We start from the raw sequence: 49,256 nt of genomic DNA on the forward strand, positions 1-49,256 counted from the left end.
CACGCCCTGGCGGCGGGCGACGCTAAAATGCTGCGCGATATTCTGCTCAATCACGCATGGGGCATGTTTAACCATAGCGAGCTGAGCTTGCTGGAACAGTCTCTCGCCGCGCTACCGTGGTCAAACCTGCTGGAAAATCCGCGGTTAATTCTCCTGCAGGCCTGGCTGATGCAGAGCCAGCACCGCTATAGCGAAGTGAATACCCTGCTGGCCCGCGCCGAGCAGGAGATGGATACGGAAATGGACACCGCCATGCACGGCGATTTCAACGCCCTGCGTGCCCAGGTGGCGATCAACGCCGGCGATCAGGACGAAGCCGAGCGCCTGGCGATGGTGGCACTTGATGAGCTGCCGCTGGCCAGCTACTACAGCCGAATCGTAGCGACCTCGGTACACGGCGAAGTGCTGCACTGCAAAGGCCAGCTGAGTAAATCGCTGGCGGTCATGCAGCAGACGGAACAGATGGCCCGCCGCCATGACGTCTGGCACTACGCGCTATGGAGCATGATTCAGCAAAGCGAAATCCTGTTTGCGCAAGGTTTCCTGCAGGCCGCCTGGGAAATTCAGGAAAAAGCGTTCCAGCTCATTCGCGAACAGCATCTGGAGCAGTTGCCGATGCATGAGTTTTTGCTGCGTATTCGCTCCCAGCTGCTGTGGGCATGGGCGCGGCTGGATGAAGCGGAAACCTCCGCGCGCAACGGCATGAACGTGCTTTCGTCCTACCAACCGCAGCAACAGCTGCAGTGCCTGACGCTGATGGTGCAGTGCTCGCTGGCGCGCGGCGATCTGGATAACGCCCGCAGCCATCTGAATCGCCTGGAGAATCTGCTTGGCAACGGTCATTACCATAGCGACTGGGTATCCAATGCCGATAAAGTCCGGGTGATCTACTGGCAGATGGTCGGCGATAAAGCCGCCGCGGCAAACTGGCTGCGTCAGACGCCCAAACCGGAATTCGCTAACAACCACTTCCTGCAGAGCCAGTGGCGCAATATCGCCCGCGCGCAGATCCTGCTCGGTGATTTTGATTCCGCTGAAATGGTGCTGGAAGAGCTAAACGATAACGCCCGCTCGCTGCGTCTGATGAGCGATCTCAACCGCAACCTGCTGCTGCTCAACCAGCTCTACTGGCAGGCCGGGCGTAAAAGCGAAGCGCAGAAAGCGCTACTGGAAGCGCTCACCCTCGCCAACCGCACCGGGTTTATCAATCATTTTGTGATTGAAGGAGAAGCGATGGCGCAGCAGTTGCGCCAGCTGATTCAGCTCAATACCCTGCCGGAGCTCGAGCAGCACCGCGCCCAGCGTATTCTGCGCGATATCAACCAGCATCATCGCCACAAATTCGCCCACTTTGACGAGAGCTTCGTCGAGCGGCTGCTGAACCACCCGGAAGTGCCGGAGCTCATCCGCACCAGCCCGCTAACCCAGCGCGAATGGCAGGTACTGGGACTTATCTATTCCGGCTACAGCAATGAGCAGATTGCCGGCGAGCTGGACGTTGCCGCCACTACGATTAAAACGCATATTCGCAATTTGTATCAAAAGCTGGGCGTCGCGCACCGCCAGGATGCCGTTCAGCATGCCCAGCAGTTGCTTAAAATGATGGGATATGGAGTCTAATTCCTGCGCGATCTGTGGAAAACTATTCTGTTTTACCTAAAACGCTAACGCATTGTTATGTCATTAAAAAAGGCCAGCGAAACGATCCCCTCGCCCCTTCGGGGAGAGGGTCAGGGGAAGAACATGCGCAAAACAGCCCTCATTCCGGCCTTTTCCCGAGACAGAAGAGAATCACCACTTTACGTTTACGGCGATACCGCAAAGTTTAATCGCGAACCTGAATAAGATAGCCAATATCACTCGGTTCACAGGTAAATCGGATCGGCAGAAAACGCTCAACCACCGCGATATTGGTCAGCAAATGCGCCGATACTTCCGCGACGGTAAATGCACCTTCGCCCGCCAGCGCCAGCGGTAATATCAGCTGGTCGGCCAGATATTCCCCCACAGCCGCTTTGCTTGCCAGATAGCGTTTGGCCTGCGAAGCAAGCTGGTGCGCAACCTTTTCAGCACTCACGCCTTTGGAGCCAAAAGCCATAAACAGCTCCGTAAGATGTTCGCACTCCACGGTCAGCGACAGCGTATTTCCCGGCCCGGCGCCGCCCTCCAGCACGCGAATTTTTTTATCTGCCAGCGGCAGCCAGGCTTCCAGCGCTATCACTTCGCGCTCGCCAACGTGGTAAGGAACCGCCGCCAGCAGCGCTTCTGCGGTGAGGCAATTCGTTTCACCCCGCGAAAGCAGCTCTAGCCCGCTGAGTGACGCACTCGGCGCCACTTCCGTTAGCGCGGCGCCGCCCCCGGCCGGATAGAAGCCATGCTTGATCAAAGCCGTACGCTGGTTTATACCCATTTTCGCCAGCAGCGGCTCCCAGACGCGGCAAATGAAATCCGCGCTCGGGGCCGCCTGATTATGCGTGCCGCCGCTGACTTCGACGCGGGCCGGGCTATCGGCAAACCAGAGCGCCGGTAACACCGTTTGCAGCACCAGCATGCAGCTGCCCGCGCTGCCGATGGCAAATTTATACGCTCCGCCGCGAATCGGCCCTGGGACAAAACGCAGCCGCTGCGAGCCCAGCTCATCGCCGCTCAGCTGAGCGCTACAGATCTCGGCCGCCGCCCGTACCGCCGTGAGATGCTGGCGCAGCAGGCCCGGTTTAGCGCGACCGGCGCGGATGCCGATAATCTCAAACGGCTGGCCGGTTATCATCGACAGGCTCAGCGCCGAGCGCAAAATCTGCCCGCCGCCTTCTCCCTGCGCGCCGTCCAGCGTAATCATCCTTTTCATTACATTATCCTTTCACGCATACCACCTGACGCAGGGTATGCACAATTTCCACCAGATCGGACTGCGCGGCCATCACCGCGTCAATGTCCTTATAGGCCATCGGGATCTCGTCGATGACGTTTGCATCTTTACGGCATTCTACATGCGCGGTGGCGCGAATCTGATCCTCTACGCTAAACAGTTTTTTCGCTTTGGTACGGCTCATCACGCGTCCGGCGCCGTGGCTGCATGAACAGAACGACTCCGGGTTACCGAGTCCGCGAACAATAAAGCTTTTCGCGCCCATCGATCCCGGAATAATCCCGTACTGACCGCGCCGGGCGGATACCGCCCCCTTACGGGTAACGTAAATCTCCTTCCCAAAATGCTGCTCTTTTTGCACATAGTTATGGTGGCAGTTAATCGCCTCGCTCACCAGCGTAAAGGGTTTGTCGATGGTTTTACGCAGCGCCAGCAGCACGTTTTCCAGCATCGCTTCACGGTTGGCGCGCGCATAATCCTGGGCCCAGCTCACCGCCCGAACGTAATCCACGAAATGCTCGCTGCCTTCAGAGAAATAAGCCAGATCGCGCGAGGGCAAGTTCGCAATATGCTGCTCCATATCTTTTTGCGCCATTTCAATAAAATAGGTGCCTATGGCGTTACCAATTCCGCGTGAACCGGAGTGCAACATCACCCAAACCTGCTGCGCCTCATCGAGGCAAATTTCAATAAAGTGGTTACCGGTTCCCAGCGTTCCCAGGTGCTTGTAGTTATTGGTGTTAAGGAAGCGCGGATATTTACTGGTTAGCCATTGAAACTCCGCATGCAGCGTTGACCAGTGCGCGTCAACGTTAGCCGGTGGATTTTCCCATGCCCCCGCGTCACGACGGCCCCGCCCGGTCGTCCGTCCGTGCGGCACGGCGGCTTCAATCGCACTACGCAATTCAGCAAGGTTATCCGGAAGATCCGCCGCCGTTAAGCTGGTGCGCAGCGCATTCATTCCGCAGCCGATATCCACGCCAACCGCAGCCGGAATAATCGCACCGAGAGTGGGGATCACGCTTCCGATTGTCGATCCTTTACCAAGGTGCACATCGGGCATAACGGCAACATGGTTGAAAATAAACGGCATCTTTGCCGTGTTAATCAACTGCTGGCGCGCTTCGTCTTCCACGGGTACGCCCTTGGTCCACATTTTCACCGGGGCGTTCTGGGTGGCCATCAATTCATAATTCATTGTCTTTTCTCATTTTATTAATAGGGCGGCGACAAGTTGTGAAGCATCTTAACGCCGGCTTAACCGGAGCCGCATCATGAGAACTTGCCGGCGCGTCATAACGGCGGAACGGAACTGAAGTAGATTAGCCATCTGATTTCCTGGTTCCGTTATTCTCCATGACAGTGTATTTGCAACCTGCGTGCCAGATTATAAAAATAAAATTATTTGTTTGATTTTTATGATTTATTTATTTTTTCCCGCGCTTCATTCAAAAAGACACTGCGTGCGGGAAGCGAAAATACGATAATTAAATATCGTCTTTTATAAGGAAATCTAAGATGCGCAAAACGGTAGCCTTTGGTTTTGTCGGTACGGTACTGGATTATGTTGGCCGCGGCAGCCAGCGCTGGGAGAAATGGCGGCCAACCTTATGCCTGTGTCAGCAGGAAACACTGGTTGTTCATCGCCTTGAGCTGCTTTACGACGCCCGTTCGCGCGGCTTGTTTGAGACCTTAAAGCAGGATATCGCCAGCGTATCGCCGGAAACGGAGGTCGTCGGCGTTGAGATGGCCATCCGCAATCCATGGGATTTCGAGGAGGTTTACGCCTGCCTGCACGATTTTGCCCGCAGCCACCGGTTCCATCCTGAAGATGAAGACTATCTGATACACATCACCACCGGCACTCACGTGGCGCAGATCTGCTGGTTCCTGCTGGCCGAAGCGCGCTATCTCCCGGCGCGACTGGCGCAAACCTCCCCGCCGCGGAAAAAAGACAAGCCCCATACCCCGGGCGGCGTGACGATCATTGACCTCGACCTCAGCCGCTATAACGCTATCGCCAGCCGCTTCGCCCAGGAACGGGAAGAGACGCTTAACTTTTTGAAATCCGGTATCGCGACCCGTAACCCGCGCTTCAACCGCACGATCGAGAATATTGAGCGCGTCGCTATCCGCTCCCGTTCGCCGATTCTGCTGAACGGCCCCACCGGCGCAGGTAAATCATTTCTTGCCCGCCGCATTTATGAGTTAAAGCTGGCGCGCCATCAGTTTAACGGTCCGCTCGTCGAGGTGAACTGCGCCACCCTGCGCGGTGATACCGCAATGTCGACGCTGTTTGGCCATGTCAAAGGCGCTTTTACCGGCGCAAGGGAAGAACGGGCTGGCCTGCTGCGCAGCGCTAACGGCGGGATGCTTTTCCTGGATGAGATTGGCGAACTGGGCGCAGATGAACAAGCGATGCTGTTGAAGGCCATTGAGGAAAAACGCTTCTATCCCTTCGGCAGCGACCAGCAGGTCAGCAGCGATTTTCAGCTCATCGCCGGCACCGTGCGCGATTTGCGCCAGCGGGTTGCCCAGGGCCAGTTCCGCGAAGATCTCTACGCACGTATTAATTTGTGGACCTTTGAACTGCCCGGTCTGCCTCAGCGCCATCAAGATATCGAACCCAATCTCGAGTATGAAATAGAGCGTCACGCCGCGCTAACCGGCGACAGCGTGCGCTTTAATACCGAAGCGCGCCGCGCGTGGCTGACGTTCGCCACCTCGCCCCAGGCGGCGTGGAGCGGCAACTTCCGCGAACTGTCCGCCAGCGTGACCCGCATGGCGACCCTGGCGGAAAACGGTCGCATCACGGTAATCACGGTGGAGGATGAGATTGAACGGCTGCGCTACAGCTGGAACGATCGCCGCCCCTCAGCGCTCGACGCGCTACTGGGGGCGGAGGTGGAAAATCTTGACCTCTTTGATCGCCTGCATCTACAAAACGTCATTGCCGTATGCCAGCAGGCAACAACGATTTCCGATGCCGGACGCCAGCTCTTTAACGTTTCACGCCTCGGCAAAGCAACGGTCAACGACGCGGATCGGCTGCGCAAGTATCTGGCGCGCTTTGGCCTGAGCTGGGAAATGCTAAAGGATCAGCACAGCTCCAGCTGAAGGTTGTTATCGGTAATCACCTTCAGTACTCCTGCGGGCGGCATCACATCGGTATAGACCGCATCAACCATGCTGATGCTGCCCATATTCACCATCGCATTGCGGCCAAATTTGGAATGATCAACCACCAGCATTACGTGGCGGGAGTTTTCAATAATCGCCCGTTTGGTGCGCACTTCGTGGTAGTCAAACTCCAGCAGCGAGCCATCGCTGTCGATGCCGCTGATGCCAAGAATGCCAAAATCGAGTCGGAACTGAGAGATAAAGTCGAGCGTGGCCTCACCGATAATACCGCCATCCCGGCTGCGCAGCTCGCCGCCGGCCAGAATGATGCGGAAATCCTCTTTCACCATAAGCGTATTGGCGACGTTGAGATTATTGGTGACGATGCGCAAATCGTTATGGTTAAGCAGCGCATGAGCCACCGCTTCCGGCGTGGTGCCAATATCGATAAACAGCGTCGCGCCATCGGGAATTTCACTCGCGACCTTACGGGCGATGCGCTCTTTTTCCTGGGTCTGGGTCGACTTCCTGTCGTGCCAGGAAGTATTCACCGAACTGGAAGGTAGCGCAGCGCCGCCGTGGTGGCGCAGAATCATTTTCTGATCGGCTAAATCATTCAGGTCGCGGCGAATGGTCTGCGGGCTGACGGCAAACTGTTCGACCAGTTCTTCGGTACTGACGTATCCCTGTTTTTTTACCAGCTCGATAATCGCGTCATGACGTTGTGTTTGTTTCATGAAATATCCCTGGGAATCTCTACGTTCGTTTTCGCACATTCTGCGTATCAACAAACGCCATCGCCAGCCCGGTCACCAGACCAGCCACGTGCGCACCGTTCGCAATCGACATGCCGAAAACATCAAACCATCCAGCAACTAACCATACTAAGGAGAAGAGTATCAAGCCGCGCTGTAAATAAACGCCGCTCTGCGGATCGCGCTCGCCCCGTAGCCAGACATAGCCCATTAGCGCATAGACTACGCCGGAGAGTCCGCCAAACCACGGGCCGCTAAACTGATGCTGTACAAAGCCGCTCAGTAAGGCGCCGATCGCGGTAATCACCACCAGCTTGCCGCTGCCGATTCGCTTTTCTACCGCCCCGCCGAGGTACCACCACCATAGCAGGTTGAACAGAATATGCATCAGCGAGAAGTGCATAAGGGCATGGCTAAAGTAGCGCCAGACTTCAAATTTCAGCGAAGGATCGTAGGGCCAGGCCAGCAGCATCATGACCGGTTGATCGCCAATGACCGATTGCAGGACAAAGACGGTGATGCAGGCGAAGAGAACGCTCCAGGTAACCGGCCCGGCGTTGTGGCGAAGCGTCGCTAAAAAAGGGAATCGCTGGTAGTGCAGCCCGCTATTGGTGTGCCCCGACTGCCAGCTGGCGGCCAGATAGCGCGGATCGGCTGGATTTTCAAGAAATCGGGCCAGTTCGGCCTGCACGCGCGCGGCCTGGCTCTCGTCAGCCAGCCAGATATCGCTCTGCGTATGCTGCTGAATAGTCAAAATAATTCCCTGCGTCGCCATATAGTCGACAAACGCCTGGGCCACGCGCGGGTTGGCAAAAGAGGTAATCATTAACATGCAGCGGTTCGCTTATTCCACACAAAGGGGGATATTATAGCCACAACCTGCGCTAACGCCTAAACTGCGCCATGCGCGACTTCCGCCGGAAAATGCCGGTGCCAGGCATCAAACCCGCCGTCTACGCTGTACACCTTGTCATAACCCTGCTGCAGCAGATACTGCGCAGCGCCCTTGCTGCTATTGCCGTGATAGCACATCACCATGACCGCCGTATCAAAGTCGTTGTCGCGCATGAACGCGCCCAGCGTATCGTTGGTCAGATGAAACGCGCCCGGCGTATGGCCCATCACGAAGCTTTGCGGGTCGCGGATATCCACCAGCACCGCCGTCTGCTGATGCATTTTCTGGTGGGCTTCTTCTACGTTAATACATTCAAAGTGATCCATAAGCTCTCTTTTTTTCTACAGGCAGGCGACGAAACGCCCCGAATTTTAGCGCCTAGTGTACAGCCTGGCGCGAAATAAACGCCAATATGTTACACGCATCACTCTGAAATGTTTTTTTGATGTTACCAATGGCGCGATTGTTTGCTATATTGAGCGATATCGAACATTTGTGAGCTTAAACGAAAGTGTAAGAGGTAGCAGCGTGGAAACCAAAGATCTGATTGTGATAGGGGGAGGCATCAACGGTGCCGGTATCGCGGCAGACGCCGCAGGGCGTGGTTTATCCGTGCTGATGCTGGAGGCGCGCGATCTGGCCTGCGCGACATCCAGCGCCAGCTCAAAGCTGATTCACGGCGGGCTGCGCTACCTCGAACACTATGAATTCCGCCTGGTGAGCGAAGCGCTGGCCGAGCGTGAAGTGTTATTAAAAATGGCCCCGCATATCGCCTTCCCGATGCGTTTTCGCTTACCGCATCGCCCGCACCTGCGTCCGGCGTGGATGATCCACATTGGCCTGTTTATGTACGACCATCTCGGTAAGCGCACCAGCCTGCCTGGATCAACCGGTTTGCGTTTTGGTACAGAATCAGTACTTAAACCTGAAATCGTGCGCGGTTTCGAATATTCCGACTGCTGGGTCGACGATGCGCGCATGGTGCTGGCCAATGCCCAGATGGTTGTGCGTAAAGGTGGAGAAGTACGCACGCGCACCCGCGCCATTTCAGCAAAACGTGAAAACGGTTTGTGGATTGTCGAAGCGGAAGATATTGATAGCGGTGAAAAGTTCACCTGGCAGGCGCGCGGTCTGGTTAACGCGACCGGCCCGTGGGTCAAACAGTTCTTCGACGAGGGGATGCACCTGCGTTCTCCGTACGGTATCCGCTTGATTAAAGGCAGTCATATCGTCGTACCGCGCGTACATACGCAGAAGCAGGCCTATATCCTGCAAAATGAAGATAAACGCATTGTCTTTGTGATCCCGTGGATGGACGAGTTCTCCATCATCGGCACCACCGACGTCGAATATAAAGGCGATCCAAAAGCGGTGGCGATCGATGACAAAGAGGTTAACTATCTGCTGAACGTCTATAACGCTCACTTTAAAAAACAACTCACCCGGGACGATATTGTCTGGACCTACTCGGGCGTGCGCCCGCTGTGCGATGATGAATCTGATTCACCGCAGGCGATCACCCGCGACTACACCCTCGATATTCATGATGAGAACGGCCAGGCGCCGCTGCTATCGGTCTTCGGCGGTAAGCTCACCACCTACCGTAAGCTGGCCGAACACGCGCTGGAGAAACTGACGCCTTACTACAAAGGCATTGGCCCGGCATGGACCAAAACCGCGGTGCTGCCCGGCGGCGATATCGGCGGCGACCGTGATGACTATGCGGCTAAGCTGCGCCGCCGCTTCCCGTTTATCAGTGAATCGATGGCCCGCCATTACGCCCGCACCTACGGCAGCAACAGCGAGTTGATCCTTGATAAGGCGACCTCGCTGGACGATCTGGGCGAACATTTCGGTCATGAGTTTTTTGAAGCCGAACTGCGCTATCTGGTTGAGCACGAATGGGTTCGTTCACTGGATGACGCTATCTGGCGGCGGACCAAGCAGGGCATGTGGCTCACGGAGGAACAGCAGGCGCGCATTAGCGAATGGCTGGCGCAGCACGCGGGAAAGTCTGAGCTGTCGCTGGCGTCGTAATGAAATCAGAGGGCGCTTTAGCCCTCTCTGATTGCTCATAAGGTGCACAGGCTTGCCCGGCGGCGGCGCCTGCGACCAGAATGCAACAACCCGCGTTTGTGGTTTCTACAGGCCGGATTCAGCGTTCGCTGGCGTCCGGCAAAGTGCGCGCTTCCTGTTCAATACCTTCCAGAACAGGCAGATTTAATAGCCGATTTTGGTACATGCGGGCATGTCGTTAGTTATGCGATAGCGCTCCACGCTTAATTTCTGAATAAAAAACGACTTTGCCTGCGCTTCGCTATTCCAGAGGGTTTTTCCCGTCTTACACCAACTTTTATGTGCAGAATCCAGGGATTGAACCACGCTCCCCAGGCCTAACGCTGCTTCAAAATGAGCGCGCTCATCGTGTTCCGCCAGCGCAAAATCAGCATAAAAAAGATCGAGGTCGAGATTAGTGGCTATTTTGATTTCGCGTGCGGAAATGGGGAAGAAGACCGGCAGCCAGCTCCAGATGCCGGATTGCTCTGGTATGGCGGCGTAGTCAGAGAAATGGCTTACGACACGATCGTCGCAGGCGGTTAGCGCGGCGACGAAGATTAACGCGATGGCCCCTCTTTTCACACCGACAACCGACGTCTTTCAAACGGACAATACTGAAAGCGCGCGTTGGCGGCGCTGAGGCGGATAAAAACGTCTCGTGGCAAATGAAAGCCGGGCCTGGTACAGCCCTCCTCGCAGTTCGTACAGCTTTTGTCGTCGCAGCGTTTAGCCTGATAATAGCGAGCATATAGCATCAGCTCCGCCTGCTTTTTTCTGAACAGCCGCAGACTATTGTCATTGTGATATTTCAACGCATCTTTAAAAACCTGCAGAATGAAAACATCCGCCACGCTGGCGTACTCTCTGAGCCCCCGCTTTGCGATAACGCTCCGCTGGTGATGAAAACCCAGCGCGGAGAACGCCACCGTGAAATCATCGTGAGTATCGATGTCGCAGGCGTAAATCGGGACTCTGTCGATATAAGGATCGAAATCCAGCTCCGCGCCGCAGACGCTCATACGGCCAATCGTCCCTGGGTCCAGAGAAAAACCCGGCCAGATGCCGCTGGATGTTAAACCAATCCCTACCATGACATCGTATGCCCGCAGCTCTTCCATACCCGGTGCGCCCACGAATTTTTCGGCCTGATCCAAAGCCTGATTAATCAGCTCCGCCACGATGCCTCTATGCCAGGCAGTGGATTCACGCCGCGCGATACAAATATCAGCGCCGCTGGCAGGATCGACGCCCGTCAGCTGCACGTACAATTTAATGTCTTCCATGGCGTTCATTTATTCCGTTACCGGATAGAGCGGTAGATAGCCCAGACTCTGCGCCAGAGTCTGGCCCTGCGGGCTGATAAACCACTCCACCAGGGTTTGCGTTTGCACCACGGGGGTTATCATTAACTGCACTTCTTTCTCCTGCGCCAGGGCTTTTGGCTTGAACGGATCGCCAGGCCAATTATCGTCGCCACAATCAGCAACGGATAAGAAAAACCTAAATAAGGGATTGCTGATGTAAGAATAAAGACAACAAAACTCACCGCCAGCGGCAGGAAAAAAAAGCCATCAACAAAATGGCAAGAATGTACTTTAAATTCCCTTTCATATTTACTTATTCCTGCGTTTTATACATCGGCACGTAGCCGACATCCTGCACCAGGTGCTGTCCCTGCGGGCTTAAAAACCACGCCACCAGTTGCTGCGTTTCTGCTGAGGTATGTTCCCGGGTGACCATATAGACATCAACCGTGTACGGGTAGCTGCCGTTACGTATATTCTCAACCGTCGGCGCAATGCCATTGATGGACAGCAGCTTGATATGTTTATTGCTGTTCATCTGCGTCGCGTAGTAGCGGAAGGTGTAACCAATCGCCCCGCGCGTATTCTGATATTCGGCCACTTCGCGGATGACGCCCTCCATTACTGTGGAAAACTCACTTTTCTTTGGCGGCAGCATCGGGACGCCCTTCATGACTTTTGCCAGCATCACCGTCTGGCTGCCAGAGTCCTCCGGGCGCTGCCAGGGCTGAATAGCTTTACTGGCGCCGCCGACATCGCTCCAGCGGGTAATTTTGCCGCTAAAAATCGCGCGGATTTGCTCCTCGCTAAGCGACTGGACCGAATTACTTTGATTGGCTATAAACACAAACGCTTCGCGGGCAAAAGGGGTATAGACCAGCTTAACGCCCGCATCCTGCGCGCGCTGTTTTTGCCCGGCTGAAGGTTGGACGACAAAAATGATATCGGTTTCGCCAGTAATTATGCTGCGCCAGGCATCCGGCGTGCGGGACTCGTGTAAATAGTCTCTGGTGGAAAACGTAGCAGGTAGGGTATTCAGGGCATAAAACGCTGACGCATAGAGCGGATATGCCGCCGTGGCCCCGGCCATCCGCGGCCAGTTTTGCGTAAAACGTAATTGCGGCGGTCCCTGTAATGGGGTGAGTTTACTGCAGCTTCCCGGCGCGAAATTGCCGGTATTAATCGACTCGAGAACGCTATTGTTTCTGCTGACAGAAGGATATTTTTCCTCATGTAGCCACGCCTGATAGAGCGCATACGCGCCCAGCAGCGCCAGTACCGCAAGTAGAATACAGCGGCAGAGCGATGCATTCCTGGCGATGGGTACATGCCTGTACGGCCAGTAATATCCCAGCGTAAAGCACAGCTGTGAGCCAACGGGTATCACCACGATCCCCCAATACCAGCCGCTCAGAGCCGATAGCACGCTAATACCAAACCATGGAAGCAGGAACGTAGACAGCCAAAAAAAGTTGAGCTGCTTAAAGCTGAGCTCCGCCCGCTGCAGCATGATAATCCAGGTCAGAAGCGCCATCAGCGCAGGCAGTAATAAGAGGCTCTGCCGCCGACCATCGCCAGCACCAGAGCCGCGACGTGCGTTAATATCGGCACGCCAAAAAAGGCCAATATCACTGACAGCAACAACCATTTCGTGTTTTTCATTTGTTATTCGCTCATCCCTGCGATGACGGAAGTATAAGCTGCTTAGTTCCTTGCGCCTCCCGGGCACTTTTCTGAAATTCCGGCATAAAAAAACGGGGCCATTTGGCCCCGTTCCCACAGGTTACATGACTACAGTCGAACCGGATCGATATGCCAGATATGGTCGGCATACTCTTTAATCGTGCGATCGGACGAGAAGTAACCCATATTAGCGATATTCAGCATCGCTTTATTGGCCCACTCCTCCGGATGACGGTACAGCTCATCCACCTTATCCTGACAATCCACGTAGCTACGGTAATCCGCCAGAACCTGATAGTGGTCGCCGAAGTTAATCAGCGAATCCAGCAGGTCGCGGTAACGTCCCGGTTCAGACGGACTAAACAGGCCGGTGCCAATCTGCGTCAGCGCCTGGTGCAGCTCTTCATCCTGCTCGTAGTAATCACGCGGTTTATAGCCATTGGCCCGCAGGGCTTCAACTTGTTCCGCCGTATTACCGAAGATAAAGAAATTATCCGCCCCAACGTGCTCCTGCATCTCAACGTTAGCGCCATCCAGAGTACCAATGGTTAACGCGCCGTTAAGCGCGAACTTCATGTTGCTGGTACCGGACGCCTCCGTCCCTGCCAGAGAGATCTGCTCGGAGAGATCCGCCGCCGGAATGATCAGCTGCGCGAGGCTAACGCTGTAGTTAGGAATAAACACCACTTTCAGCTTATCGCCAACTTCCGGATCGTTATTCACTACCGCCGCGACATCATTAATTAAATGAATAATATGCTTCGCCATATAGTAAGCCGAAGCCGCCTTTCCGGCGAAAATATTCACTCGCGGTACCCACTCAGCGTCAGGATCGGCTTTGATGCGATTGTAGCGAGTGATCACATGCAGCACGTTCATCAACTGACGTTTGTACTCGTGAATACGCTTGATCTGCACATCAAACAGAGCCTTCGGGTTGACGACCACGTTAAGCTGCTGGCCGATGTAGTTCGCCAGCCGCTGCTTGTTTTCCAGCTTGGCCTGGCGTACCGCCTGATTGACCTTCGGATAGTCGATATGCTGCTCCAGCTCCTTCAGCTGACTTAAATCCGTGCGCCAGGTATGACCGATATTTTCATCCAGCACTTTTGACAACGGCGGATTCGCCAGCGCCAGCCAGCGGCGCGGAGTCACGCCATTCGTGACGTTGGTGAAGCGCATCGGAAAAATTTTGGCAAATTCGGCAAACAGCGACTCAACCATCAGCCGGGAGTGCAGCTCCGACACGCCGTTGACCTTGTGGCTTACCACCACCGCCAGCCACGCCATACGGACGCGACGCCCGTTAGACTCGTCGATAATCGACGTACGACCCAGCATCGCCGTATCGTTGGGATACTGCTCCTGCAGGGTCTTCAGGAAGTAGTCATTAATCTCGAAAATAATCTGCAAGTGACGCGGCAGAATTTTACCCAGCATGTCGACGGGCCAGGTCTCCAGCGCTTCGCTCATCAGGGTATGGTTGGTATAAGAGAAGACCTGGCAGGTTACCTCGAACGCCTCATCCCAGCTGAACTTATGCTCGTCAATCAGCAGGCGCATCAGCTCCGGAATCGACAGCACCGGGTGCGTGTCATTGAGATGAATCGCGATTTTATCCGCCAGATTGGCGTAGGTTTTATGCAGCTGGTAGTGGCGGCTGAGGATATCTTGTACCGTCGCCGACACGAGGAAATACTCCTGGCGCAGGCGCAGTTCGCGCCCGGAATAGGTGGAGTCATCCGGATAAAGTACCCGCGACACGTTCTCGGAGTGGTTTTTATCTTCCACCGCCGCGAAGTAGTCGCCCTGATTAAATTTACCGAGGTTAATCTCGCTGCTGGCCTGCGCGCTCCACAGACGCAGCGTATTGGTGGCGTCGGTATCAAAACCCGGGATAATCTGATCGTAGGCTTCAGCAATAATCTCTTCGGTTTCCACCCAGCGTGAATGTTTACCTTCCTGCTGAATGCGGCCGCCGAAACGCACTTTATAGCGCGTATTGTGGCGCTCAAATTCCCACGGGTTACCATACTCCAGCCAGTAATCCGGGGACTCTTTCTGCCGCCCATCGACGATGTTTTGCTTAAACATGCCGTAGTCGTAGCGAATACCGTAGCCACGGCCCGGTAAACCCAGCGCCGCCAGCGAGTCAAGGAAGCAGGCGGCCAGACGCCCCAGGCCGCCGTTGCCCAGGCCCGGGTCATTCTCTTCATCAATCAGCTCTTCAAGATTCAGCCCCATTTCTTCCAGCGCGCTATTCACATCTTCATAAATACCGAGCGATAACAGCGCGTTGGATAAAGTACGGCCAATCAAAAATTCCATCGACAGATAGTATACCTGGCGCACCTCCTGAGAGAGCTGCGCCCGGTTTGAACGTAGCCAGCGCTCAACCATGCGATCGCGAACGGCGAACAGCGTAGCATTAAGCCATTCATGCTTGTTCGCGATAGCCGGATCTTTACCGATAATAAACATCAGTTTATAAGCAATAGAGTGCTTTAACGCCTCAACGCTCAGGGTGGGTGATGAGTAGCTAAAAGGTACATTCATAGCTTTGCTCCTGGTTACAGCAAGCGTTGATAAAGTTCGCGGTAAGAGTTTGCGGCAACCTGCCAGCTAAAATCCATATTCATCGCCTGGCGCTGGACGTAACGCCAGAGCGATGGGCGCGACCACAGGACGAACGTGCGTCGAATGGCCCGCAGCAGCGACACAGCGTTGCTATCTTCAAAAACAAAGCCGGTAGCCAGACCGTCGGCGAGATTCTCCAGCGAGCAGTCGGAAACGGTGTCTGCCAGACCGCCGGTGCGCCGCACCAGCGGTAGCGTGCCGTACTTCAGGCCGTACAGCTGGGTCAAGCCGCACGGTTCAAAACGGCTGGGCACCAGAATCACGTCGGCGCCGCCCATAATGCGGTGAGAGAATGCCTCATGGTAGCCAATCTGAACGCCGACTTTGCCCGGATGCTCGGCCGCAGCGGCCAGGAAGCCCTCCTGCAGTACCGGATCGCCAGCCCCCAGCAGCGCCAGCTGACCGCCCTGCTCCAGCAGGCCCGGCAGCGCCTCCAGCACCAGGTCCAACCCTTTCTGGCTGGTCAAACGGCTAACCACGGCAAACAGCGGCGCTTTATCATCCACCTTCAGCCCCATGGCGATTTGCAGCTGACGTTTGTTCTCAGCCTTCTCTTCCAGCCGATCTCGGTCATAGCGCGCGGCCAGCAGCAGGTCGCTTTCCGGATTCCAGATATGATCATCCACTCCGTTGAGGATCCCCGAAAGGCGGCCCTCATGCTGTCGCTGGCGCAGCAGCCCTTCCATCCCGTAAGCGAACTGCGGCTCGGTGATTTCGCGGGCATAGGTTGGACTAACCGCCGTAATATGGTCGGCGTAGTAAAGACCCGCCTTCAGGAAGGAGATCTGACCGTTAAATTCGAGGCCATGAACGTTATAGAACGACCAGGGCAGCTCAATGTCGTTCATATGCCACGAGTAGAACATCCCCTGATAGGCCAGGTTATGCACCGTAAAGACTGACTTCGCCGGGTGGCCGCGCGCCGCCAGATAGGCAGGGGTCAGCCCCGCATGCCAGTCGTGGGCGTGAACAACATCGGGACGCCAGAAAGGATCCAGGCCGCAGGCCATCTCGCTGCCTACCCAGCCCAGCAGCGCGAAGCGCAGCACGTTGTCGGTATAGGCATGCTGATTGGTATCGTGGTAAGGGCTCCCCGGACGATCGTAGAGATGCGGAGCATCAATCAGATAGATGCCCACGCCGTTAAAGTGGCCGAACAGTAAAGTGATACGCCCGGCAAACGTCTCCCGGCGCGTTACCACCTGCGCATCCGTCACGCCGCGGCGGATATCAGGAAACGCGGGCAGCAGTACGCGCGTATCAACGCCCCCGGCAATTTGCGCTGCAGGCAGCGCGCCGATCACATCCGCCAGTCCACCGGTTTTTAACAGCGGGAACATCTCTGAACATACATGTAATACCTGCATTAGCGCTCCTGTGGGTACCCCAATTTCCGCAGCATGTCGCGGGTGACCAGCACGATACCTTCCTCCGAGCGGTAGAAACGGCGTGCATCCTCTTCCGCGTTCTCACCAACAACCATACCTTCCGGTATCACGCAGGCACGGTCAATAATGCAGCGACGCAGGCGGCATGAACGGCCAACCCAAACCTCTGGCAGCAAGACTGCCGAATCAATATTACAGAATGAATTCACCCGCACGCGCGGGAACAGCACCGACTGCACAACCACCGAACCGGAGATGATACAGCCGCCGGAGACCAGCGAGTTGAGGGTCATCCCGTGGCTACCCGAGCGGTCCTGAACGAATTTCGCCGGAGGCAGAGGCTCCATATGGGTGCGAATCGGCCAGTTCTGATCGTACATATCCAGTTCCGGGGTCACCGAAGCCAGATCGAGGTTGGCTTTCCAGTACGCTTCCAGGGTCCCGACATCCCGCCAATAGGGCTCAGACTGCGGATCGGACTGCACGCAGGAAAGCGGGAAAGGATGTGCATAAGCCATGCCAGCTTTGGTGATTTTCGGAATGATGTCTTTACCAAAATCGTGGCTGGAGCTTTCATCGCTGTCGTCTTCTTCCAGAAGCTCATAAAGGTAATCCGCGTCAAAGACATAGATACCCATACTCGCCAGCGATTTGCTCGCATCGCCCGGCATCGCCGGAGGGTTAGCCGGTTTTTCGACGAAATCGATAATCTTATCGCTCTCGTCCACCGCCATTACGCCGAACGCCCGTGCTTCTTCAATAGGCACCGGCATACAGGCAACGGTGCAACGCGCGCCTTTTTCGACATGGTCGATAAGCATCCGCGAGTAGTCTTGTTTGTAGATATGGTCGCCGGCGAGGATGACGACATACTCCGCCTTGTAGCGACGAATGATGTCGAGGTTCTGCGTCACCGCGTCCGCGGTGCCGCGATACCAGTTTTCTCCCTGCATCCTTTGCTGGGCGGGCAGCAGGTCAACAAATTCGTTCATCTCTTCATTGAAAAAAGACCAGCCGCGCTGAATATGCTGCACCAGAGTATGCGATTGATACTGGGTGATGACGCCGATACGACGAATACCTGAGTTAATACAGTTAGATAACGCAAAATCGATAATACGGAACTTGCCGCCGAAATGGACAGCAGGTTTCGCGCGTTTATTGGTCAGATCCTTCAGACGGGTACCACGTCCCCCGGCAAGGATCAGCGCAACGGATTTGATCGGCAACTGACGCGCCAGCATCAATGGATCGTTCTTTTCTACCCCAACCATAATTAACTCCTTTTTTACTCCCCAGCTTGCCTGCCCTTCTCGTCGCGCCGCCGCTTCGAGACCAACCGGAAGCCCCGAGGTTACGACCTTTGAAATACGCACACTCCGTGCGCGGGCCCATGCCAGACAGCCATAGTGACCGGATTATCCTCTCCGGCGAAAGGTGGAATGGCGCGCCATTCCCCCGCGGGTAAAACCATCTCTGCCACCTCGGCGGTGGCGTTCAGCGCCATCAGCCAGCGATCGGACAATATGATCTGCATGCGCGGCGCACCGTGCTGCCATTCATCAGCGGACAACGGCTGAGCATGTTGGTTTAACCAGCGAACGCTGCCGTCTCCCTCCTGCCACCAGCGATTATCGGTTAAAGCCGAAATACGCTGGCGCAGATGAATCAACGCGGCGGTGAACGCGGTCAGCCCGCGGTTAGTATGGTTCCAGTCCAGCCAGGTCAACGCATTGTCCTGACAGTAAGAATTGTTGTTGCCATGCTGGCTGTGACCGTGTTCGTCACCCGCCAGCAGCATCGGCGTTCCCTGCGCCAGCAGTAGCGTCGCCAGAAGAGCGTGAACGCTGGCACGGCGCCGCTCAATGACGGCAAGACTCCCTTCTAATCCTTCTATACCATGATTGTTGCTGTAGTTATTGTTAGTCCCATCGCGATTCTCCTCCCCGTTTGCCTCATTGTGTTTCTGATTGAAACAAACGCAGTCGCGCAGGGTGAAACCATCGTGCGCGGTGACCAGATTAATCGCCGCCGACGGCGCTCTGCCGTTACGCTGGAAAACGTCGCTCGATGCGGCAAAACGCAGCGCGAAGTCGCCCAGCGAGACGTTCTGCTGTAGCCAGAATCGACGTGCGGTATCGCGGAAATGGTCGTTCCATTCAGCAAACAACGGCGGAAAGTTACCGACCTGGTAGCCCCCGGGACCGATATCCCAGGGCTCGGCAATCAGCTTCACTTCCGCAAGCCGCGGATCGTTACGAATGGCCTCAAACAGCGGCGCATCCTGACGAAACTCCGGCGTCCGCCCCATTACCGAGGCGAGGTCGAAACGAAAACCGTCGACGTGGCACTCATCGACCCAAAAGCGCAGACACTGGCGCGCATACTCCACCACCCCGGGATGGCTGAGGTTGAGGGTGTTCCCGCAGCCGGTCCAGTTGTGGTAATCACCGTCTTCCCTGATCCAATAATAGCTACGGTTGTCGATTCCGCGCAGGGAGAAGGTCGGCCCTTCCAGGTCTATCTCCGCGCTATGGTTCAACACCACGTCAAGGATCACTTCAATACCTGCCGCGTGCAGCGCTTTTACCGCATCGCGAAATTCGTTTAACGCCTGCTCCGGCGCGCTGGCGTAGCGCGTATCGAGGGCAAAAATCGCCAGCGGGTTGTAGCCCCAATAGTTGCTTAACCCCATCCTCTGCAAACGCGGTTCGCTGGCGAACTGCGCCACCGGCATTAACTCTAGTGCAGTAATGCCGAGCGTGCGGAAGTATTCGATCATCACCGGATGACCCAGCGCTTTGTAGGTGCCGCGGATCTCTTCCGGCAGCTCAGGATGCAGCCAGGTCAGCCCCTTGACGTGGGCTTCATAAATCACCGTCTGGCCCCACGGCGTGCGCGGCGGCTTATCGCCGCGCCAGTCATAATGGAGGTCGATTACCCGCGACTTCGGCGCTATTGCCGCGCTATCGCGGTTATCGGGAACGCTATCGCCGCCGTGAAGTCGCTCGTCGTCAGGCAGTCCGCCATCCACCTGGTGGCAGCAGGGATCGAGCAGCAGCTTTGCCGGATTGAAACGGTGCCCCTGCGCCGGGTCCCAGGGGCCGTGGACGCGGTAGCCGTAGCGCAGACCTGGCCCGACATCGGCGAGCCAGCCGTGCCAGATATCGCCGCTGCGTGCGGGCAGGTCGACTCGCCGCTCATTGCCCTGCTCGTCAAACACGCAGAGTTCCACCCGCTCCGCATGGACGGAAAAGAGCGCGAAATTCACGCCCTTACCGTCGTAGCTGGCCCCTAAAGGCGCGGGCTTTCCTGCCGTGAGTGCGATCATTGCGCCTCCCGCACCAGCCATACCGTCGCCAGCGGCGGCAGCGTAATGGAGAGCGAGTGTTCACGACCGTGGCTGGCGATCGGGTCGCTCTCGACGACGCCGCCGTTGCCGGTATTGCTACCGTGGTAGTGCATAGAGTCGGTGTTCAGCTCTTCACGCCAGCGGCCAGGCTGGTTGATGCCAAAGCGATACTCATGGCGCGGCACTGGCGTGAAGTTGCTGGCGACGATAATTTCGTTACCCGCCCTGTCGCGACGAACAAAGATAAAGACCGAGCGCTCGTGGTCGTCCACCACCAGCCATTCAAATCCGTAGGGGTCAAAATCCAGTTCATGCAGCGCTTTATGGTGGCGATAAGTATGGTTGAGATCGCGCACCAGCCGCTGGACGCCGTGGTGCCAGTTATCGCCGCCTTCCAGCAGATGCCAGTCAAGGCTTGTATCGTGGTTCCATTCTCGCCCTTGAGCAAACTCATTGCCCATAAACAGCAGCTTTTTACCCGGGAAGGCAAACAGCCAGCCGTAGTACGCGCGCAGGTTAGCGAACTTCTGCCAGGCATCGCCCGGCATACGGTCGAGAATCGATTTTTTGCCGTGCACGACCTCATCATGAGAGAGCGGCAGGACAAAGTTTTCGGTGTAGTTGTAGAGCATACCGAAGGTCATCTTGTCGTGATGATGTCGGCGATGCACCGGGTCCAGCTTCATATAGTCGAGGGTGTCGTGCATCCAGCCAAGGTTCCACTTGAACCAGAAGCCGAGCCCGCCGGTGGAGGAAGGACGAGACACGCCGGGGAAATCGGTCGACTCTTCCGCCATCGTCACCGCGCCCGGCGTCTGCTCGCCCAGCACGCGGTTGGTATTGCGCAGAAACTCAATGGCTTCAAGGTTTTCCCGACCGCCGAATTCGTTCGGCACCCACTCGCCCTGTTTGCGGCTATAGTCGCGATAAATCATTGATGCCACCGCATCAACCCGCAGCGCGTCAATGCCGAAGCGTTCGATCCAGTACAGCGCATTGCCGACCAGATAATTACTGACCTCGCGACGACCGTAGTTGTAAATCAGGGTGTTCCAGTCCTGGTGGTAGCCTTCGCGCGGGTCGCTATGTTCATACAACGAGGTGCCGTCAAACGAGGCGAGCGCGAAATCATCCGCCGGAAAATGGCCGGGTACCCAGTCCAGAATCACGTTCAGGCCCGCAGCGTGCGCGGCGTTGATAAAGTAGAGGAAATCCTCCCGGGTGCCGAAGCGACGAGTTGGCGCATATAGCCCGGTTGGCTGATAGCCCCAGCTGCCGTCAAACGGATGCTCATTAACCGGTAGTAGTTCAAGATGGGTGAAGCCCATCCATTTGGCATAAGGCACCAGTTGGTCGGCAAGCTCGCGGTAGCTCAGCCAGAAGTTATTATCGGTATGGCGACGCCAGGAGCCGAGGTGCACCTCATAAATCGAGATTGGCGCATCAAACTGGTTAGCCAGCTTGCGCTCCGGCGGCTGCTGGACCTTTTCCGGCAGCCCGCAGATGAGCGAGGCGCTATCCGGGCGCATCTGCGCTTCAAAAGCGTAAGGGTCGGACTTCACCCGCAGGTTGCCGTGGGCATCAATCAGCTCGAATTTATACAGCTGGCCGTTCAGCGCGCCGGGAACGAACAGCTCCCAGATGCCGGACTCTTTACGCAGGCGCATCGGGTGGCGGCGACCATCCCAGTAGTTAAACTGGCCGACGACCGACACCCGACGGGCGTTAGGCGCCCAGACCGAGAAACGCGTGCCGACCACGCCGTCCATAGTATCGGCATGCGCGCCCAACGTTTCATACGGACGCAGGTGCGTGCCTTCCGACAGCAGCCAGACATCCAGATCCTGCAGCAGCGGGCCAAAACGGTACGGGTCATCGATCAGATTCTGCTGCCCGTGCCAGGTGACAGCCAACTGATAACGAAAAGGATTTTTACGACGCGGCAGAACGCCGCTAAAGAAACCGCGCGAGTCGAGGCATTCCAGCTTGCCGACTTTGCGTCCGGTTTTTGGTTCAATGACCCACACTTCGGTGGCATCGGGTAATAATGCACGAACTTCCAGCCCGGCGTCGGTGTAATGCATGCCAAGCACGGAAAAAGGATCCGCAAAATGGCCGGCGATAAGCGCATTAATCACGTCCTTATCGATACGATTAGACATGGTTTCATCCTGTTGTAGGTGTCGCCCTTTCCTGTATCTGGCGACTTTTTTTTGACCTGAACGGCGCAGCACGTTACGCGTCCCCCTGCTCCGTCCCACCTTCAGGTAAGGAGACGTCATGACTCCTTACTTAAAGCATAGCCAAGGCTGAGTTACCTCCGTTGGGAAAAATCTAACATTCGCGTTTACTCCTTGTATTACGCAAAAAAAAGGGGTGTTTCAACACCCCTTTTCTCATCTTGTGACGACTACGCCAGCTGTCTTAGCATACGGCGGAGCGGCTCGGCGGCCCCCCACAGTAGCTGGTCACCAACGGTGAACGCCGACAGATACTCCGGCCCCATATTCAGTTTACGCAGGCGCCCCACCGGGGTGGTCAGGGTGCCGGTGACGGCAGCCGGGGTCAGCTCACGCATAGTAATATCACGATCGTTCGGCACCACTTTGGCCCACGGGTTGTGCGCGGCCAGCAGTTCTTCAACGGTCGGAATAGAAACATCTTTTTTCAGCTTGATGGTAAACGCCTGGCTATGGCAGCGCAGCGCGCCAACGCGAACGCACAGGCCGTCTACCGGAATCGGTGAGGCGGTCGCGAGGATTTTGTTAGTCTCCGCCTGGCCTTTCCACTCTTCACGGCTCTGGCCGTTATCCAGCTGTTTGTCGATCCATGGGATCAGGCTGCCCGCCAGAGGAACGCCAAAGTTATCCACCGCCAGTTCGCCGCTGCGGGTCAAAGAGGTGACTTTGCGTTCAATCTCCAGGATTGCGGAAGCCGGATCCGCCAGCTCAGCCGCAACATGGCTGTGCAGCTGGCCCATCTGGGTCAGCAGTTCGCGCATATGACGCGCACCGCCGCCGGAAGCCGCCTGGTAAGTCGCCACGCTCACCCACTCAACCAGATCCTGAGCAAACAGGCCGCCGAGGGACATCAGCATCAGGCTAACGGTACAGTTGCCGCCGACAAAGGTTTTAACGCCGTTGTTCAGACCTGCGGTAATGACATCCTGGTTCACCGGGTCAAGAATAATGATGGCGTCGTCTTTCATGCGCAGCGAAGAGGCGGCGTCAATCCAGTAGCCCTGCCAGCCGCTTTCACGCAGCTTCGGGTAAATATCGTTGGTGTAATCGCCGCCCTGACACGTGACAATAATGTCCAGCGCCTTCAGTGCTTCCAGATCGAATGCATCCTGAAGCGTGCCACCGGTACTGCCACCAAAGGATGGAGCAGGCTGCCCCAACTGGGAGGTGGAGAAAAAAACAGGGCGAATGGCGTCAAAATCGCGCTCTTCTACCATGCGTTGCATGAGGACAGAGCCGACCATTCCGCGCCAGCCGATAAAACCAACATTTTTCATAACGTATTCCTGCGAGGTGTGTGCTGTTTGTTCCAGGCCAGTTTCCTACTGGTTAGTCCTTCACATTACAAAATGCAGCTAAAGTCGCAAGTGAAATTAATCAATGATTGCCAGGCAATCAGTAACGCAGCTAATTTTGCCTGGCGGCCGCCGTCACTGGCACCCCGGAATACCCGAATAATTATCAGGGAATTTAGATTGAGAAGGGAATATTTTCCGCCGCTATTTTATTGATCAAGATTATGGATTACAGCAGAAATTGGGTTGTTTTATTCTTGCGGAGAAGACCGATAAAACCAGGCGTGGCGTGGGTTTGTGAGCCGTATGACGTTTATCGTATTTCTGATAGTGGCAAATCGGGAGAGGGTTAAAGCTAAAGGTTTTCGATATAAGTCGAGCATGAAATTAACCCGGCATCGCTTCGCTCCGCCGGGTTATCACTTTGGCGTTTAGCTCAACAGCGTAAACGCAATCATACCAACAATCGCCCCGACGGTGCCGAGGATGGTTTCCATCATCGTCCAGGTTTTCAGCGTTTGCGCTTCGGTCGCGCCGGTAAACTTGCCGAACAACCAGAAGCCCGCGTCGTTAACGTGGCTGACCACGATAGAACCGCCGGCGATACAGATAGAGAGCGCCGCCATCTGCGCGCCGCTGTAGTGCAGCTGTTCAATAACCGGCATCACCAGCCCGACTGCCGTCAGGCAGGCAACGGTCGCGGAACCCTGAATAATACGCACCGCCGCCGCCAGCACGAAGCAGGTGATGGCAATCGGCAGGCCCATACCGGTTAACGCTTCACCGAGGGCAGGGCCTACGCCGGAGTCGACCAGCACCTGTTTAAACACCCCGCCCGCACCGATGACCAGCAGGATGATGCCCGCAGGCTGGAGCGCATGACCGCAAATCTCCATCACCCGATCTTTAGCCATTCCCTGACGTACCGCCAGACCATAGATAGCCACCAGGCACGCCACCAGAATCGCGGTAAACGGATGGCCGATAAACTCAAACCATTCGTAAGCGGTAGAACCTTCCGGCACAAAGCGCGCGGCGATGGTTTTCAGGCCAACCAGCACCAGCGGCAGCAGAATCAGCGACAGGCTGAAGCCGAACGACGGCATTTTGCCTTCGCCAAGGTGTGGCTCGCTAATATCGTCCGGAATGTGCAGTTCAACATAGCGGCTGATGAAGTTACCCCACAGCGGCCCGGCAATAATCATCCCCGGGATAGCGGCGCACAGGCCAATCAGGATCATCCAGCCAAAGTCGGCATGCATCTGCGAGGCGAGCAGCATCGGCGCAGGCCCCGGTAGCAGGAACGCGGCCGCGGCGGCTACGCCAGCAAACAGCGGGATCACCAGCTTCACAAGGTTGGTGCCGGTATGGCGCGCCATTGAGAAAGCCACGCTGATCAGCAGCACGATCGCCACTTCAAAAAACAGCGGCAGCGCGCAGATAAGCCCGGCCAGACCTATCGCATAATGGGCGCGATTGTGGCCGAAAGATCTCAGCATCTTAACGGCAATCTGGTCGACCGCGCCGGTTTCATGCAGGATCTTACCAAACATAGCCCCTAACGCGACGACGATAGCCAGAAAACCCAGCGTGCCGCCCATGCCTTTTTCCATCGTCGCCGCGATCTTATCTAACGGCATTCCGGAAAAAAGCCCTGCTCCAATAGAAACCACCATCAAAGCCACGAAGGCATGCATACGCGCCTTCATGACTAAAAACAGCAGCAGCAAAACGGAGCCGACTGCTGTCAAAACAAGCGTTAATGTACTCACTAGTTACTGCCTTTGTTGATCACCTCAATGGTGCTGGCGACCACGCCTTCCAATGACTGGTCGATATCGACGATTAACACATCGCTTTCATCCGCGCCCGGTTCCTGCAGCGTCTCAAACTGCGTAACCAGCATCTGGGTCTTAAAGAAGTGGCCTTTACGCGCCTTCAGACGTTGTTCGATAACCGCAAAATCACCTTTCAGATAGATAAAGGAGAGGTTCGGGTTACCTTTACGCAGGATGTCGCGATAGCTCTTTTTCAACGCGGAGCAGACAATCAGCGACACTTTATTGGTGCGCTGCATAGCAAAGGCGGCATCGTTCAGCGCCTGCAGCCACGGGGTGCGGTCGTCATCATTTAACGGTTCGCCAGAAGCCATCTTGTTGATATTGCTGCGCGGATGAAGAAAGTCGCCGTCGAGAAACGCGGCGTGCAGTTGATGCGCCACTTCGCTGGCGACAGCGGATTTCCCGCTGCCGGAAACGCCCATCAGGACATAGATGTGGTGATCATGGTTAGTCGTGCTCAAAGCTTCCTCCCACTGGACACATACGCGCAGCCTGGCAGCGTTTAACGGCGTGGAATACTGGCGTACAGATTAATTGTTACGGGTAACTGTTATCGGTAACATTGTCATGCCGGAGTAGTGGAGAAGCAATAACCATTCGTGCCAGATGTGAATATGTGTGATCTACTTCAAATTTGTCAGTTTAAATAGATCCGCCCGGTGACAATGTGAAACCTAAATCTAACATCTTAGGCGTCACCGTTTCACCGCGTATCCGCGCCAGCAGACGTTCAGCGCCAATCCGCCCCATACGCTCACGCGGCGTCAGCACGCTGGCCAGACGCGGCTCCATCACCTGACCAATATCGTGGCCGTGGAAACCGGCAATCGCCATATCGTCAGGGATTTTAAGCCCCAGCCGCTGGCACTCAAACGCTGCGCCGACCGCAAGGTCATCGTTGGTACAGAAAATGCCGTCAAGCTGCGGATATTCGCGACGCGCCTGGCGCATCAGCTCAATTCCCGATGAATAAGAAGAAGACTGCTCAACCATCACGCTGTAGGGCGTCATTCCGGCATCAAGCATCGCTTGCTCATACCCCTTCTGTTTGATGATAGTACGTTCATCAAGACGTGCGCCAAGATAGGCAACGTGACGGTGACCATGATTGATAATCGCCGCGGTCATCTGTCGGGCCGCTTCAAAGTTATCAAAGCCGACGGCGATATCGAGGCACGGCGACTGACTGTCCATCAGCTCCACAACCGGGATACCCGCGACTTCAATCATCTTCAGGGTTCGCGGCGTATGGGTTCGTTCGGTAAGGATCAGGCCGTCAATATTCCAGGAGAGCATCGATTCCAGGCGTTTTTCTTCCATTTCCGGCTTATAGCCGTAGTGCGCCAGCATAGTCTGATAGCCGAAAGAGTCGGTTACGCTTTCAATACCGCGCAGCACTTCCGAGAAGACCTGGTTAGTTAACGAGGGCAGCAGCACGCCAATGGCGCGGCTGGTAGCATTAGAGAGGATATCAGGGGCGCGATTAGGAATATAACCCAGTTCATCGAGAGCAACGGCAATCTTGCCACGCAGCGCTTCGGAAACCTGTTCCGGGTTACGTAAATAGCGACTGACCGTCATTTTGGTCACGCCGACAAGATCGGCTACATCCTGAAGTACGGGTCTTTTCTTTTTCATCGTCCTGACTGTGATAAACGGGAGACATTTTCTCAGTTTATCACGGACAAAGCCCAACCTTCCCGGAGAAAAGAGGGCTAACAGATTAATTTAGAGTGGATACGCAAAATCATTCAAGTTGCATTGAGGCGGCAACGCAACAAACCCCCGGAAGCGTACAAGGGGTACGCGACCGGGGTGAGGGAGGAGAGCCAACAAAAATGCGGCTTGAAGGATGACGCGTATCAGACTGGCGGCAGATCGAACAGCAGTATCTCGCTATCGCCGTCAGCATGCACGGAAATCGCCTGCTCGTCCCAAATGGCCAGGCCATCGCTGGTGGTGGCCTTCGTTCCGTTGATGGTGACTTCACCTTTCACCACCTGGATCCACACCCGACGTTCGGCGGCAATCTGATGCACCGACTGCTCGTCTTTCAGCAGCGCCCAGCGGTACAGTTCCATATCCTGGTACACTTTCAGCGAGCCTTCGCGAGCATCCGGCGACAGCACCAGCTGTTTGCCCTGAACGACGTCAAAGCGGCGCTGTTCGTAGCGCGGAGTGATGCCATTTTTTTCCGGCATAATCCAGATCTGGTACAGATGCAGTTTTTCCGTGGCGCTTGGGTTGTACTCAGAGTGACGAATACCGGTACCCGCGCTCATGATCTGAAACTCACCCGCCGGAACCTGCTCTTTGTTACCCATGCTGTCCTGATGCTCCACGGCCCCTTCCAGCACGTAGGTCAGAATTTCCATATCTTTATGCGGATGGGTACCGAAGCCCTGGCCTGCGTCGATCACGTCATCGTTGATAACCCGCAGCGCCGAGAAGCCCATAAAGTCAGGATCGTAATAGTTCGCGAAAGAGAAAGTATGCCAGGAATCCAGCCAGCCGTGGTTAGCGTGGCCGCGTTCGTTAGCTTTGCGTAAGTAGATCATGTTGCACCCCCGTATGTTTTCGATGGGATAAGTGTGGACCCAATCCCCTGGCGATCATAGAGGGTGAAAATTGACTCCTCTGTTCAAAAAATATGAACAAGCACAGAGGAGCCGGAGTTGCTTATCCTGCAAGGGTTATAGTGGCGGGAGACGGCTGCTCAAAGCCGCGTTCAAGGATCTCTATATTCGTGAGAACCTCAGATTCCTTGACGAAATTAGGCTGGCCGTTAACGAGGGTTTCATACAGCGAATCATAGACGCGGCCATAGTCGCCTGTTTCAAGCGGAACCTCTTCCCGTACGGTTTCCCCTGCCTCATTGACGTACTCCAGCAGGCCCAACGTATCGTCCGCGCCGAATCCTGGCTCACCGGGCATGATATTCGCCTTCAGGCTGGTCTCCTGCTGGTCGATACCGTATTTAATAAATGACCCTTTATGACCATGGACGATGAATTTTGGGTAGGGCAGCTTCACCAGATGGCTGGATTTAACAATCGCTTTCAGATTGCCGTAGAACAGCTGGGCCTCAAAAGTATCGTCCGGGTTGGCCTGGTTGCGCAGGCTACGAATGTCGTAAGACACATGATCCGGGCGGCCAAACAGAGCAATAATTTGGTCCATGGTATGGACCCCCAGACCATAGAACGTCCCATCCTGCGGTAGGCCAGGCTTTCCACCATCTATCGGGCGATAGTTATCGAAATGGTTTTCAATCTCGACGAGCTCCCCCAGTTTGCCGCTCTCAATGACTTTCTTCGTGGTCAGAAAGCAGGAGTCAAAGCGGCGGTTCTGGTACGGAGTGACCGTCAGCCCTTTGCTTTTCGCCAGCGCGAATAGCGTCTTCGCCTCGTCCAGAGTCGGCGTAAAAGGCTTTTCGACCAGCACATTTTTACCCGCCTCCAGCGCCCGTTTGGCATAATCAAAATGGCTGTCCGCGTGGGTACACACGATCACCAGCTTGACCTGCGGGTCGTTAAGCACTTCATCGAGATCGCTGGTGAAGTGGATGTGCGAATACTGCGGCGCCTGCTCCTCCGGCCTGGCGCTGCGGCGGAAGATATGCGCCACATGCCAGCTGTCTTTTCGGTGCAAAACATAGGGAAGATGGTAGCGGGTGGTACTTTTGCCGAATCCAATAAATGCGCAGTGTAAAGTCATAACGCTGTCCTTAGTTAATATCGCTGCTATTAACCATAGCGCAAGCCAGCAGCGAACTTAAACCCTACATTCAAAGGGGTATATTCTGAAATGTTAAATTTACCGTTCAAAATGATTGACCCCGCAGACTAATTTCTGGATAAGAGAAACCCTCAGGAAGAGAACATTTTTTATCCAGCGCGCTGGCGGTTAGTAAGCCACATCGTCCTTCTCTTTTCCAACCCACGATGACTAAGGAGTAGCCATCTCATTCGCATGGAAAGCAAGTATTTAGCCATAAATAGCGCTCTTCTCTTCTGGCTGCTTGGCCTGCTGGCATGGTGCTTCGAATCCACGTACATGGCCTTGTTATCTGGTTCTTTCTCCCTGTCATCCTTCGTTTTTCATTTTCAATACCATCGGGTTAACCATGTGTTTAAAAAGAATAAAACTATCGACGTTACGCCACAGCCAGCCAGCGTACCCGCGCCGGTCAACGACAAAGTCACCTCTGCGGCCAGGAAGCCGGATACCACGGTCATCGCCAGCGGCATGCGCTTTGAAGGAAACATTATTGCGGCGGGTAATGTCGATATCTACGGCACGGTGAGCGGCGATATCGACGCGAAAGAGAACCAAATTAAGATCATGACCGGCGGCCTGCTGGAGGGAAACATTACCTGCCGCGAACTGGTTATTGACGGCTGCGTCATCGGCCAGTGCAGTAGCGATACCATTGAAATCGATAAAAACGGTAACGTCACCGGAACGCTGGCCTACCGTACGCTGGCCATTAAAAAGGGCGGCGTGTTTTCCGGCCAGGCAGAAGTGCTGCCGCCGGTCGCGGAAAAGAACAACGTGGTGGGATTCATCACAGATACCGCGGTAGAAACGAAAGAGAGAGCGGAAGCGCATACTGCCGAAGCGGCGCAGTAAGCCACATCCGGGCGCAGGCTGAAAAAAAGCAAAAAAAAAGCCAGCACCCGGCTGGCTAAAGTAATACTGGAAGCAATGTGAGCAATGTCGTGCTTTCAGGCTTTCCGCAAGGGTCTCCCTGAACGCAAAGCAATAATAATCATTCTCATTCGCACTTGTCCACCTCTTTTTGCAAAAAATAGTCGTTGATCCCTCTTTTAAAGTCAGTGATGTTTAGAAGGACGATTAACCCATCAAGGAAAATGAAGAATGAGCGACATAGTGATACGCCATGCCGAAGCCAAAGATTACGACGCAATCCGTCAGATCCATGCTCAGCCGGAGGTATATCGCAATACGCTACAGGTTCCTCATCCTTCCAGCCATATGTGGCACGAGCGACTAACCGACCGACCGGGCGTCAAACAGCTGGTCGCCAGCATAGATGACCAGGTCGTGGGACACCTCGCCATTGAGGTTATCCAGCGCCCGCGCCGGAGCCACGTCGCCGATTTCGGCATTTGCGTGGATTCACAATGGCACAATCGCGGCGTTGCCAGTGAGCTGATTCGCACCATGATCGACATGTGCGACAACTGGCTCCGCGTTGACCGTATTGAGTTGACGGTGTTTGTGGATAACGCTCCCGCGGTTGCGGTATATCAGAAATTAGGCTTTGAAATTGAAGGGACGGGGAGAAAGTATGCCCTGCGCAACGGCGAATATGTCGATGCCTACTTTATGGCGCGGCTGAAGGGGTGACGCTCAACTAACCCTCTCCCGGCAGGGAGAGGGTCGGGGTGAGGGTAAACCTAATACCCTGCGGTTAAATCATCCGGCGAACGCGGATCGGATGCGCCGTACAGCGTGCCATCCGGGCCAACCATAATACTCTGGGTGCTGCCCATCGCCTCTTTCACCGCCACTTTCTGCCCTTTGCTCTCCAGCAGCTTCAGCGTATCCGGGCTAAACCCCTTCTCTACCCGCAGTTCGTCCGGCAGCCATTGATGGTGGAAGCGCGGGGCGTTGGTGGCTTCCGCGACGTTCATCCCAAAGTCGATGGTGTTCACCACCATCTGCAGTACCGTGGTGATGATGCGGCTGCCGCCCGGGCTACCGGTCACCAGCCAGGTTTTGCCATCTTTCACCACAATCGTTGGCGACATCGATGACAGCGGACGTTTTTTCGCCTCGACGGCGTTAGCGTCGCCACCCACCAGCCCGTAGACATTCGGCACGCCGGGTTTAGCTGAGAAATCATCCATCTGATTGTTCAGCAGAATGCCTGAGTTCCCCGCCACGATGCCGGTGCCAAAGGTGGTGTTCAGCGTATAGGTCACCGCAACGGCGTTACCGTCCTTATCCACCACCGAGAAATGGGTAGTCTGATTGCTTTCATAGGGGGCCAGCTTGCCGGGGCGAATCTGGCTCGACGGCTTCGCCTTATTGACATCAATCTGCCCGGCAATCGATTTAGCGTAGGCTTTGCTGGTCAGCGCCTGCCACGGCACCTTGACGAAGTCCGGATCGCCAAGGTATTCCGAACGGTCGGCATAGGCGTGCTTTTCAGCTTCGGCCATCACCTGCATGGCGTCGGCGCTGCCGAAGCCGTACTTATGCATATCGAAGTTTTCGAGGATATTCAGGATCTGCACGATATGAATGCCCCCGGACGATGGGGGCGGCATGGAGAACACCTGATAGCCGCGATACTCGCCGCTCACCGGCGTACGTTCAACCGCGTTGTAATTCGCCAGATCCGCTTTGGTGATTAGTCCGCCGTTATTCTTCATCTCCGCGGCAATCTGGTCGGCGATCGCCCCTTTATAGAAGGCATCTGGCCCCAGCTCGGCAATCAGCTCCAGGCTTTTCCCCAGCTGTTTTTGCACCAGCTTATCGCCCTTTTTCAGCGGCTCGCCGTTTTTCCAGAAGATAGCCCGGCTGTTGGCATGGTCGGGGATCACTTCGCTGCCGTAGGTTTTCAGATCGTCGGCCAGCGCATCGTTGACCGTGAAGCCCTCTTCCGCCAGCTTAATTGCCGGACGGATCACTTTGTTGAGCGGCATCGTGCCGTATTTCTCCAGCGCGAGGGAGAAGCCGGCCACGGTTCCCGGGATGCCGGAAGCCAGATGGGAGGTCAGCGATTTCTTACTGTCCGGATTGCCCTGATCGTCGAGAAACATATCGCGGGTGGCCTGTTCAGGGGCCATCTCGCGGAAGTCGATTGCCGTGGTATTACCGTCTTTGGTTCGCAGCATCATAAACCCGCCGCCGCCGATATTACCGGCCTGCGGATGGGTGACCGCCAGCGCGTAGCCCACCGCCACGGCAGCATCCACCGCATTGCCGCCCTGACGTAAAATATCCACGCCAACCTTCGTTGCCAGCGCATCCACCGAGGCAACCATCCCCTGCTGAGCGCGAACCGGATGAAAAACATCTTCCTCTACACCATACGAGACCGGAGGCGGAGCGGGATCTGCCGCGACGGTAAAACTGCCGCCCGCCAGCAGCGCAGCGATGACCACCTGACGCCAGAGCGTTGTTCTTCTCATTGTCATACTCCTGAATTGTGTTTTATCCCCGTCGATACCCGTTATACTTCAGGCCGCACTTACGCTGTCCGCGCTCGTCACCCGCATCGCTTACCTGAGTAAGCTCATCGGGATCCACCTTCTTGCGACTCGAATTATTTAGGGTATAAGCCTGGCTGATAAGTCCTAAAAGATCATTGTTACGCCGGAAACGGAGTAGACTTAAGCGATCCCACGAAGTGAGGAGAGAACAATGAAAGCAATGTTATATCTGGCGGCGCTGGTCCCGCTGAGCGTCATGGCGCAGCCGATCAATATCGACAATAACCCTAATCAGCCGGGGTACGTGGTGCCCAGCCAGCAGCGGATGCAAAATCAGATGCAGACCCAGCAAATGCAGCAGCAAAACACTCTGAAGCAGGGTATTCAGAGCCAGTCGCGCACGCAGCAGCAGCATCTTCAGACGCAGTTGAATAACGATCGGCAGCGGGTACAGCAGAATAACAACCTGAACCGGCAGCAGCCTCTACCCAACAACAACGGTGGGATGCTGCAGCGCCAGACGACCCCGTAAGGCCGCCTGCCGCCTGTTATGCCGAAAAGCGTGGGCCGATGAGATCAATCGCATCGGTGCAGATACAGTCAACGCCCCAACGCAGCAGTTCGGCGGCACGCTGCGGTTTATTAACGGTATAGACGAGAATATGCAGGCCTGCAGCCTTCAGGTTTGCCACTCGCGCTTCATCCAGCAGCTTGTGGTTGAGATGAATAGAGACGCAGCCAAGACGCGCGGTGAGTTCGCGCCAGTCGTTGCGCCACTCATCCAGCAGTAGCCCACGCGGTAGTTCGGGCGCCGCTTCCTGCGCCGCTTCCAGCGCATCGATTTCAAACGATGAGAGCAGCGGCGGCGTCATTCCCTGCCACAGCTCACGCGCCGCCAGCGCCACCGCTTTACCGGTCACCAGGCCGGTGCCGGTGGTCGGTTTAATTTCGATATTGGCCATCATGCCGTGCTGACGGCAGCGATCGGCCACTTCGCTCAGCAGCGGCAGCGGCTCGCCTTTGAATTTGCCGCTGTACCAGCTACCGGCATCCACTTTTAGCAGATCGTTCCACGCCAGCTCGCCCGCCACGCCCCAGCCGTTGCTGGTGCGTTCAAGATTGTCATCGTGCAGTAAAAAAATGTGCCCGTCTTTCGATAACTTAGCGTCAAATTCAATCATCGTATGGCCATAACGAGCGCCGGTATCGATGGCCGCCAGGGTGTTTTCCGGGGCCAGTTTACCGCCGCCGCGGTGGGCGACGATATGGGGATAAGGCCAGTGACTCATGCGCGTTGTCCTGTTTCACTATCAAAAAGGTGCAGACTTTCCTGCGGCAGATGCAGCCACAGAGTGCTGCCCGCCTGCGGACGCTGCTGGTGCGGCAGCCGGACCACCAGCTTTTGCGCGCCCCAGCGCCCGTGGGCAAGGTTATCGGCACCTAAAATTTCCAGCGTATCCATCACCAACGGTACGCCACCTTCCGCTTCGGAGCTTAATGCAAAATGTTCCGGGCGGATACCCAGCGTCATCTTACGCCCGGCATAGCGGCGATGCTCGCTGTTGACAGGTAAAAGCATTCCACCCTCCAGCTCAAAGCGGCTGCCGTCATCGCTGACCCGCCCTTCCAGCAGGTTCATTGCCGGGCTGCCGATAAAGCTCGCCACAAAGCGGCTGGCCGGTTTTTCATAGACTTCGACCGGCGTACCAATCTGCTCGGCGATGCCTTTATTCATTACCATCACCCGCTGGGCGAGGGTCATCGCCTCCACCTGATCGTGGGTCACGTACAGCGAGGTGGTTTTCAGCCGTCGGTGCAGCTGCTGCAGCTCAAGACGCATCTGCACGCGCAGTTTAGCATCAAGGTTGGAGAGCGGCTCATCAAACAGGAATACCGCCGGATCGCGTACGATAGCCCGTCCCATCGCCACGCGCTGGCGCTGGCCGCCTGAAAGTTCGCGCGGACGGCGCTTCAGCAGGCCGTCCAGCTCCAGAATGCGCGCCGCCTCCTGGACGCGCTCAGCAATTAATCCTTTACCCAAACCGCGAATTTTCAGACCCCACGCCATATTCTCTTCCACGCTCATATGCGGGTAGAGGGCGTAGTTCTGGAACACCATCGCGATGCCGCGATCTTTCGGCTCCATTTCGGTAACACGCTTGCGGTCAATCCAGATATCGCCGCTGGTAACCCGCTCCAGACCCGCCACCATACGCAGCAGGGTTGATTTTCCGCAGCCCGAAGGGCCCACCATCACAATAAATTCGCCGTCCGCAACGTCCAGCGTCAGCGGTTGGATCACCTGGGTTTTGCCATCCCAGCTTTTGGTTACTGCCTGTAGCTTCAGTCCTGCCATTTTATTTCTCACTATCCACTAAACCACGCACAAACGCGCGCTGCATGGCTAAAACGATGACTACCGGAGGAATCAACGTGAGCAGCATCGCCGCCATCACCTGATTCCACTGCGTGGTGCCCTGGCCGATGGCGATCATCCCTTTGATGCCCGCGACCGCGGTGCCGAGATTCACGTCGGTAATAATCAGCAGCGGCCACAAATACTGGTTCCAGCCGTAAATAAAGGTGATGACGAACAGCGCCGCCAGGTTGGTTTTCGACAGCGGCAGGACGATGTCGCGGAAAAAGCGCATCGGCGATGCGCCGTCGATACGTGCGGCCTCGATAAGCTCGTCCGGCAGGGTCATAAAGAACTGGCGAAACAGGAAGGTCGCGGTCGCCGAGGCCATCAGCGGCAGCGTGAGTCCGGCATAGCTGTCGAGCATTTTCAGGTTGGCGATCACTTCCACCGTCGGGAAAATACGCACCTCAACCGGCAGCATCAGCGTGATGAAGATCATCCAGAAGAACAGGTTGCGCAGCGGAAAACGAAACCAGACGATGGCGAAAGCGGAGAGCATCGAGACCGTAATTTTGCCCACCGTGATGCCGAAGGCCATGATGAAGCTGTTGAGCATCATCAGCCAGAACGGCGCGCTATTGGCCCCTACGCCGTTCACCCAGATAAACTTCATGTTTTCGAGAAGATGCCCGCCGGGTATCAGCGTCATCGGCGTGTCAAAGACCGCTTTACTGTCCAGCGTCGCCGCAACAAAGGCGACATACAGCGGGAACAGAATGACCGCGATCCCTAAAATCAGCATCGTGTGGCTGAAAATCGTCAGCCCGCGACGGTTTTCAATCATTGGTAGCGCACCTTTTTCTCAACGTAACGGAATTGCACCACCGTCAGAATAATGACGAGGAACATCAGCACCACCGACTGGGCGGCGGAAGCGGACAGGTCGAGCCCCGCGAAACCTTCACGGTAGATCTTATAAATCAGCGTCGTCGTCGCCTGCACCGGCCCGCCGCCGGTTGCGGCATCGATAACCGGAAAGGTATCAAAGAAGGCGTACACCAGATTCACTACCAGCAGGAAGAAACTCACCGGGGCGATCAGCGGTAGCGCCAGCCTGAAGAAGCGGCGAACCGGCCCGGCGCCGTCAATCGCGGCGGCTTCAACCAGCGAGCGGGGAATCGATTGCAGCGCAGCAAAGAAGAACAGGAAGTTGTAACTAATTTGCTTCCAGACCGAGGCGAAAACCACGAGGAACATCGCCTGACCGCTATTCTGTGCGTGGTTCCAGTCATAGCCCATTTCGCCGAGAAGATGGGTAATCAGCCCGCGTCCAGGGTTGAATAAGAAGATCCACAGCACCGCCGCCACCGCGGGCGCAACGGCATAGGGCAGGAGCATCAGCGTTTGATAGAAGCGGCTGCCGCGCACCACATAATCGACCAGTGCGGCGAAAAACAGCGAGATCAGCAGACCGCTGACGGTAACCATCGTACTGAACTTAATGGTGGTCCAGAAGGAGTCCAGGTAATACGGATCGTGGAACAGGGCTAAAAAGTTGTCCAGGCCGACAAACTGGCTGGAGAGCCCAAAAGGATCGACGCTCTGCAGCGAATACCACAGCGCTTCGCCAGCGGGCCAGATAAAGAATACGACGGTGATAACCAGCTGCGGCGCGACCAGCACATAGGGCAGCCAGCGGGATTTAAACACCGGACGGGATGATGACATAGTTAAACTCTGCGTTGTTTTCCCCTCACCCCGGCCCTCTCCCAAAAGGCAAGGAAGAGGAGTGCGCCGAACGGTCCCTCTCCGCTTTCGGGAGAGGGTGAGGATGAGGGACGGGCTAAAAGATTACGACTTCGTTGACTGTTCGAAACGGCGCAGCAGCTGATTACCGCGCTCAACCGCGGCGTCAAGCGCCTGCTGGGGCGTTTTCTTACCGGTCCACACGCTTTCCAGCTCTTCATCCACGATGGTGCGGATCTGCGGCATATTGCCCAGACGCAGCCCTTTGGTGAACGGCAGCGGCGGCTTATTCAGCATCTGACGCGTCGCAATATCCGCACCCGGATTCTTTTCATAGAAACCCTGCTCGCGGGTCAGGTTATAAGCAGCGGTGGTAATCGGCAGATAGCCAGTTTTCTGGTGCCATTCGGCCGCGTTTTCCGGTTTAGTCAGGAAATCGAGAAATCTGGCGACCCCGGTATAGGTTTCTTTGTCTTTCCCCTGCATCACCCACAGGCTGGCCCCGCCGATAATGGCGTTTTGCGGCGCGCCTTTCACGTCGGCGTCGTACGGCATCATCCCTACGCCATAGTTGAACTTCGCGTACTGACGAATATCCGCCAGCGAGCCGGAGGAGGCGGTGGTAATGGCGCAGTCGCCGTTATAGAACTTCTCGGTGGATTCGTCTTTACGCCCGAAGTAGCTGAAGTCGCCTTTCTTGTTCAGTTCTTCGAGCAGGGCGATATGCTTGACCTGCTCCGGCTTGTTGAACTCCAGCACCGCGTCGGTACCGTCGAAGCCGTTGTTTTTGGTGGCCACCGGCAGGCCGTGCCAGGCGCTGAAGTTTTCAATCTGGATCCAGCCCTGCCAGCCGCTGGCGTAGCCGCATTTCATCCCGGCAGCCTTCAGCTTCGCGGTATACGCCGCCAGATCCTGCCAGGTTTTCGGCGGCTGTTCCGGATCTAACCCGGCTTTTTTAAAGGCGTCTTTGTTGTAGTACAACACCGGCGTGGAGCTGTTAAACGGTTGAGAGAGCAGGTGTCCGGTTTTCGAATCAGTGTAATAACCGGAAACGGTGGGAACGAACTGCGTTTCGTCAAACTGAATGCCCGCATCGCTGAACACCTGATAAACCGGCTTAATCGCCTTTGAGGCCATCATCGTCGCGGTGCCGACTTCATAAACCTGTAATAGCGCCGGCGCGTTGCCGGTACGGAAGGCGGCGATGCCTGCGCTCAGGCTCTGCTCATAGTTGCCTTTATACACCGGGACAATTTTATAGTCCGGGTTGGCTGCATTGAAACGTTGCGCCAGTGAATCAACTTCTTTCCCCAACTCCCCTTCCATCGAGTGCCAGAATGGGATAGTGGTTACCGCCAGGGCTTGTCCGGCAAATGCCAGGCTGAGCGCCAGTCCTAAAGCTGTATGTCGTAACGATATCATCGGTTATCTCTCTTGTTGTTCCGGATGCGCGATTTCACGCGTTTTATGTTCGCGGGGGTAACATGACATGCTCGAATGACAGAAAAATAACTATTGCATTACAAAAATATTACAATAAATTGGCAAAAACATGATGAAACGGTGAAAAAAAAGTGGCAGGGAAATGGCAAAGGAAAAAGAGAGGCGGCGCAGACTACAGATAAACGGGGATCTGTAGTTAAATAGAGTGCGTTAAAGAGCACTCTACGGCGAGCCGTCAAAAGGAAAAATATGAAGACGCTTCATAAACCTACCGAGCGCGTTTTGCTCATTCTGGAAACCTTAGCCAACGCGGATGGAATGACGCTTTCCGAGCTATCGCTCAAAACGGATATTTCCAAGGGAACCATTTTCCCGATCCTCAAATCACTGCAGTATCGCAAATATATCAGTCACGACGATCGCAACGGGATTTACACTCTGGGGATCTCCTGCGCGGTTCTGGCCAGCGCCACCGTCGAAAAAGAGTTCTGGCTGAAAACGATCAATAGCGAAATGCACGCGGTGGTCACTGAATGCAACGAAGTTTGCCAGCTCGGCATTCTGGATGACGCCTGGGTACTGTATGTTGATAAAGTCCAGGGCGATCAAACCGTGCAGCTGGTCTCTAAGGTAGGGACGCGCCTGCCGGCAATCTGCTCCGCCCTGGGCAAGGCGCTGCTGCATAAGCACCGCGACGAAGAGATTCTGGAGCTCTATCCGCAGGGTTTTCCTTCCGTTACCGCCCGCAGCGTAACGAATATGGCCCAGCTTCGTCAGCAGCTGGATATGGTTGCCGCCAACGGTTATGCCATGGACGATCGGGAAATCAACGACGATACCATCTGCTTCGCCGTCCCCCTGCAACAGAAAGGCATTATTCTGGCGGCGATCAGCGTCTCATTGCCCTCTTTCCGCGCCAGCGATGAAAAAACGCAGCAGGTGATTCGTGCGCTAAAAGAGGCCAAGGGTCGTATCGAAAGCGTGCTGAATAAGCTGCCTGATATTAAAAATTACTGATTTATTTGCCAACGGCGCCTTCGGAATTGTGATTACCCACACAATACCGATATTTAATGATCCACCGTGGCGCCCGACTATTCTGCATAATTCCCCATCTATTCATTGATTTAATCAATTATCCGCACGACTTTGGCGCCATTTGACTTCACGTCGATGGCGTGTTTACTTATGCTTAATCGCAAATACAAACACAGTTTGTATATACGAACAACAAAGAGGTTTAATATGCAAAGTCATTACATCACCCCGGCAATAACGGTTTTTGATGAGCAGGGCAGGCTGGATCCTGAAGGCAACTTTCGCCTGTATGATTTCATTAAAAGCAGCGTATCGGGATTTGTCGTCATGGGCAGTACCGGTGAGTTTTTCTCGCTGGATATGAAAACATCCCGTCAGGTAATTCAAATGGCGGCAGAGTTCCCGCGCGAGGGAATAAAGGCCTATGCGGGTACCAGCCGCATGGATATTGACGAGTGCGTAGAGCTGGCTAACTATGCAGATGAGTGCGGACTGGATGGCGTCATGATTATCAGCCCGTGGTACTTCCGCCTGACTGATGAAGGCATTTATACATTTTATAGCCAGATAGCTCGCCGCACCGCCGCCAAAATATTTATTTATAACTTCCCGGAACGTACCGGCTATTGCGTCTCGCCAGAGGTCTGTTTACGACTCGCCAGAGAGTTCCCAAACATTGTCGGTCTTAAAGACACCATTCCGGACACCAATCATACGTCGCAGGTGATTCGCCAGGTAAAATCTGAACTACCGTATTTTGAAGTCTACGCCGGTTATGACAATAACTTCGCGCACAATGTCCTGGCGGGGGGCGATGGATGTATCGGCGGGTTATCCAATATTTGCCCTGAAATATTCCGCGACTGGATGCAGGCATTTAACGATAACGATTTGCAGCAAATTTCGCGGTATCAGCAAAAAGTGGATGGGTTAATGGATATTTACGCGGTTAACGATCCGTTCATTCCAACATTTAAAAAAGCGCTACAGCTGCGCGGAATTATTCAGTCCGACCGCTGCACGCCACCGTTTAGCTCACTCACAACCGGCCAGACCGAAAGTATTTTGCGGATACTTTCCCGTGCTGGTATTGAAATTAATGCCTGACCCCCACGCGGAGGTATTATGAAAACCATCACAGCTTACGACAATCCGGCCCTCAATTCCGCGATTACGAAATCATGGAAGCGCCTGGTGCCACTGATGTTTATTTTGTACTTCATCGCCTTTATCGACAGGGTGAACGTGGGATTCGCTAAAGAGGCGATGCAGGTGGATATTGGGCTCTCCAATTCCGCCTTCGCCCTCGGGGCAGGGATCTTTTTCGCCGCCTATGCGCTATTTGGCATTCCCGCAAACCTGATCCTGAATAAAATTGGCGCGCAGAAATGGTTAAGCATCACTACTGCGCTGTGGGGCGTTCTCTCTGCCCTCACCGGACTGGTGCAGACGGAAACCCAGTTTATTGTTCTGCGTTTTTTACTGGGATTAGGCGAAGCCGGTTTTTATCCCGGTATTCTGCTGCTGGCCTCCATCTACTTTCCCAATAAAGTTCGCGCATCCGTCGTCGGTATCTTCGTACTCGGCGTACCGCTGGCGCTGACCTTAGGCTCGCCCATCTCCGGCGCGCTGCTGGAAATGCACGGTTTCCTTGGTAAACCCGGCTGGTTCTGGATGTTCTTTATTGAAGGCATTCCGGCGGTCATCATGGGGATCTTCGCCTGGTTCTGGCTCGACGATACGCCAGCCAAAGCGCGCTTCCTGAACGAAGAAGAGAAAAAGGCGCTGATTGCCCAGCTACAGCAGGAGCAGCGACAGACGGAAACCAGCAGCGTTGGTACCGCGCTGAAAAGCCTTAAAGTCTGGCACCTGGCGCTGATCTACGGCACCATCCAGATCAGCGTGTACGGACTGATGTTCTTCCTGCCTTCGCAAGTCGCCTCGCTAATGGGTTCCACGCTCGGCTTTAAAGAGTCGCTGGTCGCCGCCATTCCGTGGGCCTGCTCCGCCGTCGGCGTCTATTACATTCCGCGTCTGGCGGACAAAATGCCGGCTCGCCGGGTACTGATTTCGGTCATCTGCATGCTGGCTGCGGCGCTGGGGCTGTTTGTTTCTGCCTGGTCCGGCCCGGTGCTCGCCATTGCCGCGCTCTCGCTGTCGGCCATCGGCTTTCTCTCCGTGCAACCCATTTTCTGGACTTTCCCGGCGCAGATTGTGTCAGGCTCGGCGCTGGCCGCCAGTATCGGCTTTTGCACCACCATGGGCGCGTTTTGTAGCTTCCTGGCGCCGCTCATTCGCGTTGAGGTCGATACCTTCTTCGGCAATGATTCGGCGGGCCTGGTCGCACTGTCGCTGATTACCGTCTGCTGTGCGCTGCTGATTGCCGCTCTTGCCAGCAGAAAAGCGACAAACGGCGTTGCGGTTACCCATCACTAAGTCCTGATGCGCTTATAACAAAGGATAAATAACATGCAGACCATCTTAAAGATTGACCCTACTGATAACTTAATCGTTGCGCTGCAGGACTTACGCAAAGAACAGCGGGTTCACTGGAACGATGAGGCCTACGTTCTGCGTAGCGATGTCAAAGCCAAACATAAATTTGCCACCGAGGATATTGCGCCCGGCGATATCGTTTCGCTGTACGGCGTACCGGTCGGTAAAGCGACGCGCCCCATCACCCGGGGCGAAGCCATCACAACGGAGAATATCAAACACTACGCGGCCCCGGTTACGCTTGACGATGTCGCCCCCTATGACTGGCAGCAGCCGGATATTTCCGCCTGGCAGCAGCGGACGTTTAAGGGAATCGTGCGTGAAGATGGCCGGGTCGCCACCGCAAACTACTGGCTGGTCATTCCGCTGGTATTCTGTGAAAACCGCAACGTTCAGCGCGTCACCGATGCGCTAAACGACGCCCTTGGCTACGCCAATAACGGCCTGAAAAATTTTGCTCGCCAGGTGACATCGGCAGGGGCTTTAAACGATACCCGACATCTGCCCTTTCCGCATCTTGACGGTATTCGCTGTATTACCGTTAATTCCGGCTGCGGCGGCGCCACCTCGGACAGCATGACGATGTGCGACGTGCTGGCCGCCTATTCCGATCATCCTAACGTTCTTGGCGTGACGGTCTTCGCCCTCGGCTGTGAAAAAGCGCGAATTGTTGATTTCAACGCCGCGCTGGCGAAGCGCAACCCGAACTTCAGCAAACCGATTATTTACTTCAGGCAGCAGGACTGGAGTAGCGAAGAGAAAATGATGCAGGATGCGTTAACCGAAACTTATAACGCGATCCGCGAAGCCCCCGTCGCCGAGCGGCAGGACGTCCCGCTCTCCCACCTCAAAATCGGCGTGAAGTGCGGCGCTTCTGACGGGTTCTCGGGGATCAGCGCAAACCCGGCGATGGGCGAAGTGTCAGATCGTCTCGTCGCCCTCGGCGGCGCATCGGGGCTGGCGGAATTCCCCGAGCTGTGCGGCGCGGAAGGGGATATCGTTCAGCGCTGCGCGACCCGGGAGCTGAAAGAGAAGTTTTTGTCGCTGATGAAAAACTATGAGCATGTCGCGAACTTCTTCGGCACCACCATCGCCGATAACCCCAGCCCGGGAAACATTGCCGATGGGCTGATCACTGACGCGATAAAATCCGCCGGCGCGGCGAAAAAAGGCGGCAGAGCGCCGGTTAGCGCGGTATGCGACTATGCCGAACCGATGGGAGAAAGCGGCCTTTCGCTGGTCTGCACGCCGGGCAACGATGTGGACGCGGTAACGGGCCTGGTCGCGGCGGGGTGCAACGTGGTGATCTTTTCAACCGGGTTGGGTACGCCGACGGGGAACCCTATCGTTCCGGTTCTCAAAGTTTCAACCAACACCGCGCTCGCAAAAAAGATGCCGGATATTATCGATTATGACTGCGGGCCGATTATCGAAGGCACGCCGCTGGCGGACATCGCCGACGGCCTGTTTGAGAAAATCATCGCTACCGCCAGCGGAACCTGGCGCACCAAAGCGGATGCGCTCGAACAGTATGATTTTATGCTGTGGAAACGCTCTCTGGAGCTGTAGGAGTCAAGTAAAACGCCCGGCAGATGCCGGGCGTTTGGTGTGAATAGCGAACCTCTTTAATATACCGTTCGGGCGTTCCTGCCGGGCGTCTTGATTACACTACCCGCCCAGATAGGCGCTGCGTACCGCTTCATTCGCCAGCAGCGCGTCGCCGGTATCCTCCAGCACCACGTGACCGTTTTCCAGCACGTAGCCGCGGTCGGCCAGCTTCAGCGCCTGGTTGGCGTTCTGCTCGACGAGGAAGATAGTCATCCCCTGCTCGCGCAGTTGTTCGATGGTATCGAAGATTTGCTGAATGATAATCGGCGCCAGACCGAGCGAAGGCTCATCCAGCAGCAGCAGGCGCGGCTGGCTCATCAGCGCGCGCCCGATGGCCAGCATCTGCTGCTCGCCGCCGGACATGGTACCCGCCCGCTGGACCCGACGCTCATGCAGGCGCGGAAACAGCTCATACACCCATTTAATACGGGTTTGGAACTGGTCGCGATCGGCAAAAAAACCGCCCATCGCCAGGTTCTCTTCCACCGTCATCCGCGAGAAGACCCGGCGCCCTTCCGGCACGATCGCCACCGCTTCGCGCATGATTTTCGCCGTCTGCCAGTCGGTAATATCTTTACCGTCGAAAACCACGCGGCCGCTGGAGGCGCGCGGGTCACCGCACAGGGTACCCAGCAGCGTGGTTTTCCCCGCACCGTTGGCACCAATCAGGGTGACAATTTCTCCCTGATTGATATGCAGACTGACGTTGTGCAGCGCCTGGATTTTGCCGTAATGCGCGCTGACGTTGTCAAAAGATAACATCACTTTTTCCATCTTATGCGTCACCACCATTATGCTTCACCTAAATAGGCGCGGATCACGTCCGGGTTGTTGCGGATCGCTTCCGGCGTACCGTTGGCCAGCGGCGTGCCCTGGTTTACCACGTAAATACGGTCGGAAATGCCCATCACCAGCTTCATATCGTGCTCAATCAGCAGGATGGTGGTGTTGTGATGGCTGCGCAGCTCGACGATCAGCTCATCAAGCTCTTTGGTCTCTTTCGGGTTTAGCCCCGCGGCGGGCTCATCGAGCATCAGGATTTCCGGCTGGGTCACCATGCAGCGGGCGATCTCCAGACGGCGCTGGTCGCCGTAGGCCAGGTTACTGGCCTGGCGGTTGGCGTGTTCGAGCAGGCCAATACGCTCAAGCCAGGTCGCGGCGCGATCGAGCGCTTCGCTCTGGGCGCGGCGGAAGGATGGCGTCTTCAGCAGGCCGGAGAAAACCCCGGTTTTCAGCTGCTGATGCTGTGCCACCAGCAGGTTTTCAATCACCGTCATTTCGCGGAACAGACGCACGTGCTGGAACGTTCGCACTACGCCCATGCGGGCAATCTGCTGGCCCGGCAGCCCTTCCAGATGCTGGTCACGCAGCATAATAGTGCCGCCAGTGGGCTTGTAGAAACCGGTCAGACAGTTAAAAACGGTGGTTTTGCCCGCGCCGTTCGGGCCGATAAGCGAGACAATTTCCCGCTCGCGCAGCTCCAGCGACACGTTGTTAACCGCCAGCAGACCGCCGAAACGCATCATCAGACCGTTTACGGATAATAATGGCTGACTCATGCCTGCTCTCCTTTTGCCTGACCGTTTTTCAGCTTCAGCTGCGGACGCGTCATCGGCAGAAGCCCCTGCGGACGCCAGATCATCATCAGTACCATCAGCGCGCCCAGCATCAGCATGCTGTACTCATTGAAATCACGCATCAGCTCGCGCGAGACCACCAGCAGAACCGCCGCCAGGATTACCGCAAACTGAGAGCCCATACCGCCGAGAACCACAATCGCCAGCACAAAGGCCGACTCGGCGAAGGTGAAGGATTCCGGGCTGACGAAGCCCTGACGGGCGGCGAACAGCGTTCCGGCAAAACCGGCAAACGCGGCGCTGATGGTAAAAGCGGTCAGCTTGATGCGCGTCGGGCTGAGGCCCAGCGAGCGACAGGCGATTTCATCTTCGCGCAGCGCTTCCCACGCGCGGCCCAGCGGCATACGCAGCAGACGGTTAATCACGAACAGACTTAACACCACCAGCAGCAGAGCGACCAGGTAGAGGAAAATGACGCGATCGGAGGGGTCGTACTTCACGCCAAAGAAGTTGCTGAACGTATCCCAGCCGCCTTCACGGGCGCTGCGGCTAAATTCAAGGCCGAAGAGCGTCGGTTTTGGGATCTGGCTAATGCCGTTCGGACCGCCGGTTATTTCGGTGTTGTTAAGCAGCAGGATGCGCACGATTTCGCCGAAGCCGAGAGTGACAATCGCCAGATAGTCACCGCGCAGACGCAGGACCGGGAAGCCAAGCAGGAAGCCCGCCGCCGCCGAAACCAGCCCCGCCAGCGGCAGGCAGGTCCAGAAGCCCAGGCCGTAATAGTGGTTCAGCAGCGCAAAGGTATAGGCGCCGATGGCATAAAAGCCGCCATAGCCCAGCACCAACAGGCCGGAAAGTCCTACCACCACGTTAAGACCCAGACCGAGGATGATATAGATCATCGTCAGCGTGGCGATATCCACCGTCCCGCGCGACACCATAAACGGCCACGCCACGGCGATAACCAGCAGGGCGATCAGGAATAGCTTCTGTTTTACCGTCGAACCGTCGATAGCCGGCAGAATAAACTTCGGCCCGGAGACGTTCTTCATGGTTTTCTGAAAAATGGGACGCAGCAGCTGGAAGAAGAAAACCACTGCGGTTCCGATAAAGATCCACTGCCAGCGGATATCGGCGGCGGTATCCACCACCAGCTTCGTGCCGTCAAGCTCCAGCTGCACGCCCATAAAGACGCCCGCCAGGATAAAGAACATAACTGCCGACAGCAGCGCCATCGCAAAATGCATCGGTTTCATACTTTTTCTACCTCCGGACGGCCCAGGATGCCGGTAGGCATCACCAGCAGAACCAGGATCAGCAGCGCGAAGGAGACCACGTCTTTATATTCCGTGCTGAGATAGGCAGAAGAGAGCGCTTCGGCAATACCGAGGATCAGCCCGCCGATCATCGCGCCAGGAATGCTGCCGATGCCGCCCAGAACCGCAGCGGTGAAGGCCTTCATCCCGGCCATAAAGCCGATGTAGGGGTTGATAACGCCGTAAAACTGTCCGAGCAGAACGCCGGCAACCGCCGCCATTGCCGCGCCGATCACAAAGGTCAGCGCAATCACGCGGTCGGTGTTAATCCCGAGCAGGCTGGCCATTTTCAGATCTTCAGCGCAGGCGCGGCAGGCGCGCCCCATGCGGGAATAGCGAATAAACAGCGTCAGCGCCAGCATGGCGATAAACGTCACCACCCAGATCACCAGCTGCATGGTGGTAATGGTCGCGGAGAAGTTGTCGCTACTGCCCACCGTCCACTGGCCGTTAAACAGGCTTGGCAGCGCAACATCGCGCGAGCCTTCCGTCAGGCTGACGTAGTTTTGCAAGAAGATCGACATCCCGATGGCGGAGATCAGCGCAATCAGGCGTTTTGAGCTGCGCACCGGACGGTAGGCCACGCGCTCGATACTCCAGCCGTAGGCGCTGGCAATCACGATAGCGCCGACGAATCCGGCAGCAACCAGCAGCCAGCTGGTATCAATACCCATCATCATCAGAGCGGCAATGATCATGAAGGAGACGTAGCTGCCAATCATATACACCTCGCCGTGGGCGAAGTTAATCATGCCGATAATGCCGTACACCATGGTATAGCCGATGGCAATCAGCGCATAGGTGCTTCCCAGCGTGACGCCGTTAAACATCTGCTGCAAAAAATAGAGAAACTGCTCGGACATAAGGTAACCTTTTTCAACCCGCCCGCTTTGCACGGGCGGTGGGATAACTTGTCTTATGGCTTATTTCGCGAGGGTGGATGACCCATCCGCGTGCCACTGGAAGACACCAAACTCAAATCCCTTCAAATCGCCTTTTTCGTCCCAATTCAGCGGCCCAATCACGGTTTTCGCGCCGTGAGCTTTCAGATCTTTGATTAAATCCAGCGGCTCCTGGCTTCCGGCCCGGTCCATCGCCTGCGCCAGTGACTGTACGGCGGCGTAGGTGATCCAGACATACGGACCGCTCGGGTCCTTCTTCTCCGCTTTGAGCGCGTCAACGATAGCGCTGTTAGCCGGGTCCTGGTCATAGCGTTTTGGCATCGTGACCAGCATGCCTTCCGCCGCATCGCCCGCGATATTGGACAGCGACGCGTTACCCACGCCTTCCGGGCCCATAAACACGGTTTTCAGCCCTACGGAACGCGCCTGGCGCAGCATCTGACCCATTTCCGGGTAGTAGCCGCCGTAGTAAACGAAGTCGATATTCTCTTTTTTCAGGCGCGCCAGCAGCGCGGAGAAGTCTTTTTCGCCAGCGGTGATGCCGTCGAAGAAGACGATATTCGCGCCGCCTTTTTTCAGGCTCTCCTGAACAGAGCGCGCTAAGCCTTCACCGTACTGCTGCTTATCATGAATGATAGCAATACGCTGCGGTTTGACGGTTTCCATGATGTATTTAGCGGCGGTCGGCCCCTGCGAGGAGTCCAGACCCGCAGTACGCATGATGTACTGATAACCGCGCTGAGTCAGCTCCGGGTTAGTCGCTCCCGGGGAGATCATCAGAATACCTTCATCTTCGTAGATATCGGATGCGGGCTGAGTGGAAGAAGAGCAGAGATGGCCGATAACATACTGAATACCGTCGTTGACGATTTTGTTCGCCACCGCAACGGCCTGTTTCGGGTCGCAGGCGTCGTCGTATTCTACGCCAACCAGCTTATCGCCCTTAATGCCGCCCTGAGCGTTAATGTCTTTAATCGCCTGGCGCGCGCCGTTAAATTCCATATCGCCCCACTGGGCTACCGGGCCAGACATCGCGCCAACAACGGCGACCTTAATATCTTTGGCAAAAGCCGCCTGGGACATCGCCAGTGCGACTAACCCCGCGATAACCGTTTTCGCGTTCCTTTTCATGCTGCAGAACCCCGTTCGTGATGTGGTGTAAATATTTTGTATTTTTATGGTTAAAAAGCATTCTGTGCTTTTATTAAACAACGCTACTTTTACCATTATCTTTAATGGTTTAGCGAGGTTTTTTGCCTGAATCCAGAGTAAATTCTCTATTTTTCAGGCGATTAAGCAAAGATAATATTCTGTATTTACGGGAAGATAAACAAAAAAAGTCCAGCAAACAGCATAAAATAACGATACATAAGGCGGAATAAAACGCTATATATCAGGTTAAAATTCTGCTTATTTTTCGATCCATGATGAATTGCTCTACCCTGTTCCTTCCAGGAAAACGAATCCCCTGATGACGAGGCAAAAAACGGCGCTCCGCCTGGCGGGGAATTTGGATACACTGACGCATCCGTTTTAACTGGACTCACCGAGCATGAAATTGACCATTATTCGTTTACAGCACTTCAGCGATCAGGATCGTATCGACTTAGGGAAAATCTGGCCGTCGCAGGATCTCGCGGCACTGGCGATAGATGAGAGCCATCGTATTTACGCCGCCCGCTTCAACGAGCGTCTGCTGGGAGCGGTACGTATTACGCTGAATGGCGTTGAGGGCGAACTCAGCGCGCTGTGCGTGCGTGAAGTGACCCGCCGTCGCGGCGTCGGGCAATATTTAGTGGAAGAAGCGCTAAAGGATAATCCAGAAATCACCAGTTGGCGGATTGCGGATGCCGGCGTGGAAGACCGCGGCGTGATGGCGGCGTTTATGCAGGCGCTGGGCTTTAGCGCGCAAACGGGCGGTTGGGTAAAAAATCAGTAAATCGGCGAAAGAAGGCTGAACATTCCCGGATTGCGGCCGAACGCCTTACCCGGGCTACCGACTAAAAAAGCAACTTACGTTGCCTTTTTGCTTTTACCTTTCTCCTCGCCTATGCGAAGAGGCAAGGATCAACTGATTTAACCCAGCATTTCGCGTTGCAGAAAGGCGTCAAGACCCGAAATCCCCGGGAGCTTACATCAGTAAGTGACCG

Annotated in this window: 41 protein-coding genes and 1 pseudogene (1 of these 42 cut by a window edge); 11 read left to right on the forward strand and 31 right to left on the reverse strand. The window is 55.7% G+C overall.

What is annotated here, in order from left to right; all coding sequences use genetic code 11:
- Positions 1 to 1,620, forward strand: partial view of an HTH-type transcriptional regulator MalT gene (malT, locus tag HMPREF3178_RS26185; protein ID WP_016810016.1) — the 3' portion only. It extends 1,086 nt beyond the left edge of the window; the window shows 1,620 of its 2,706 coding nt (coding positions 1,087-2,706); its start codon lies off the left edge, out of view; the stop codon is at positions 1,618 to 1,620.
- 205 nt (positions 1,621 to 1,825) lie between these two features.
- On the opposite strand, the gene rtcA is transcribed toward malT, so the two are convergent.
- Positions 1,826 to 2,845, reverse strand: a complete 1,020-nt coding sequence (gene rtcA, locus HMPREF3178_RS26190; protein WP_017145312.1) for an RNA 3'-terminal phosphate cyclase — start codon at positions 2,843 to 2,845, stop codon at positions 1,826 to 1,828.
- Between the two features lie 4 nt (positions 2,846 to 2,849).
- On the reverse strand, positions 2,850 to 4,064 hold the full coding sequence (locus tag HMPREF3178_RS26195; protein ID WP_016810018.1) for an RtcB family protein: 1,215 nt from the start codon (positions 4,062 to 4,064) through the stop codon (positions 2,850 to 2,852).
- A 320-nt stretch (positions 4,065 to 4,384) separates the two neighbouring features.
- Here HMPREF3178_RS26195 and rtcR point away from each other — a divergent pair, with 320 nt between their 5' ends.
- Positions 4,385 to 5,983, forward strand: a complete 1,599-nt coding sequence (gene rtcR / locus HMPREF3178_RS26200; protein WP_017145311.1) for an RNA repair transcriptional activator RtcR — start codon at positions 4,385 to 4,387, stop codon at positions 5,981 to 5,983.
- Here rtcR and HMPREF3178_RS26205 read toward each other — a convergent pair.
- From HMPREF3178_RS26205 to glpE, 3 genes are read right to left on the reverse strand one after another with little or no spacing between them, the layout of a single operon-like run.
- The gene (locus HMPREF3178_RS26205; RefSeq protein WP_004106478.1) at positions 5,965 to 6,723 is read right to left on the reverse strand and encodes a DeoR/GlpR family transcriptional regulator; all 759 of its coding nucleotides are present in this window, start codon (positions 6,721 to 6,723) and stop codon (positions 5,965 to 5,967) included. The two genes, rtcR and HMPREF3178_RS26205, sit on opposite strands and share 19 nt — an antisense overlap.
- A gap of 19 nt (positions 6,724 to 6,742) precedes the next feature.
- Entirely contained in the window at positions 6,743 to 7,573 is an 831-nt protein-coding gene (gene glpG, locus HMPREF3178_RS26210) for a rhomboid family intramembrane serine protease GlpG (RefSeq protein ID WP_017145310.1), read from the reverse strand.
- Between the two features lie 59 nt (positions 7,574 to 7,632).
- A complete protein-coding gene (glpE, locus tag HMPREF3178_RS26215; RefSeq protein WP_017145309.1) occupies positions 7,633 to 7,962 on the reverse strand; it encodes a thiosulfate sulfurtransferase GlpE in 330 nt (109 codons plus the stop codon).
- 202 nt (positions 7,963 to 8,164) lie between these two features.
- Here glpE and glpD point away from each other — a divergent pair, with 202 nt between their 5' ends.
- Positions 8,165 to 9,673 carry a glycerol-3-phosphate dehydrogenase gene (glpD, locus tag HMPREF3178_RS26220; protein ID WP_017145308.1) on the forward strand — a complete coding sequence of 503 codons (1,509 nt, stop codon included), beginning with the start codon at positions 8,165 to 8,167 and terminating at the stop codon, positions 9,671 to 9,673.
- A 183-nt stretch (positions 9,674 to 9,856) separates the two neighbouring features.
- Here the strand turns inward: glpD and HMPREF3178_RS26225 are convergent, their stop codons facing one another.
- From HMPREF3178_RS26225 to HMPREF3178_RS26290, 15 genes and pseudogenes are all read right to left on the reverse strand, one after another.
- A complete protein-coding gene (locus tag HMPREF3178_RS26225; RefSeq protein WP_017145307.1) occupies positions 9,857 to 10,276 on the reverse strand; it encodes a YbbD family protein in 420 nt (139 codons plus the stop codon).
- Entirely contained in the window at positions 10,273 to 10,977 is a 705-nt protein-coding gene (locus tag HMPREF3178_RS26230; protein WP_029496772.1) for a YbbD family protein, read from the reverse strand. The genes HMPREF3178_RS26225 and HMPREF3178_RS26230 overlap by 4 nt, the downstream gene beginning before the upstream one ends.
- Before the next feature lie 9 nt (positions 10,978 to 10,986).
- Positions 10,987 to 11,100, reverse strand: coding sequence for a periplasmic phosphate-binding protein (locus tag HMPREF3178_RS30525; protein ID WP_073970760.1), 114 nt, complete (start codon positions 11,098 to 11,100; stop codon positions 10,987 to 10,989).
- Positions 11,101 to 11,311: 211 nt separating this feature from the next.
- Positions 11,312 to 12,660 (reverse strand): annotated as a pseudogene (locus tag HMPREF3178_RS26235) (PstS family phosphate ABC transporter substrate-binding protein).
- 129 nt (positions 12,661 to 12,789) lie between these two features.
- Positions 12,790 to 15,237: a glycogen phosphorylase gene (glgP, locus tag HMPREF3178_RS26240; protein ID WP_004106484.1), complete on the reverse strand. Its 2,448-nt coding sequence runs from the start codon at positions 15,235 to 15,237 to the stop codon at positions 12,790 to 12,792.
- A 14-nt stretch (positions 15,238 to 15,251) separates the two neighbouring features.
- Positions 15,252 to 16,685: a glycogen synthase GlgA gene (glgA, locus tag HMPREF3178_RS26245; RefSeq protein WP_004106486.1), complete on the reverse strand. Its 1,434-nt coding sequence runs from the start codon at positions 16,683 to 16,685 to the stop codon at positions 15,252 to 15,254.
- Complete coding sequence (gene glgC / locus HMPREF3178_RS26250) at positions 16,685 to 17,980, reverse strand: glucose-1-phosphate adenylyltransferase (protein WP_004106488.1); 1,296 nt, start codon at positions 17,978 to 17,980, stop codon at positions 16,685 to 16,687. Before glgC ends, glgA begins: the two co-directional genes overlap by 1 nt.
- An 80-nt stretch (positions 17,981 to 18,060) precedes the next feature.
- On the reverse strand, positions 18,061 to 20,037 hold the full coding sequence (gene glgX / locus HMPREF3178_RS26255) for a glycogen debranching protein GlgX (RefSeq protein WP_017145303.1): 1,977 nt from the start codon (positions 20,035 to 20,037) through the stop codon (positions 18,061 to 18,063).
- Positions 20,034 to 22,220 (reverse strand): 1,4-alpha-glucan branching enzyme, encoded by a 2,187-nt coding sequence (gene glgB / locus HMPREF3178_RS26260; protein WP_004106491.1) that lies wholly within the window; start codon positions 22,218 to 22,220, stop codon positions 20,034 to 20,036. The genes glgX and glgB overlap by 4 nt, the downstream gene beginning before the upstream one ends.
- Positions 22,221 to 22,468: 248 nt before the next feature.
- The gene (gene asd, locus HMPREF3178_RS26265) at positions 22,469 to 23,575 is read right to left on the reverse strand and encodes an aspartate-semialdehyde dehydrogenase (protein WP_004106493.1); all 1,107 of its coding nucleotides are present in this window, start codon (positions 23,573 to 23,575) and stop codon (positions 22,469 to 22,471) included.
- A gap of 449 nt (positions 23,576 to 24,024) precedes the next feature.
- The gene (gene gntU / locus HMPREF3178_RS26270) at positions 24,025 to 25,365 is read right to left on the reverse strand and encodes a gluconate transporter (RefSeq protein WP_004106495.1); all 1,341 of its coding nucleotides are present in this window, start codon (positions 25,363 to 25,365) and stop codon (positions 24,025 to 24,027) included.
- Entirely contained in the window at positions 25,365 to 25,895 is a 531-nt protein-coding gene (gntK, locus tag HMPREF3178_RS26275; RefSeq protein WP_004106496.1) for a gluconokinase, read from the reverse strand. The genes gntU and gntK overlap by 1 nt, the downstream gene beginning before the upstream one ends.
- A gap of 181 nt (positions 25,896 to 26,076) precedes the next feature.
- Positions 26,077 to 27,072, reverse strand: coding sequence for a gluconate operon transcriptional repressor GntR (gntR, locus tag HMPREF3178_RS26280; RefSeq protein ID WP_017145302.1), 996 nt, complete (start codon positions 27,070 to 27,072; stop codon positions 26,077 to 26,079).
- A 224-nt stretch (positions 27,073 to 27,296) separates the two neighbouring features.
- A complete protein-coding gene (locus tag HMPREF3178_RS26285; protein WP_017145301.1) occupies positions 27,297 to 27,992 on the reverse strand; it encodes a pirin family protein in 696 nt (231 codons plus the stop codon).
- A gap of 121 nt (positions 27,993 to 28,113) precedes the next feature.
- Positions 28,114 to 29,151, reverse strand: coding sequence for an oxidoreductase (locus HMPREF3178_RS26290; RefSeq protein WP_017145300.1), 1,038 nt, complete (start codon positions 29,149 to 29,151; stop codon positions 28,114 to 28,116).
- Between the two features lie 411 nt (positions 29,152 to 29,562).
- On the opposite strand from HMPREF3178_RS26290, the gene HMPREF3178_RS26295 reads away from it, so the two are divergent.
- Both HMPREF3178_RS26295 and yhhY read left to right on the forward strand, forming a co-directional pair.
- Positions 29,563 to 30,066 (forward strand): bactofilin family protein, encoded by a 504-nt coding sequence (locus HMPREF3178_RS26295; protein ID WP_227499092.1) that lies wholly within the window; start codon positions 29,563 to 29,565, stop codon positions 30,064 to 30,066.
- Between the two features lie 249 nt (positions 30,067 to 30,315).
- Positions 30,316 to 30,807 (forward strand): N-acetyltransferase, encoded by a 492-nt coding sequence (gene yhhY / locus HMPREF3178_RS26300; RefSeq protein WP_017145298.1) that lies wholly within the window; start codon positions 30,316 to 30,318, stop codon positions 30,805 to 30,807.
- Positions 30,808 to 30,857: 50 nt separating this feature from the next.
- On the opposite strand, the gene ggt is transcribed toward yhhY, so the two are convergent.
- Positions 30,858 to 32,600: a gamma-glutamyltransferase gene (gene ggt, locus HMPREF3178_RS26305; RefSeq protein ID WP_004106505.1), complete on the reverse strand. Its 1,743-nt coding sequence runs from the start codon at positions 32,598 to 32,600 to the stop codon at positions 30,858 to 30,860.
- 232 nt (positions 32,601 to 32,832) lie between these two features.
- Between ggt and HMPREF3178_RS26310 the strand changes: the two genes are divergently transcribed.
- Positions 32,833 to 33,153 (forward strand): DUF2756 family protein, encoded by a 321-nt coding sequence (locus HMPREF3178_RS26310; protein ID WP_016810027.1) that lies wholly within the window; start codon positions 32,833 to 32,835, stop codon positions 33,151 to 33,153.
- Positions 33,154 to 33,169: 16 nt separating this feature from the next.
- On the opposite strand, the gene ugpQ is transcribed toward HMPREF3178_RS26310, so the two are convergent.
- The 5 genes from ugpQ to ugpB form a co-directional block, all read right to left on the reverse strand.
- On the reverse strand, positions 33,170 to 33,910 hold the full coding sequence (gene ugpQ, locus HMPREF3178_RS26315) for a glycerophosphodiester phosphodiesterase (protein ID WP_004106507.1): 741 nt from the start codon (positions 33,908 to 33,910) through the stop codon (positions 33,170 to 33,172).
- Positions 33,907 to 34,977: a sn-glycerol-3-phosphate import ATP-binding protein UgpC gene (locus HMPREF3178_RS26320; protein WP_017145297.1), complete on the reverse strand. Its 1,071-nt coding sequence runs from the start codon at positions 34,975 to 34,977 to the stop codon at positions 33,907 to 33,909. Before HMPREF3178_RS26320 ends, ugpQ begins: the two co-directional genes overlap by 4 nt.
- Before the next feature lies 1 nt (position 34,978).
- Positions 34,979 to 35,824 carry a sn-glycerol-3-phosphate ABC transporter permease UgpE gene (ugpE, locus tag HMPREF3178_RS26325; RefSeq protein WP_004116045.1) on the reverse strand — a complete coding sequence of 282 codons (846 nt, stop codon included), beginning with the start codon at positions 35,822 to 35,824 and terminating at the stop codon, positions 34,979 to 34,981.
- Complete coding sequence (gene ugpA / locus HMPREF3178_RS26330; protein WP_004106512.1) at positions 35,821 to 36,708, reverse strand: sn-glycerol-3-phosphate ABC transporter permease UgpA; 888 nt, start codon at positions 36,706 to 36,708, stop codon at positions 35,821 to 35,823. The genes ugpE and ugpA overlap by 4 nt, the downstream gene beginning before the upstream one ends.
- Positions 36,709 to 36,831: 123 nt before the next feature.
- On the reverse strand, positions 36,832 to 38,148 hold the full coding sequence (gene ugpB / locus HMPREF3178_RS26335; RefSeq protein WP_004116054.1) for a sn-glycerol-3-phosphate ABC transporter substrate-binding protein UgpB: 1,317 nt from the start codon (positions 38,146 to 38,148) through the stop codon (positions 36,832 to 36,834).
- Between the two features lie 270 nt (positions 38,149 to 38,418).
- On the opposite strand from ugpB, the gene HMPREF3178_RS26340 reads away from it, so the two are divergent.
- The 4 genes from HMPREF3178_RS26340 to HMPREF3178_RS26355 all read left to right on the forward strand — a co-directional run bounded on the left by HMPREF3178_RS26340 (position 38,419) and on the right by HMPREF3178_RS26355 (position 43,272).
- Positions 38,419 to 39,186, forward strand: coding sequence for an IclR family transcriptional regulator (locus HMPREF3178_RS26340; RefSeq protein WP_004106526.1), 768 nt, complete (start codon positions 38,419 to 38,421; stop codon positions 39,184 to 39,186).
- 228 nt (positions 39,187 to 39,414) lie between these two features.
- A complete protein-coding gene (locus HMPREF3178_RS26345) occupies positions 39,415 to 40,314 on the forward strand; it encodes a dihydrodipicolinate synthase family protein (RefSeq protein WP_004106528.1) in 900 nt (299 codons plus the stop codon).
- An 18-nt stretch (positions 40,315 to 40,332) separates the two neighbouring features.
- Positions 40,333 to 41,643: an MFS transporter gene (locus tag HMPREF3178_RS26350; RefSeq protein ID WP_004106530.1), complete on the forward strand. Its 1,311-nt coding sequence runs from the start codon at positions 40,333 to 40,335 to the stop codon at positions 41,641 to 41,643.
- A gap of 33 nt (positions 41,644 to 41,676) precedes the next feature.
- The gene (locus HMPREF3178_RS26355; RefSeq protein WP_004116062.1) at positions 41,677 to 43,272 is read left to right on the forward strand and encodes a UxaA family hydrolase; all 1,596 of its coding nucleotides are present in this window, start codon (positions 41,677 to 41,679) and stop codon (positions 43,270 to 43,272) included.
- A 99-nt stretch (positions 43,273 to 43,371) separates the two neighbouring features.
- On the opposite strand, the gene livF is transcribed toward HMPREF3178_RS26355, so the two are convergent.
- From livF to livK, 5 genes are read right to left on the reverse strand one after another with little or no spacing between them, the layout of a single operon-like run.
- Complete coding sequence (livF, locus tag HMPREF3178_RS26360; RefSeq protein WP_004126158.1) at positions 43,372 to 44,085, reverse strand: high-affinity branched-chain amino acid ABC transporter ATP-binding protein LivF; 714 nt, start codon at positions 44,083 to 44,085, stop codon at positions 43,372 to 43,374.
- A 17-nt stretch (positions 44,086 to 44,102) separates the two neighbouring features.
- Complete coding sequence (gene livG, locus HMPREF3178_RS26365; protein WP_004106537.1) at positions 44,103 to 44,870, reverse strand: high-affinity branched-chain amino acid ABC transporter ATP-binding protein LivG; 768 nt, start codon at positions 44,868 to 44,870, stop codon at positions 44,103 to 44,105.
- Positions 44,867 to 46,144: a branched chain amino acid ABC transporter permease LivM gene (gene livM, locus HMPREF3178_RS26370; protein ID WP_004106539.1), complete on the reverse strand. Its 1,278-nt coding sequence runs from the start codon at positions 46,142 to 46,144 to the stop codon at positions 44,867 to 44,869. The genes livG and livM overlap by 4 nt, the downstream gene beginning before the upstream one ends.
- Positions 46,141 to 47,067, reverse strand: coding sequence for a high-affinity branched-chain amino acid ABC transporter permease LivH (livH, locus tag HMPREF3178_RS26375; RefSeq protein ID WP_004106541.1), 927 nt, complete (start codon positions 47,065 to 47,067; stop codon positions 46,141 to 46,143). Before livH ends, livM begins: the two co-directional genes overlap by 4 nt.
- 60 nt (positions 47,068 to 47,127) lie before the next feature.
- Positions 47,128 to 48,237 carry a high-affinity branched-chain amino acid ABC transporter substrate-binding protein LivK gene (gene livK / locus HMPREF3178_RS26380; RefSeq protein WP_004106543.1) on the reverse strand — a complete coding sequence of 370 codons (1,110 nt, stop codon included), beginning with the start codon at positions 48,235 to 48,237 and terminating at the stop codon, positions 47,128 to 47,130.
- A 421-nt stretch (positions 48,238 to 48,658) separates the two neighbouring features.
- On the opposite strand from livK, the gene panM reads away from it, so the two are divergent.
- Positions 48,659 to 49,045, forward strand: a complete 387-nt coding sequence (panM, locus tag HMPREF3178_RS26385; RefSeq protein ID WP_004116081.1) for an aspartate 1-decarboxylase autocleavage activator PanM — start codon at positions 48,659 to 48,661, stop codon at positions 49,043 to 49,045.
- Positions 49,046 to 49,256: the final 211 nt, after the last annotated feature.

Origin of the sequence: Klebsiella sp. HMSC09D12 (assembly GCF_001808475.1) — a bacterium.
GTDB lineage: Bacteria > Pseudomonadota > Gammaproteobacteria > Enterobacterales > Enterobacteriaceae > Klebsiella > Klebsiella oxytoca.

Coding starts and splice junctions, on each gene's coding strand:
- ugpA (WP_004106512.1), bottom strand. CDS start 36,708: ATGTCATCATCCCGTCCGGTGTTTAAATCCCGCTGGCTGCCCTATGTG.
- HMPREF3178_RS26340 (WP_004106526.1), top strand. CDS start 38,419: ATGAAGACGCTTCATAAACCTACCGAGCGCGTTTTGCTCATTCTGGAA.
- livG (WP_004106537.1), bottom strand. CDS start 44,870: ATGAGTCAGCCATTATTATCCGTAAACGGTCTGATGATGCGTTTCGGC.
- livH (WP_004106541.1), bottom strand. CDS start 47,067: ATGTCCGAGCAGTTTCTCTATTTTTTGCAGCAGATGTTTAACGGCGTC.
- gntR (WP_017145302.1), bottom strand. CDS start 27,072: ATGAAAAAGAAAAGACCCGTACTTCAGGATGTAGCCGATCTTGTCGGC.
- livM (WP_004106539.1), bottom strand. CDS start 46,144: ATGAAACCGATGCATTTTGCGATGGCGCTGCTGTCGGCAGTTATGTTC.
- HMPREF3178_RS26290 (WP_017145300.1), bottom strand. CDS start 29,151: ATGACTTTACACTGCGCATTTATTGGATTCGGCAAAAGTACCACCCGC.
- glgB (WP_004106491.1), bottom strand. CDS start 22,220: ATGTCTAATCGTATCGATAAGGACGTGATTAATGCGCTTATCGCCGGC.
- glpE (WP_017145309.1), bottom strand. CDS start 7,962: ATGGATCACTTTGAATGTATTAACGTAGAAGAAGCCCACCAGAAAATG.
- HMPREF3178_RS26320 (WP_017145297.1), bottom strand. CDS start 34,977: ATGGCAGGACTGAAGCTACAGGCAGTAACCAAAAGCTGGGATGGCAAA.
- HMPREF3178_RS26310 (WP_016810027.1), top strand. CDS start 32,833: ATGAAAGCAATGTTATATCTGGCGGCGCTGGTCCCGCTGAGCGTCATG.
- yhhY (WP_017145298.1), top strand. CDS start 30,316: ATGAGCGACATAGTGATACGCCATGCCGAAGCCAAAGATTACGACGCA.
- livK (WP_004106543.1), bottom strand. CDS start 48,237: ATGAAAAGGAACGCGAAAACGGTTATCGCGGGGTTAGTCGCACTGGCG.
- glpG (WP_017145310.1), bottom strand. CDS start 7,573: ATGTTAATGATTACCTCTTTTGCCAACCCGCGCGTGGCCCAGGCGTTT.
- asd (WP_004106493.1), bottom strand. CDS start 23,575: ATGAAAAATGTTGGTTTTATCGGCTGGCGCGGAATGGTCGGCTCTGTC.
- glgA (WP_004106486.1), bottom strand. CDS start 16,685: ATGCAGGTATTACATGTATGTTCAGAGATGTTCCCGCTGTTAAAAACC.
- rtcA (WP_017145312.1), bottom strand. CDS start 2,845: ATGAAAAGGATGATTACGCTGGACGGCGCGCAGGGAGAAGGCGGCGGG.
- ugpE (WP_004116045.1), bottom strand. CDS start 35,824: ATGATTGAAAACCGTCGCGGGCTGACGATTTTCAGCCACACGATGCTG.
- livF (WP_004126158.1), bottom strand. CDS start 44,085: ATGGAAAAAGTGATGTTATCTTTTGACAACGTCAGCGCGCATTACGGC.
- glgP (WP_004106484.1), bottom strand. CDS start 15,237: ATGAATGTACCTTTTAGCTACTCATCACCCACCCTGAGCGTTGAGGCG.
- HMPREF3178_RS26355 (WP_004116062.1), top strand. CDS start 41,677: ATGCAGACCATCTTAAAGATTGACCCTACTGATAACTTAATCGTTGCG.
- ggt (WP_004106505.1), bottom strand. CDS start 32,600: ATGAGAAGAACAACGCTCTGGCGTCAGGTGGTCATCGCTGCGCTGCTG.
- HMPREF3178_RS26285 (WP_017145301.1), bottom strand. CDS start 27,992: ATGATCTACTTACGCAAAGCTAACGAACGCGGCCACGCTAACCACGGC.
- glgX (WP_017145303.1), bottom strand. CDS start 20,037: ATGATCGCACTCACGGCAGGAAAGCCCGCGCCTTTAGGGGCCAGCTAC.
- HMPREF3178_RS26195 (WP_016810018.1), bottom strand. CDS start 4,064: ATGAATTATGAATTGATGGCCACCCAGAACGCCCCGGTGAAAATGTGG.
- ugpB (WP_004116054.1), bottom strand. CDS start 38,148: ATGATATCGTTACGACATACAGCTTTAGGACTGGCGCTCAGCCTGGCA.
- HMPREF3178_RS26230 (WP_029496772.1), bottom strand. CDS start 10,977: ATGGAAGACATTAAATTGTACGTGCAGCTGACGGGCGTCGATCCTGCC.
- rtcR (WP_017145311.1), top strand. CDS start 4,385: ATGCGCAAAACGGTAGCCTTTGGTTTTGTCGGTACGGTACTGGATTAT.
- HMPREF3178_RS26205 (WP_004106478.1), bottom strand. CDS start 6,723: ATGAAACAAACACAACGTCATGACGCGATTATCGAGCTGGTAAAAAAA.
- HMPREF3178_RS26350 (WP_004106530.1), top strand. CDS start 40,333: ATGAAAACCATCACAGCTTACGACAATCCGGCCCTCAATTCCGCGATT.
- ugpQ (WP_004106507.1), bottom strand. CDS start 33,910: ATGAGTCACTGGCCTTATCCCCATATCGTCGCCCACCGCGGCGGCGGT.
- glgC (WP_004106488.1), bottom strand. CDS start 17,980: ATGGTTGGGGTAGAAAAGAACGATCCATTGATGCTGGCGCGTCAGTTG.
- HMPREF3178_RS26345 (WP_004106528.1), top strand. CDS start 39,415: ATGCAAAGTCATTACATCACCCCGGCAATAACGGTTTTTGATGAGCAG.
- HMPREF3178_RS30525 (WP_073970760.1), bottom strand. CDS start 11,100: ATGATAACCCCCGTGGTGCAAACGCAAACCCTGGTGGAGTGGTTTATC.
- panM (WP_004116081.1), top strand. CDS start 48,659: ATGAAATTGACCATTATTCGTTTACAGCACTTCAGCGATCAGGATCGT.